Below are 55,851 nucleotides of genomic sequence, written 5' to 3'. Positions count from 1 at the left end.
AGGCCGTGCCGTAGGCGACGGGCAGGGCGGCGGCCTTGTCGAAGCCGACGTTCCCGGGCAGCCGGATGAGCTGCTCGGCCGGGACTTTGCAGTACTCGGCGAGGCCGCCGTCCACGGTCTCGCCCAGCAGCGCGTAGCGGCCCTCGCGGGTCAGCGGGTCGGCGAGCACGCGATCGCCTTCCTTCCAGTCGCCCGCATTGGGCCCAACGGCGGACACGGTGCCGGCCATGTCGATGCCCATGATGATGGGCATGGGCACCTTGATGCCCGGCATGCCGTGCAGCGTGAAGAGATCGTGATAGTTGAGCGCGCATGCGCCGACGCGGATCACCACCTCGCCGTCGCCGGGGGTGGGGGTGGGCCAGTTCTCTTCGAAAGTGATCTGGTCCAGATCGCCGTGGGAGCGGATGACCTGTGCTTTCATGGGTAGACCTCGATGATGTCAGTGGCGCGAAGCGCCGGATGTACGCGGCTGCCGGTCGGGCGGGCGGCGCGGGCATGCCGCGCGCCTGCCTCAGCGACCCAGGCCGGCAGCCAGTTCCTTGATGCGTTTCTTGTCGATCTTGTTGGCGGCCGACAGCGGCATCTCGTCGATGAAGCGCACGAAGCGCGGGTGCTGGTAGACCGGGCCGTTGGCCAGGGCGTAGGCCTTGATCTCGTCCTCGGTGACGCTGCTGCCGGGCTTGCGCACGATGAAGGCGGCCGGGATCTGGCCCTTGATCTCGTCGGGCACGGGCACCACGGCGGCCTGCGCCACGCCGGGGTGCTTCTCGAGCAGCAGCTCGATCTCGCCGGGGTACATGTTCTCGCCGCCGCACACGAACATGTCGTCCGCGCGCCCGACGAAGTAGTAGAAGCCGTGGGCGTCGCGGCGCATTACGTCGCCGGTCTTGTACCAGCCGTCGACCAGCCGCTTGCGCGTCTCGTCGTCGCGATTGAGGTAGCCCGGCATGATGGCGCCGTTGCGCACGTAGAGCTCGCCTTCGTCCGGGCTGCCGCCTTCCAGGCGCACCTGGACGCCGGGCAGCGGGTGGCCCAGCGCCAGCGGCGGACGCGGCAGGCCGTCCGGGTGCGGGCCGAACACGGCCGGGCCGGTCTCGGTCGTGCCCCAGCCGTTCTGCACCACGGCGAAGGGGAACATGGCGCGCACCTGCTCGAAGAGCGCGTCGCTGACCGGCGCCGAGCCCATGGCCACGCTCTGCACGCTGGCAAGGTCGAGCTGCTCGAGCAGATCGGTCTCGCGCGCGCAGAGCGCGAACATGGTGGGCACGCCCGTGACGATGCTGCAGCGATGGCGCGCGGCGGCTTCGAGAAAGGCGCGCGCGTTGAACTGCGTCATCAGCACCAGGGTGCCGCCGTAGGCCGTGACGGTCTTGGCGAGGAACAGGGCGTTCATGTGCGACAGCGGGGCGGCGGTGAGCACGCGCGCCTGGTGCTCGCGCATGAACTCGCCGCCGTTCGCGGCGACCGCGCGCAGCGTCCAGATATAGCCGCCGTGGGTCAGCGGCACACCCTTGGGCACGCCGGTCGAGCCCGAGGTGTAGAGGATGGTGGCGGGCTCGTCCGGCGGCACCTCGGCCGCTTCGAAGGCGCCGAACGACAGGCTGGCGGCCCAGGCGCGGCCGTCGCCCAGGGGCAGGGTGTCGACCTTGCCCGCCAGGCGTCCGGCCCAGTCGGCGTCGGCATAGACCAGGGCGACGCCGGCGTCGCCGAGCACGTACTCCACGCTCTCCAGGGCCAGCTTGTAGCCGATCGGCACGGCGCAGTAGCCGGCCTGCATGATGCCGTAGTAGGTCAGCAGGTACTGTGCGCTGTTCAGGCCGACCAGGCCGATGCGGCTGCCTGCCGGCAGCCCGCGCGCCTGCACCGAACGGGCCACCGCCGCGGCGTAGCGGCGCAGTTCGCCGTAGCCGAAGCGGCGCTCGCTGCCGTCGGGCGCGACCTCGATCAGCCAGGGATGGTCGTCGGGCAGCTCGGCGATCATGCCGCCCAGGTTGCTGCTCTCGGGGAATGCCGGACCGGTCACAGCGCGCCTCAACCCGGTTGCGAGCTGTAGCAGCCGCGGCCGATCGCGGTCAGGCGGCCCTGGTCGTCGAACACGTCCACATCGGCCACGCCGACGGTGCGGCCCACGCGGCGCGCGGTGGCGCGCGCGATCAGGTACTCGCCGCCCGAGGGACGCAGGTAGTCGACGCGAAAGTTGATGGTGGGCACGCCGCCGCCGGCGGCCACGGCCACCGCGAAATCGCCCGCGGTGTCGATGAACGAGGCGATCGGGCCACCGTGGAACTGCCGGCCTTCGGGGTCGCGCGTCAGGTTGCGGGCCAGAGGCATCTTCATCTCGACCACGCCCGTTTCCGCGTCGACGGCGGTGATCGTCATCTGGCAGGCCTTGATGAAGGGCGCCGAGTCGGCCCACTGCTGCAGCACTTCCTGGGTCACGGCGGGCTTGGTCGGATGGGACATGCGAACTCCTGTAAGGGTGAGGTGCGTCACTGCTTGCGGTACTTCCAGAACACAGCGCGATGGTGGGCCAGGCGCACGGCCAGCGCGAGCAGCGAGGCGAGAGCAGCGAGCACCACGATCGCCGCGAACATGGACGCCGCGTTGATGTCGTAGGATGCGGCGCGCAGGTAATAGCCCAGGCCGGCGTTGGCGGCCAGGAACTCGCCCACGACGCAGAGGATGAAGCTCAGCGCCGCGCACACTTCCAGGCCGCTGAACACGTAGTCGAGCGAGGCGCGCACCTTGACGGCGAGCGCGATGCGCCAGCGGTTGCCGCCGAAGGCGCGGCCCATGTCGAGCAGTTCAGGCGGCGCAGCGTGCATACCGGCGACAGTGTTGATGAACATCACGAAGAACGTGCCGATCGCGACCAGCGCCACCTTGGAGGCCAGGCCGATGCCGAACCAGACGATGACCAGGGGCGCGATCGCGACCACCGGCATGGCCTGCAGCGCGAGCGCCATCGGGTACAGCGCGCGGTCGAGCACGCGGACCTCGCCCACGATCACGCCCAGCACGAAGCCCAGGCCCGCGCCGATGGCGAGCCCGCCCAGCGTGCCGTAGAGCGTGGCGAGCAGGTGCGGCGTGAAGCCGCCGCCGTCCATCCAGGCCCGGAGATTGCGCGCGATCTGCGCCGGCGTGGGCAGCAGCGCGGCGTCGGCGACGACGAGCTGGGCCAGCGCCTGCCACAGCCCGAGGAACAGCAGGATGCCGGCGATGGGCAGGACGACGCGCATCCAGCCCGGGACGGCGTAACGGGTGTCATCCACGGCGCGCGCCCTCCCAGAAGATGGCGCGCCTGCGCACCAGCGCGAGCAGCGAGCCGCCGAGATAGCCCAGCACGCCCAGCAGGATCATGGCGGCCACGGCGGTGACCGCGTCCAGCGCGTTGGCCGAGTTGTCGATCAGGAACCCCGCGCCGCCCATGCCCATGATGAACTCCATCACCACGCAGCCGACCAGGGCGAAGCCCCAGCCCACCTGCAGACCGGCGACGATGGAACCGGCCGCGTTGGGCAGGCTGCAGTGCAGATAGGTCTTGAGCAACGAGGCGTTGAGCGTCTGGAACAGATCGAGCAGCACGGTGGGCGTGGCGCGCACGCCGACGAAAGTGCCGACAAATACCGGGAAGAAACAGATCAGTGCGACCAGCGCGATGGTGCTGCGCGTGTCGAAGCCCAGCCAGAGCAGCACCAACGGGGCGATCGCCACCTTGGGCACGGCCTGGATCAGCACCACCACGGGATAGGTGAGCAGCTCGAGCTTGCGGTTCATGGCAAGCGCGCTGCCGAGCAGCACCGCCAGCACCGAGCCCAGCACGTAGCCGCCGAGCGTGGTCTTGAACGTGAGCCACAGGTGCGGCCAGAGGTCGCCCGTGGTGACCAGCCCGGCCCAGACGCGCGCGAAGACCTCGCCCGGCCCCGGCATGAGACGGCTCGGGATCGCAAAGCCCCGCACCACGGCGTACCACACCAGCACCAGCAGGACGATCGGCGCCACGCGCACGGCGGCGCCGCGCGCGAGATCGATGACCGGGTTCATCGTGCGTCCTCCGCGGGAGCGCACGCCGGGACAAGCGGCAGCGAGGACATCAATGCTCCCGGTTGAACATGTCGCGCAGGTGATTGGACAGCTCGACGAAGCGCGGATCCGCCAGCGTGTGCACGTCGCGCGGGCGCGGCAGGTCGATGGCGACGTCCTCGATCACCTTGCCCGGGCGCCCGCTCATGACCACCACGCGGTCCGACAGGAAGACGGCCTCCTGGATCGAGTGGGTGATGAACAGCACCGAGGGCCGCGTCTCCAGCCAGATGCGCTGCAGCTCGATCATCATGTTCTCGCGCGTCATGGCGTCCAGCGCGGAGAAGGGTTCGTCCATTACCAGGATCGACGGATCGCGGATCAGCGAGCGCGCCAGCGAGACGCGCTGCTGCATGCCGCCCGACAGCTCGTGCGGATAGCGATCGTGAAAACCCGACAGGCCGACCAGATCGAGCAGCGAGCGCGCCCGCGCAGCGGCCGTCTGCACCGACTTGCCGGTCAGGCGGATCGGCAGGAGCACGTTCTCGAGCGCGCTCTTCCAGGGCAGCAGCGCGGCCTGCTGGAAGGCCACCCCGACGTCGTCGCGCGCACCGCTGGCGGGCACGCCGTCGAACTCGATCGTGCCGGTGGTGGGCTTGAGCAGCCCCGACACCAGCTTGACCAGAGTGGACTTGCCGCAGCCCGACGGGCCGAGCACCGAGACGAAGGAGGAAGGCTGCACCGCGAGGTCGAGCTTGTCCAGCGCGAGCACCGGGCCGCGCCGGCTCGGGTAGCTCACGCTGACGCCGCAAAGCTCCAGCAGCATGCTCTTGCCGGGCCCAGGCCGGCGCGGCGCCGGCGCCTGTCCGGCCGGCGCGGCCTCGTCCCGGACCGCCTGACGAACGCTGCTCATTACTGGGCTGCCTTCGCGGCGGCGCGCACGGCGTCGGCGTCGAAGTCGTTGGCGGCCTGCACGAACTGGTCGGTGTAGAGCGTGGCGACGTCGAAGTCGGTGGTGGCGATCTGTTCGCCTTCCTGCATCTTGGCGACGATGTTCTTCCAATCCTCTTCGGTGTAGGCGCCGTGCTTGCCATCGAGCGAGGCGACCTCGCCGATCTTGTAGGTGCCTTCGTTGACCGCGACGAAGGTCTTGACCCACTGGGCTTCGTTCTCGGGTGTGGGCTTGCTGCTCGGGTCGATCTGCCAGTAGGCCCGCACGCAGGCCTCGGTGTCGGCCATGCAGGCGACCAGCGACTTGGTGACGGCGCGGCTCATGCCTTCGACGAGCTTGGGATTCTTCTGGATCAGTGCGTCGCTGGTGGCGATGCCGTTCGAGAAGATGCGGCGGAATTCCTCGGGGATCTCCAGGCGGCGGATCGGCGTGCCGGCCTGTTCCATCATGACGTTCTGCGTGGCCGGCAGGTTGAGCGCGTCCACGCTGCCCGATTTCATGCGCTCCCAGGCGGCGGGGCCCACGCCCACCGGCAGCACCTGCACGTCCTTCATCCAGGTCACGTCGGCGGTCTGCAGCATCAGGCGCGACATCGGCAGGTTGCCCCAGCTCAGCGCGCCCACGCCGAGCTTCTTGCCCTTGAGGTCGGCCAGCGTCTTGATCGGGCTGTCCTCGAGCACGGTGAACTCGAAGATGTTGCGCGGATAGAAGTTGTAGAAGAACTTGATCGGGAACGGCTCGCCCTTGGAGGCGGCGATGATCGCCAGGTCGGGGTTCATGATGCCGAACTCCACCGAGCCGTTCGCGACCTGCGGGATGAGCACGGCCGTGCCCTGCACCGAGACGTAGTCGAGCGCGATGCCTTCTTCCTTGAAGAAGCCGAGCGTGTCGCCGTACGGGATGGCGGCCTCGACCGCGGACCAGGCCGGCGGATAGCCGATGCGAACCTTCTGGAGATCCTGGGCCTGCACGGCGCCGGTGGACAGGGCGAGGGCGAGGGCGAGCGGAGCGGCGGCGAGCGCCTTGACGAAGGATTTCATGGACGTGGTCTTCGAAGATCAGGAATGGCGCAGAGGATGGGTGCCCGAGGTCAGGGCGACTTCACCGCGTGGAGTGCGCAGCACCACGCGCATGTACGGTGCATCGGCCGCGCGCAGGCAAACCGGCATGCCCAGCCGTTCCCACAGCGGGGCGAGCTGGGCATGGACGGGATGCCCGGCTTCGCAATCGACGAGGCCGAACTGTTCGGGCAGCCGTTGCGACGGATGCGGCGTGTCCAGCCAGTCGATGAAGAACGGGGCGTACAGGCCGAAGGCGTTCGGCTCGGGAATCATCAGTTTCCAGCGCAGCGTGTCGCCCTCGGGCGTGACACGCTGCAGCTCGTGCACCGGCGCCTCGATGCCGAAGGCGCGATAGGCTTCGGTCAGCGCCGGGAAGTCGTCGGCAGTGCAGCGCATGATGATGCGATGCAGTTGCGGCCGCGCCAGCGCCTCGATGCCCGAGCGCATGTCGCTGCGCACGGTCAGCGCGGGATCGGGGCCGATGAGTTCGAGATAGGTCGGCGTGTTCCCGCCCGCCAGGCGGTTGCGGGTGCCCAGCGTGGGGTGGCTGCCGCCCGGCACGGGCTCGATGCCGGTGAGGTGGGTGAACTGTGTACACAGGTCATCCAGGTCCGGGCCGGCATACATGAAATGGTCGATGCTGATGGGCATGGCGCTTTCTCCGGGGATTCAGGCGGCGGGCTGCCAGGCGCGCAGCCCGTCCAGCGCCTCGTCGGCGATCCGCAGGCCGGCGCGCAGCGCGCGCTCGCGCCATTCGGGGCTCGAGGGGCAGAAGGATTCCATCGCGCGCTGGCGCAGTTCGGTACGCTCGCGCTCGGACAGCCCGGTGTCGAAGCGCAGGCGATTATCCACCTGCAGGCCCTCGATGGTGGCTTCGGGCGGCGTCGTGCCGAATTCGATCACGGCGCCGGCGAATTCGGCCTGTGCGCAGAAACCGCGCAGGCCGTGAAAGACCAGGCCGGAGTACTGCGGCCTGGGCGCGCCGTCGAAGCCGGCCTTGGTCTCGACCGCATCGCGGCCCCACCAGGCACAGCAGCGTTCCCATTCGGGGCCGCGCGGCGTGTTGAAGCACAGGAAGAACGGTTCGCCATACTCGCCCAGCCCGGTGTGCCAATCGATGAACGCGATGCGTTCGGCCTGGGTGAGAAAGCGCCGGGCCACGGCCTCGAGGGCCAGGTTCGACCACTGCCGTTCGCCGCCGCCATACATCAGGCCGCGCGGGTACTCGTACTGGCCGTTGAATACCGCGTTGAAATAGGCGGTGGTGCCGCGCTCGCTCACCCAGGCCGCCAGCGCGGCCTTGGCCGCCGTGCGCCCGATTTCGCTCGGGTCTTCCGGGCAGAGCAGCGCGTGCACCTCGCGATAACCGGGGTTGGCGGGCATGCCGGCCGCGAAATCGATGAAATTGCGGTTCAGGTCGACATTGTTCTCGTTGGTGCGCAGGGTATGCGCGAAGCCGTATGGGTTGACCGCGTGCACCAGCAGCACGGCGACGTCGTCCGGCAGCTCGCGCGCCCGCCCGCTGGACATGAATCGGCTGAGCAGGGGCGAGGCGGCATAGCCTTCCGAGCCATGGGTGCCGCTGAGCATGACCAGCACCCGGCTGGCCCGGGGCGCGCCAAGATAGGCCGCGTCCAGGGCCAGCGCCTCTGCCGAGGGCCCTTCATACCCGGGCAGAACCTGGCTGAAGAGCGCGGCGCCCGCCGCCTGCGCTGCATCGAGGAAGCGGTTGCGGGCGTCGGCGTAGCTGCTGGGATAGGAGTCTGTCATGGCAAGTGGATCGCAGAGAGCGCCCCGGCTTGTTTGTACAAGGGCGCCAAGGCTAGTGGCTTAGCTGGGGTCGGTCAACCGGTTGACGTGCGTGGCGACGCGCTCGCCGTCGATCCCGTAGACGTGCAAGGATATCGCTATCTGCCCGTCGTCGTTGCCGAGGCGGTGGATTTGCTCGTAGCCCGCGTGGCCGTAGCCGGTCTGACCTGCCACCCGCGCCACCGTCTCGCGCAGTTCCGAACGCGAACGCCCGGCATCCCAGCGGTAGCGCTCCTCGGTCAGGCGGCCGGCGAGCACGCGATAGGCGCACCAAGTGTAGTGCGCGTGCACGGCGGTACGCTGTCCAGGCGCCCAGACCAGCGCCACCATCGAGAAGCGCCCGCGCGGGTCGGCGTGCAGCAGATGCCGGCAGTAGCCGTGGGACGCCGGCTGGCGAAAGCGTTCGGCCAGGATGCGCGCGTCGTGGGCGTGGGCTCGCAAGGCCTGTTCCACGGTGGCGGGGAGGGTTGCGGGGTCGCCGGCGCAGGCCGCGGTCACATCGGCGACGATGCGCCCGAGCGGCGTGCCGGGGGCGTCGATCTGTGGCAGGGCGGAGCGTGGGGCGTCGAGAACGGTCATGGTGCGGGTGCTATCGAAGGCCGTGCCCAGGGCAAGGATGCGTGGGCGCGGGGAGGGCGGCCTGCTCGGCCTTTCTCCGGGTGTCGTCAATAGCAGAAATACTAGGTAAGATCGCCCGCAAATGGGTTGCGTTGTTTCTAATGATACCGGCTACCTTTAGAATTTTTTTCTATTTGGTTATGCCTTGCCGGTCTTTTCCTGCGATTACCGGATGGACAAGAAAGATCTGAAGCTGCTGGAGATCCTGCAGCGCGACGCCAGCGTCCCGCTCGCCCAACTCGCGCAGGAGGTCAATCTCTCGCCCACGCCCTGTTGGCGGCGCATACAGAAGCTGCAGGAAGCCGGCGTGATCGCACGCCAGGTGGTTCTGTGCGATGCGGGCAAGCTCAACGTGCCGCTGACCGTGTTCGTGAGCATACGCACCAGCCAGCACAACGAAGCCTGGACCCGGCGATTCGTCGAGGCGGCGGCAGGCATCCCGGAGATCGTCGAGATCTACCGCCTGAACGGCGAGATTGACTATCTGCTCAAGCTCGCCGTGCCCGACATCGCCCGCTACGACGCCGTGTACAAACGGCTCATCCAGTCGGTCGAACTGGCCGATGTGAGCTCGGCGTTCGCCATGGAAGTCATCAAGTCGTCCACGGTGCTGCCCCTGGATTACGCCCTGGAGAGGCGTCAGGGCGCGGCCTGAACGACTGGCTTCGCCTGCTTGCCGGGAAAGAGAAGAGCCCCCGGTGCTCGCGCAGCCGGGGGCTCCTGTTCACGCTGTGCCGGAGGGGGAGCTCCGGCCGTCGGGATCAGTCTTCCTCGACGAAGGTTTCCTCGCGCTTCTTGCGGATCGCAGGCAGCGTGACGAAGATCACCAGTACCAGCGCGATACCCAGCAGCACGGCCGACAGCGGGCGCTCGACGAAGGTCATGAAGTCACCGCGCGACAGCAGCAGGGCACGGCGGAAGTTTTCTTCCATCATGGGGCCGAGCACCAGGCCGAGCAGCAGCGGGGCGCCTTCGCACTTCAGCTTGGCCCAGACATAGCCGATCAGGCCGAATGCCGCCGTCACGTAGATGTCGAACACGTTGTAGTTCAGCGTGTACACACCCACCGAGCAGAACACCAGGATCGCCGGGTAGAGGATCTTGTAGGGCACCTGCAGCAGCTTGACCCACATGCCCACCAGCGGCAGGTTCAGGATGACCAGCATCAGGTTGCCGATCCACATCGAGGCGATCAGGCCCCAGAACAGCTCGGGGTGGCTCGAAATGACCTGCGGGCCGGGCTGGATGTTGTGGATGGTCATCGCGCCGACCATCAGCGCCATCACGGCGTTGCCCGGGATGCCCAGTGTGAGCAGCGGGATGAAGGAGGTCTGCGCCGCGGCGTTGTTCGCCGATTCGGGACCTGCCACGCCGGCCGGGTGGCCCTTGCCGAAACGTTCCGGCGTCTTGGAGATCTTCTTCTCGAGCGTGTAGGACGCGAACGAGGAGAGCACCGCGCCGCCGCCGGGCAGGATGCCCAGGACCGAGCCGATGGCCGTGCCGCGCAGCACGGCGGGGGCGGACTCCATGAACTCCTGCTTGTTCGGGTAGAGCGAACCGATCTTGGACGTCAGCGAGACACGCTTCTCGCGCAGCTCGAGGTTGTTGAGCACTTCGGCGAAACCGAACACACCCATGGCCACGGCGGCGAAGTCGATACCGTCCTGCAGTTCGGGGATGTTGAACGCGTAGCGCGCCACGCCGGAGTTAACGTCGGTGCCGACCATGCCCAGGAGCAGGCCGAGCAGGATCATGCAGATCGCCTTGAGCAGCGAGCCGGAGGCCAGCACCACGGCGCCGATCAGGCCCAGCACCATCAGCGAGAAGTACTCGGCAGGGCCGAACTTGAAGGCGACCTCGGCCAGCGGGGGCGAGAATGCGGCCAGCAGCAGGGTGGCGACCGAGCCGGCGAAGAACGAGCCGATGGCGGCGATGGCGAGGGCGGAGCCGGCGCGCCCGTTCCTCGCCATCTGGTGGCCATCGATCACGGTCACCACTGCGGAAATTTCCCCTGGCAGGTTGACCAGGATGGCGGTGGTCGAACCACCGTACTGCGCCCCGTAGTAGATGCCGGCCAGCATGATCAGGCCGGCCACCGGCGGCAGCACGTAGGTGATGGGCAGCAGCATCGCGATGGTCGCGAGCGGGCCGATGCCGGGCAGCACGCCGATCAGCGTGCCGAGCAGGGCGCCCAGGAAGGCGTAAAACAGGTTCTCGGGTGTAAAGGCGACCGAGAAGCCGAGCGCGAGGTTTGATAGCAGTTCCATGCGTGACTCCGAATCAGCCGATGAACCAGGGGTAGAGCGGGAAGATCAGGCCCAGGCCCTTCACGAACGCCACGTACGCGAACACCACCAGGAAGACGGCGTTGCCGATGGCAACCTTCCAGGTGAATTCATGGCTGGCGAAGCTGCTGATGATCACGAGCAAGGCGAGCGACACGTACAGGCCGAGAGGACGCATGAGCAGCCCAAACAGCACTACCGAGCCCAGCACCAGGAACATGCTGCGCCAGTCGAACTTGTCGACCTGGGTTTTTTCGGCTTTCGGAGAAAGCGCGCTGAGCGCGATGACCGCGCCGAGGATCGCCATGATCGTGGAAATCCAGAAGGGAAAATACCCAGGGCCCATCCGGGCTGCGGTGCCCATCTGGTAATCGGTGGCAAACCAGGCGAACGTCAGGCCCAGGACGATGAACATCACCCCTGACCAGAAGTTCTGCTGTGACTGTATTCGCATGGTGCGAAACTCCTCTGCAATTGAATGGATTCCCCCGTCCGCCATCCTGCGGTACCGCCCAAGTCTGTAGGCAAAATGCAAGCTACTGGCCGGAAAAGCGCAAGCTTTGGGAAGTGCGCAATGGTAGTTGATATGATTGCCCCTGAATACAAATTGCAAAGCCGGCGCAGTCGGGGTTTTCCCGAGTTTTGAAAGAACTTTGAAAGGGTTTCGCCGGCATTGCTGACAGCCGCGCCGGGCGGGTTCGGTCGCGGCGGCCGTGCCGCAGGCAGGCCGGTCGCGCTTTCGGATTCCCTGCACCCAGGGGCCGTGGCGCCGATGCCGCAGGGCCCACGGACTGCGCGTAGCGGTGCCGCCTTCGATTGGTTTACGATTACGCCCATGCTTGAAGACCTCGATCACCTCGCCGTCCGCGTACGCCAGTTGGCCAAGTACGCCGAGTCCACGAAAGCCGAGCTCGCGCGCCTGACCCAACGGTCCCAGGCCGAGCAGGCCGCGCTCTCGGAGTCCTATCGGTCGCAGCTCGCTGCGCTCACCGAGACCTCCCAGCGCGAGAAGGCCGCTCTGTCAGAACGGCTCGCCGTGAGCGAGGCCGAGAACCGCCACCTGCGCAGCCTGCTGGTGGCCGCCCGCGAGCGCGTGGAGGACGTGCTTTCGCGCATCCCGGACCCGGATGCGCGCGCGATGCAAGAACCCGCGGAGCAATAAGCGATGGAACGATTGGACGTCACGATTCTTGGCCGCGAGTATTCGCTGGCCTGCACGCCCGGCGAACGCGACTCGGTCGTGGCCGCCGCCCAGCACGTGGACCGCACCATGCAGCGGCTGCGCGACGCCAGCAAGCCCGGCACGAGCGCCGAGCGCGTCGCCATCATGGCGGCGCTTCAACTCGCGGCCGAACTGCTCGCCACCCCCGTGTCCGGATCCGGCGATTCGGATTTTGCGTTGGGCGACTACAAGCGTAAAATCGAAGACATGCAGCGCGATATCGATGCGGTGCTGCCGAACGTTCAGGTCTGAAAGCCTGGCGCTCGCAAGAACAACAGAACATGTGGCTGGCTTGCCAGCTACGACAGTCTTCCCTGCGGTGTTCGTGACTCGGCCAAATATCCTGTTCCAATGTGATGGCATAGGTTGCGGAATTATGTAGCGTAGGTGCGATTGCCTCTCGTAGGCGAACCCGAAGCGCGACTGACTGCGACCACTTGAACCTGAGGGTTCAGGATGCCGGCCTGGCGGCACAGGCGGGGATTTTCTGCAACGGCCCGGACTTTGTCCGGGCCGTTTTTTTATGCGCTCCTGTCTGCCGGCATGGCGGAACGCGTTGCACGGGTCGAAGGCCCAAGCGTGGCGCAATGCGCCAGCCTATAATCCCGCCCCGTCGGCAGGAGCCGCAGGAGGCAGGTCGTGGACGTGACGCTGGTTGGCGTGTTGTTGGTGCTGGGACTTGCCTGCGGTTTCGCCGCCGGGCTGCTGGGCATCGGGGGCGGCATGGTGCTCGCGCCGTTTCTGACCTTGGTGCTGACCTGGCGAGGCATGCCGCTCGATCTGGTCGTGCACGTGGCGATCGCGACGTCGATGGCCACGATTCTCTTCACGTCGCTCTCGAGCATGCGCGCGCATCACCGCCGCGGCGGTGTGCGTTGGCGCATCGTGGCGGCCATGGTGCCGGGGCTGTTCATCGGCGGGCTGCTGTCGGGCGGCGCCGTGTTCTCGTTGGTTCCCACTAGCTGGCTGGCGCTTTTCTTCGGGCTGTTCGTCAGCTATTCCGCACTCAAGATGTTCGTCGGCAAGCCGCCGAAACCCGAGCGTCAGCTACCGGGGCCGGTGGGGCTGACGGCCGCCGGCGCGGGCATCGGGTTCCTGTCGGGACTGGTCGGGGCCGGCGGCGGCTTTCTGTCGGTGCCCTTCCTGACCCGCTCCAACGTGCCGTTGCCGGCGGCCATCGGCACCTCGGCGGCACTCGGTTTTCCCATCGCCCTTGCCAATACGGTGGGCTATATCGGGTCGGGCTGGAAGGAAACGGCCGGCATGCCGGGCATGCTGGGCTACGTGTCGTGGCCCACGCTGCTGGTGGTGGTGGCCGCCAGCGTGCTCGTCGCGCCGCGCGGGGCGGCACTCGCCCACCAGCTTCCCGTCGCGACGCTCAAGCGCGTCTTTGCCAGCCTGCTGTTCGTGCTGGCCGGTTACATGTTGTGGAAGTCCTATACGGCTTTTGCGGCCTGACTAGGGTAGCGTAGCGTGCATGGGCCGCGGCCGGCGTCGACGTCATTGCCGCGGCTCTGTCTTTCGTCACAACAACAACGAGGATGTGAAAGATGTCGCTACGCGCATTGCTTCGTACCGCGCCGCTGGCGCTGGCCGCCCTTCCCCTGCTTGCCGCCCAGGCCATCGCGCAGCCGGCGCCGCCGGATACGCCGCGCCCGCACGAGCGCGGGGAACCGCGCGGGCAGCGCGAACCGCGCCTGACGCTGCAGGCCGAGGCCGTTTCGGAGGTGACCCAGGACAAGGTGCAGATCACGCTGGCCACCGAGATCGAAGGCGCCGAGCAGGCAGACGTATCGCAGCGCTTGACCAAGACGGTCAACGATACGCTGGCGGCCGTCAAGGGCAAGGCGCCCGCGTCCGTCCAGGTGCGCACCGGCAACTATCGCCTGTGGCCGAACACCGACCGTGACGGCAAGATCACGGGCTGGCGTGGACGCGGCGAGGTCGTGCTCGAGTCCAACGACCTGCCGGCCGCCTCCAAGCTGGCCGCCGAGGCCGGCGCCATGAGCATCGCCGACGTGGCTTTCTCGCTTTCGCGCGAGGCTCGTGAGGCCGAGGAAAAGCGCCTGCTCGGCGAGGCCGCCGAGGCGTTTCGTCAGCGCGCGGCCGACGCCGCCAAGGCATTCGGCTTCGCCGACTATCGCATCCGCTCGATCGATCTGTCGGGCAGCGGTTCGGTCTATCCGAAGTACCAGCCGCAGATGATGCGTGCCGGCGTGGCCGACGCCGCCGCCGCGCCGCTGCAGTTCGAGGCCGGCATGGCGACGGTCACGGTGACGGTGCAGGGCGAGGTTGTCCTGCAGACCAGCGGTAAATGAGGATGCCGGCGATGACCATGGGAATGGAAAGCCACTGACCCATGCTCAGGCCACCCGCGAGCAGGCCGAGGAAGCTGTCTGGCTCGCGGGTGAACTCCGCCAGGAAGCGGAATGCGCCGTAGCCGATGAGAAAGACGGCGCTCACGCGGCCCACGGGCTGCGGGCGCCGAGCTACCAGCCAGACGATCACGAACAGCAGCACGCCCTCGAGCGCGAACTGATAGAGCTGCGACGGATGGCGCGGCAGGCCGTCCTGCGCGGCGGGGAACACCATGGCCCAGGGCGCATCGGTGACGCGGCCCCAGAGTTCGCCGTTGATGAAGTTGCCCATGCGCCCGGCCGCCAGGCCCAGCGGCACGAGGGGCGCGACGAAATCGCCGATCTCCAGAAAGCGAAAACCGCGCCGCCGCGAGAACCACAGGATCACCGCGAGCACACCGAGCAGCCCGCCGTGGAACGCCATCCCGCCTTCCCAGACGGCGAAGATCTCGAGCGGGTGCGCCAGATAGTAGGCGGGTTTGTAGAAGAGCACGTAGCCCAGCCGTCCGCCGACGATCACCCCGACGATGGCGTAGAAGAGCAGATCCTCGAAGTCGCGCGGCGTGAGACGGGTGACGCCGCGCGCGATCAGGCGCCGGCCGAGCAGCCAGGCGAGGGCGAAGCCGACCAGGTACATGAGCCCATACCAATGCACGGCGAGGGGGCCGATCTGCAAGGCGATGGGATCGAACTGCGGGTGCTGGAGCATGGGGCGGGCGTCGACGATGAAACTGGTCGATAATACCTGTTTGTCCCAGCCGGTACGGCGCTGCGCTGCCGCCGGCCTCATGCGGCGCCCATCGCCGCCAGTCTTGCCGAGTACCGATGCCCAATCCCAAGCGCAGGATCGCCGCGATTTCCTTTGCCCTGCTCCTGCCCTGTCCCTTTGCGGCGGCCCACGCCGAAACCCAGGACGGCCTGGCGCTCGCCCGCGCCAAGGTCTGTCTGAGCTGTCATCAGGTGGAGGCGCGCCGCGTCGGCCCGCCTTTCAACGCCATCGCCGAACGCTACGCCCAGGGCGACGCCCAGGCCACCGAAGCCTATCTCGCCCAGGGCATTCGCGAAGGCAGCCGCGGCAAGTGGGGTGCGCTCACCATGCCCGCCCAGGCCCACGTGAGCGAGGCCGACGCGCGCGCCCTGGCCCGCTGGATACTCTCGCTGGACAAGGCGCAACGCTGACGTCCGCACTTTCAGGAGGAAACCCCATGACCAACCCGAACGACGAAGTCCAAGCAGCCGCCGGCAGTGCGGCGACCGAGGAGGTGGCGGTTTTCGGTGGTGGGTGCTTCTGGTGCACCGAAGCCGTGTTCCAGCAATTGCGCGGTGTGCGCTCGGTGATGCCGGGCTATGCCGGCGGCCACGTGGACCAGCCCACGTACGAGGCCGTGTGCGCGGGCGACACCGGCCACGTCGAAGTGATCGAGGTCCGCTACGATCCGGCGCAGATCCGCTATACGGACCTGCTCAACGTCTTCTTCGCCACCCATGATCCGACCTCGCGCGACCGGCAGGGCCATGACGTCGGCCCGCAGTATCGCTCGGCCGTCTTCTGCCAGTCGGAGGCGCAGCGCGAGGCCGCGCAGCACACCATCGACGCGCTCAACCGCACGGGCGTGTTCGATGCGCCCATCGTGACGCAGCTCTACGGCGCCGACCATTTCTGGCCGGCAGAGACCTATCACCGCGACTATTTCGTGCGCAACCCCCGCCAGGGCTATTGCCATGCCGTGATCTCGCCCAAGGTCGCGAAATTCCGCAAGCAGTTCGTCGACTACCTGCGCGCCTGAGGGCATGCCCGCTTTCGCTTCGTTCCATCATCGTCTTCGGAGACATTGCATGTTCTTGCGGTTTTCTTCAGTTGCCCGGCGTCTGGCGCTCGGTGCCGGTTGCGCCGTTCTGAGCCTGGCGGGCGCGCTGGCCATGGTGCCGGCGCATGCGGCCGATGCCCGGCCGGACGCCTGGCCCGAGAAGCCCATGAAGTTCGTCGTGCCGTACCCGCCCGGCGGGCCGCTCGACGTCATGGCGCGCCTGCTCGCCGAAGAGGTGCGCGATCCGCTCGGACAGCCCACGATCATCGAGAACCGGCCCGGCGCGGGCGGCAACATCGGCGTGGGGGCGGTCGCTCGCTCGGCGCCCGACGGCTATACCCTGGTCATGGGCGCGGTCGCGACCTTCGCGATCAACCCCTGGCTGTTCGACAACCTGCCCTACGATCCGATCAAGGACTTCACGCCCATCACCCTGGTCGCCTCCGTGCCCAACGTCCTGGTGGTCAGCCCGGCGTTCGCCAAGGCGCACGACATCCACACCCTGGACGACCTGATCCGCTACGCCAAGGCCAACCCCGGCAAGCTGAGCTATGGATCGGGCGGTAACGGCAGCGCGGGCCATCTGGCCGGTGAGCTGCTCAAGGCGCGCAGCGGCATCGACGCCGTGCACATCCCCTATGGCGGCGCCGCGCCCGCGCAGGCTGCGCTGTTGGGCGACCAGGTGCATTTCATGTTCGACAACCTTGCCTCGGCCGCGCCGCAGATCGCGGCCAAGGCGCTGGTGCCGCTGGCCGTGACCACCACCGAACGCGCGGCGAGCCTGCCCGATGTGCCGACGGTGGCGCAGACCCTCCCCGGATACGACCTGGGCACCTGGTTCGGGGTGTTCGTGCCGGCCGGCACGCCCGAGCCCGTCGTGCAGCGCCTGAGCGAGACCTACATGGCCGCGCTCAAGCGGCCCGAGACGCGCGAGCGCCTCGCGCAGATGGGTTCGGACGCGCAGCCCAACACGCCGGCCGAATTCGCCGACATGGTGCAGAAGGAACTGGCCAAGTACAAGGAAGTGGTCGAATTGTCGGGCACGCGGTTGTAAGCTTGAGGTAGAGACCGGGGCCTGGCCCCGGTTTTCTTGATGGGGCAGGCCCGGAGCAGGCAGGCCCGCGATGCGGGGGAGATCACGATTTCAGGAGCATTGGCCGCCACTGCGCACCGCCCGAGCCTCGGCGGTGCCGGCCTCGATGGCGACGAGCGTGGCGGGCCCGGCGGGCTCGGCCAGTGCCCTCGTCATGCCGCCCGGTTCGGGCAGGTGATACACGCTCGCCGCGAGCTGGATGGCGTTGCGTACCCCGAGCTTCTGAAAGATCCGCGAACGATGTACCTCCACAGTGCGCTGCGAGATGCCGAGCACCGCCGCGATGATCTTGTTCGGCCTGCCGGTCAGTATCTGGGCCAGCACTTCGTTCTCGCGCGGCGTGAGAGGGGGGCTGGCCGGGGGCGGAAAGTCTACGCGTATGGACATGGGGCGGCTCCTAGCAGGAGACCGCATGTTGTCAGTTTTGCGACTGGATGTAAGCTGTGAATAGTGACAGGGCGGTTCAAACGCGGTCTTCCTTGGTCGTACCCGGTCTCGTCGGGTGTGCCCTGTTCATGCAGATGCTGGACGCCACCGTGGTCGCCACGGCGCTGCCGGTGATGGCCGAGGCCTTCGGCGTGACACCGGTGCGCATGAACGTCACGATCACCTCCTACCTGCTGGCTGTGGCCACGTTCGTGCCCCTGAGCGGCTGGGCGGCCGACCGCTTCGGCGCCAAGCAGGTGTTCGCCGCGGCCATGCTGCTGTTCATCCTGTCATCGATCGGTTGCGCGGCCTCGGCCTCGCTGCCGCAGCTCGTCGCGGCCCGGGTCGCGCAGGGGCTGGCCGGCGCGATGATGGTGCCCGTCGGGCGGGTGATCCTGCTGCGCTCGGTGCCCAAGAGCGAACTCGTGCGGGCAATGTCCTTCCTGTCGATCCCGGCGCTGCTCGGCCCCGTCGTCGGGCCGCCGCTGGGCGGCGCCATCGTCACCTATGTGAACTGGCACTGGATCTTCCTCATCAACGTACCCATCGGCCTGATCGGGCTGGTGCTGGTCCTGCGCCATGTGCCGCACATCGAACTCGTCATGCCCCGCCCGCCGCTCGACTGGCTGGGTTTCCTGCTCACCAGCGCGGCGCTGGTCGCGATCATCTACAGCTTCGAGGCCATCGGGCACAGCACACTGTCCGGCATGATGGTCCTCGGCATCTTTGCCTTCGGACTGCTCTGTGCTGCCCTCTACGTCTGGCATGCGCGGCGCACGGCCTACCCCATCGTGGACCTGGGCCTGCTGCGCGTGCCGACCTTCGCCATCGCCAGCCTGGGCGGCAATCTATGCCGGTTCCCGATCGGCGCGATGCCCTTCCTGCTGGTGCTGCTGCTGCAGGTCGGGTTCGGCCTGTCGCCGCTCGCCGCCGGCATGATCACCTTCGTCGGCGCGGTCGGCGCGCTGATGATGAAAATCGTGGCCGTGCCGGTCATCCGGCGTTTCGGTTTTCGTCGCGTGCTGGTCACCAACGCCATCGCGACCGGCGTGTTCACGGCGGCCTGCGCGCTCTTCACCGAAACCACGCCGTACTGGCTGATGCTCGCTGTGCTGCTGCTGGGCGGATTCTTCCGCTCGCTGCAACTGACCGCGGTCAACACGCTGACCTACGCCGATGTGGGTCCGGAATCGATGAGCCGGGCGAGCGGTCTGGCGGCCATGGCGCAGCAGGTCGGCATCAGCCTGGGCGTCGGAATCGCTGCCGTCACCGTGAACCTGAGCATGGCCGCGCGCGGCGGCACCCAGCTCGGCGTCGGCGACGTGCATATAGGCTTTATCGTCATCGGCGTGCTGGTCACGCTGTCCGCCTTCTCCTTCTGGCGGCTGAACCCGTCCGCCGGCGAGGAAATGGCCGGGCGCGGGCGGTCCGGCTGAGTGGCCCCGCGCGGCCGCCCGGAGGCGGCCGCGCCGTCGTCGTTTTCGTTCCGCCCTCTCTCGAAACCAGACCATGAAAGCAAGCACGACAACTGAACGCATCCTGGCGGTGGGCCGCCTGATGCCGGCCCTGGAACAGCGCCTGGCCGCCGCCTTCGACGTCACTTCGCTGGCGGCGCAGGCCGACCCAACGGACTTCCTCGCACGCCAGGGCGCGGACTTCAGCGGCCTGGTCACCTCGGCCGCCCTCGGCGTGGACAACGCGGTCATCGATGCGCTGCCCAACCTCAAGGTGATCTCCAGCTTCGGCGTCGGCCTGGATCGCCTGGACGTGCGGCATGCGGCAGCGCGCGGCGTCGCCGTCGGCTATACGCCCGACGTGCTGAACGACTGCGTGGCCGATCTCGCCTTCGGCCTGATGATCGATGCCGCCCGGCAGATCAGCGCCGCCGATCGCTACGTGCGCCGTGGCGGCTGGCTGCAGGCACCGTATCCGCTCACGCGCAAGGTCAGCGGCGCCCGTCTGGGCATCGTCGGCCTGGGGCGCATCGGCCGGGTCGTCGCGCAGCGCGCCGCCGGCTTCGGCATGCCGATCCGCTATCACAGCCGGCGCGCGGTGGCCGGCGTTGCCTGGCAGCACGAGCCCGACCTGCTGGCCCTGGCCGACTGGGCGGACTTCCTGGTCGTGATCGTCGCCGGCGGCCCCGCCACCCGGCATCTCATCGACGCGCGTGTGCTGCAGGCGCTCGGCCCACAGGGCTATCTCGTCAACGTCGCGCGCGGGTCGGTGGTCGACGAGGCCGCGCTGCTGCATGCGCTGCAGACCGGCGTCATCGCGGGCGCCGGCCTGGACGTCTACCAGGACGAGCCGCAGGTGCCGCCGGCTTTTTTCACGCTGGACAACGTCGTGCTCGCGCCGCACATGGCCAGCGCCACGCGCGAAACCCGGCAGGCCATGGCCGATCTCACGTTCGAGAACCTGGCGGCGTTCTACGCGACGGGGCGGGTGAAGGTGTCGGCGGTCTGAGGGCAACCCTCGCAGCCGCGCATGTCGGGCGCGCGGTTCAGCGCAGCATCTCGGCGATGCGGCTCGCGACGACGCGCACGGCCGGCTTGGTGGCTTCGGCGTCGCGCGCCACGGCCACGACCAACTGGCGCCGCACCACCGGTTCGGTCAGTGTCCAGCATTGCAGGCCGGGCGCGGCGTCCGGCTGCAGGGTGCCTTCGGGGAGGATGGCATACCCCAGCCCCTGGAGCACGAAACGCAGTTGCGCTTCGAGTCCATCGATCTCGTAGGCCACGTTCAGGGTTACGCCACGGCGAGACGCCACGCGCTGGATGATCTGCCGGATCGCGTGCATGCGGCTGCCGAGCACCAGGGGAACGCCCTGCAGCGTGGCGAAAGGCGTGGACGCCGTCGTCTTCGCGTCCTGGCGCAGCCCGACGAGTTGCAGCGGTTCGCTGCGCAGCGGCAACTGCCGGATGCCGCGCTGGCGCGGCAGCGCAGAGCACACGGCAATGTCGATGTCGCCCTGCGCGAGCCATGCCTGCAGATGGCCGCTGAAGCTCTCCACGACGCGCAGTTGCGGGTGGTCCGACCGGCTCGCGGTGTCCATGAGCGGGATCGAGAGGCGGCCGGCGGCCGTGGGTACGATCCCGACCACGATCTCGCCATGCTCCTTGCCGTCCGCGGCTGCGGCCTCGACCAGAGCGGTATCCAGCGCCGCGACCACGGGTTTCAGGCGCTCGTAGAGCCGTTGGCCCGCACTGGTGCAGACCACGCCGCGCCCGTTCCGGTGCAGCAGTCGCACCCCCAGGCCCTGCTCGAGCTGCTGGATACGCGTCGAGAAGGTGGGCTGCGACATGTCGCATGCCAGGGCGCCGCGGGACATCGAGCCGCATTCGACGGCACTGATGAAGCAGCGCAGGTGGCGCAGTTCGGCGGGCTGGTTCACGGAGCGTACCGGGGTGGTGGCGGGCATGGTGGGCGCGCGGCGCCTCGGGGGCCGCGGCGGCGTCGCGTCACGGCATTGTAGGGCCGGCCGCCGCCTGCCGTGCGTGTGTCGTGCAGCGCCGGTTATCGGGAATGCCAATATCAGTTATGCGAGCTTGCCGTAGGCGCGCCATGGCCCTGCGCACACCATGGCGGTTGACACACAAGCAGCCGACCGATCGGCAATGGAGCATGTATGGGCATCAAGACACTGACCGGACGCGTGCCGGCCGAGCGCGTTCACGAAAACCCCGGGCCGCTCGATCCGGCGTGGATCGAGCGGTTGCGCCGCCTGGGCGATCTGTCCAGTCTGGTGGCGGACGTACTGGACGAGTTCGGCCTCGAGGGCACCGTTGCGGCCAGTGCCCTGGCACCCACGCTGGACCGGACGGTCATCGGCACTGCCGTGACCTTGCGCAATGTTCGCCAGGACGTCAACGCCCACGTGAACGTGAGCCGCCGCGATTGGCGGATGGCGGAGATCGAAGGCATCAATCAGGCCCAGCCCGGCCAGCTTCTGGTGATCCAGGGCGTGCCCGAGGTATCGAACATGGGCGGGCTGATGGCGAGCATCGCCCACCACCAGGGTCTGGCGGGCGCCATCGTGGACGGCGGGGTGCGGGACGTCGGGCATTCGCGCGAGATCGGCTTCCCGGTATGGTCGCGGCACGTGACGCCGCTGACCGGCAAGTGGCGCTGCACCACGGTCGAGGTCAACGGGGCGGTCTCCATCATGAATTGCCAGGTCAATGCGGGCGACCTGGTGGTCGCGGACGAAACCGGCATCTGCTTCGTGCCGCGAGCCTGGATCGAGCGCGTGGTCGAGCGGTGCGAGGCCATTGCGGGCTACGAAGCGCGCATCGAGCGCCTGACCACGCGCGCCGACAGCCGCATGCAGGACTTTCTGGATGCCCTGTACGGCGACATCTGAGCGTCACAAGGAGGAGACCAAACATGAACGACATACAACGACGCCGCCAGCGCAGAGCGGTGTGCATGGGCATGCTCGCACTGGGCCTCGCGGCGAGCCTGCCCCAGGCGCATGCCGCCGGGACGGACTATCCCGAGCGTCCGCTGTCGATCATCGTACCCAACCCGCCCGGCAGCGCGACGGATACGCTCGCGCGCATGGTGGCCGAAGCACTGAACCGCGCCTGGGGCCAGCCCGTCGTGGTGGAGAACAAGCCGGGCGCACAGGGCGTGATCGGTGTCCAGACCATGAAGCGCGCGCCGGCGGACGGCTATACGCTGATCATCAGCTTCAGCGGGCTGAATTCGTCGAACCCCTGGCTGCAGGCGCAGCCCGCGTACCATTACAAGGACGATTTCACGCACATCGCGCCGCTGGTCCGGGCGCCTTCGCTGCTGCTGGTCAATGTCGATTCGCCGTACCACTCGGTGGACGACCTGCTGCATGACACGGTTTCCGGGAACCGGCACCTGACGTATGGCTATGGCCAGGCCACCAGCCAGGTCATGGGCAGTGCCTACGTGCACGCAGCGGACATCGCAGGCGCGGTGGGAATTCCCTATCGCGGCCAGCCGCAGGCGCTGACGGACCTGGTGGGCCGGCAGTTCGACTTCATGTTCGCCGATCTTTCGGTCGCCAAGCCGTTCGTGGACGCCGGCAAGCTGCGCGCGCTCGCCGTGTCGACAGGCGAGCGCGTGACGCTGGCGCCGGACGTGCCCACGCTCGACGAGCTGGGCGTGCGGGGGTACGACCTCGCCGCCTGGGTCGGGCTCTCGGGCCCGGCCGGCATGCCACCGGCCATCGTGACGAAGATCAGCGAGGTCGTGCGCGCGGCGTTTCGCGCCGAGGACGTGCAGGCGCGGATACGTCAGTTGGGCTTCACTTCGCTGGACGCCGATCCGGCCACGTTCGCCGCCTTCGTCGACAGCGAATATGAGAAGTGGGGGCGCGCCATCAAGGCGGCGGGCATCGAGCCGCAATGAGCGGGCGGGCGGCAGCCGCCGGCACGCGGCCACGCTCACGACGTCGGCAGAAACCCGCCCGCCTGCTGCCGCCAGAGCCGCTGGTACGTGCCCGGCTGCGCCAGCAGCGCGTCGTGCGAGCCGTCCTGCACCAGGGTGCCGTGATCGAACACCAGGATGCGGTCGAGATGCGCGATGGTCGAGAGCCGGTGCGCGATCGCGATCACGGTACGGCCTTGCATGACAGTATCCAGGCAGTCCTGGATCACCCGTTCGGTGATGGAATCCAGCGCCGAGGTGGCTTCGTCGAGCACCAGGATGGGCGCATTCTTCAGGATGACGCGGGCGATCGCGACGCGCTGGCGCTGCCCGCCCGACAGCTTCACGCCGCGCTCGCCCACCAGCGCGTCGTACTGCAGCGGCATTTCGCTGATGAAGCCGTCGGCGCTGGCGCCGCGCGCCGCCGCGCGTATGTCCTCCAGGCTCGCCTCGGGACGGCCGTAGCGGATGTTGTCGGCCAGGCTGCGGTGGAACAGGCTGGGGTCCTGCGGGATCAGCCCGATCTGGCGATGCAGCGCGTCCTGGGTCATGTCGCGGATGTCCACGCCGTCGATCATGATGCGTCCCTGCTGAGGCTCGTAGAGACGCAGCAAGAGGTTGACCAGCGTGGACTTGCCCGAGCCCGAGAAGCCGACCAGCCCGACGCGCTGCCCGGCGGGGATCACCAGATCCAGGTCGCGGAACACCGGGCGTTCGGAGTCGTAGCCGAACGTCACGTTCTCGAAGGCGATGTCGCCGCGGCGGATGACCACGTCGCGTGCGCCGGGGCGGTCGACGATCTCGTACGGCTGCATGATCGTGCGCACGCCGTTGGCAATGTTGCCGACGTACTCGAAGACTTCCAGGAAGCGCCGGCCCAGGTTGCGCGCATCGTTGATGACCAGCAGGGACAGGCTGGTGCTCATCACGAAGGCCGCCACGTCGATCCGGCCGTCGCGCCAGAGGGTGAGCGCGAAGTAGAGCATGCCCACCTTGAGCACCAGGGCCGCGCCCATCTGGAACCACTGCACTTTCTCGCTGAACCACATCGCCCTGCTGGCGACCGCGATCTCGCGGCCTTGCACCGCCGCGAGTTGCTCGCGTTCGTAGTCGCCGCGCGCGAACAGGCGCACGTTGGCGAGATTGGTGACGGTATCCACGATGCGCCCGGAAGTGGCCGAGCGCGCCGCCGCATGCTTCTCGGCATACGGCTGGGCACGCCGCGCCATCCAGTAGGACACCAGGATGAAGACGGCGGACCAGGCCAGGGTGAACGAGGCCAGCACGAGGCTCGCGGAGGAAAGCAGGAAGATCGATACCGCAAGCGTGATGGCGAGCGGCAGGAACTCGAAGATGACCGTCGAGAGGGTCATGTTCACGCCGACCGAGGTCTCGGCGATGCGCGCGGACAGCGCGCCGGCAAAGTGGTTGCTGAAGTAGTGCTGCGAGTGGCGCTGCAGGTAGTCGAACATCGCCCGGGCAATGCCGGTGCGCTGGCGTGGCGAGACGTACACGCGACAGGCGCCGCTGGCGCGGTTGAAGACGACTTCGCCGATGGCGAGCGCGACGAACAGCACCAGCGGGCCGCTCACCGCGGCGCCGATGTCGCGCTGCGCGCCGGCTTCGCCCGCCCACTGCGTGACGGCGCCGACGATCTGCCCGATGGCATAGGGCATCACGATGGAGCTGACGGCGGCGCCGACCTCCAGAATGATGATGAGCGCATACCACCAGCGAAAGCGCCAGAAGAAGTGCGCGGTGAAGCGCACGGGTGTGCGCGGCAGCGCCGCCACGTCTTCGTCGTCGTCGCCCCGCGGGCGGCGGCGCGGGCTCGTCGCGGCGCGCCCGGCCGCTACGCGCTGCGCTTCGCGTTCGTCATATTCTCCGGCACGACCCATTGCGTGAACTGCTCCTCGGTCAGGTAGCCGAGGGCAAGCGCGGCTTCCTTCAGCGACAGATTTTCCTTGTGGGCTTTCTTGGCGATCTGCGCGGCCTTGTCATAGCCGATGTGCGGGTTGAGCGCAGTCACCAGCATCAGCGAGCGATCCACCAGTTCGGCGATGCGCTCGCGGTTGGGCTCGATGCCCACCGCGCAGTTCTTGTCGAAGCTGGCCATGCCGTCGGCCAGCAGGCGCACCGACTGCAGGAAGTTGTGGATGATCATCGGCTTGAAAACGTTCAGCTCGAAATTGCCCATCGAGCCGCCGATATTGATCGCGACATCGTTGCCCATGACCTGGGCCGACAGCATGGTCAGGGCCTCGCACTGCGTGGGGTTGACCTTGCCCGGCATGATCGAGCTGCCCGGCTCGTTCTCCGGGATGCTGATCTCGCCCAGGCCCGAACGCGGCCCGCTCGCCAGCCAGCGCACGTCGTTGGCGATCTTCATGAGCGCGCCCGCCAGCGTCTTGAGCGCGCCGTGGGCGAAGAGAATCGCCTCGTGGCCGGCCAGTGCCTGGAACTTGTTGGGCGCGGACACGAAGGTGATGCCGGTGTCGCTGGCCAGCTCGGCCGCGACCTTGGCGCTGAATTCCGGATGGGCGTTCAGGCCCGTGCCGACGGCCGTGCCGCCGATGGCCAGTTCGCACAGGCCGGGCAGGGCGGCGCGGATCTGCGCCTCGCAGGCATCGAGCTGCGCCACGTGGCCGGACAGTTCCTGGCCGAGCGTGAGCGGCGTGGCGTCCTGCAGGTGGGTGCGGCCGATCTTGACGATGTCCCAGAAGGCTTTGCTCTTGGCGTCCAGCGTGGCGCGCAGCGCGGCCAGGGCCGGTAGCAGCGCCTGCACGACCTGGGTCGCCGCGGCGATGTGCATCGCGGTGGGAAAGACGTCGTTGGACGACTGGCCGCGGTTGACGTGGTCGTTCGGGTGCACCTTGCGGCCTTCGCCGCGTTCGCCGCCGAGGATCTCCGACGCGCGATTGGCGAGCACCTCGTTCATGTTCATGTTGCTCTGCGTGCCGGAGCCCGTCTGCCAGACCGCCAGCGGGAACTCCTGCGGCCACTTGCCGGCGATGACTTCGTCCGCCGCCTCGGCGATGCCGTCGGCGATGCCTGCGTCGAGCTCGCCCAGCCCGGCGTTGACCCGGGCGGCCGCACGCTTGAGGCGCGCCAGCGCATCGACGAGCTGGGGCGGCATCTTCTCGGTGGAAATGTCGAAGAACTGCAGCGAGCGCTGAGTCTGCGCTCCCCACAGGTGCTCGGCGGGGACGTCGATCGGGCCAAAGGTATCTTTCTCGCGGCGCACGCTCATGGATTCAACTCCGGACAAGGGGGGGCCGCCCCTGGTGGCGTCGACCGGTCGGTGCCGGCCGGCAGGCGGCGCTCGGGACCTCATCATAGTAACGCCGGCGCGCCGGCGCGTTTGCGGCGCGCCGACCCGCGCAGCCGTGTCCGGCCGATCTGTAGCACAATGGCCGGGTTTGCCGGGGCCGCCATCTCGCTGCGCGCTCCAGGGGGCGAGCGGGTTCTCAGCAAACCGCGTACCTCTGGTTTGTCCCCGCGTGCCTCGAGCCGCGCCGTCCGGCACTTTTTCGTCTCAAGCGAACCACCAGGAGAAGACAGCAATGGCGATGAAGACCCGGATCACCGAACTCTTCGGGATCGAGCACCCCATCATTCAGGGCGGCATGCACCACGTCGGCCTGGCCGAACTCGCCTCGGCGGTGTCCAACGCGGGCGCGCTGGGCATCATCACCGGCCTCACGCAGCCCACGCCCGAGGCCCTCGCCAAGGAGATCGCGCGCTGCCGCGAGATGACGGACAAGCCCTTTGGCGTGAATCTCACGTTCCTGCCGTCGTTCAAGATGCCGCCCTATCCGGAGTACATCGACGCCATCATCCAGGGCGGCGTGCGCATCGTCGAGACCGCGGGCCGCAATCCGGAAGCCCACGTCAAGCAGATGAAGGCGGCCGGCATCAAGATCATCCACAAGTGCACCTCCGTGCGCCACGCCCTGAAGGCGCAGTCGATCGGCTGCGACGCGGTGAGCGTCGATGGCTTCGAGTGCGGCGGCCACCCGGGCGAGGACGACATCCCCAACATGATCCTGCTGCCGCGCGCGGCCGAGGAATTGTCGGTACCTTTCGTCGCCTCCGGCGGCATGGCCGACGCCCGCAGCCTGGTCGCGGCGCTCGCGCTGGGCGCCGACGGCATGAACATGGGCACGCGCTTCATCGCCACCAAGGAAGCCCCGGTGCACCAGAACGTCAAGCAGGCGCTGGTCGACGCCGACGAACTGCAGACCCGGCTCATCATGCGCCCGCTGCGCAACACCGAGCGCGTCATGCGCAACGCCGCGGTGGACAAGGTGCTGGCCATCGAAGCCGAGAAGGGTGCCGGCACGACCATCGACGATGTCCGCGCCTACGTGGTGGGCACGCAGAACCAGAAGGTGCTGAAGGAAGGCGACCTGGACGCAGGCGCCTGGAGCTGCGGCATGGTGGCCGGGCTGATCCACGACATCCCGAGCTGCGGGGAGCTGGTCTCGCGCATCATGGGCGAGGCCGAGGCGCTGATCCGGCAGCGGCTGGAGGGGATGCTGCGGGGGTGATTGCGTTCCAGGCCCAGGGAAAGCACGGCTGCATCCGTAAAGACCATGTCGTCGGAAATCCGTGCGGCCATGTGCGAAAGCACGATCGTGTAGAGCTGAAAAGCGCCTTGAGCCGGAAGCTGTCCTGCGCAAGGCGCATCACCGAGGCGGCGCGTCCCGCGAAGCGAGCCGCAGACCGGTTCGCTCCGCAGCCCTCGGGACGGAGCATCTTTGCGCAACGCCATCGTCTTCCGTGACCGCTCGACCCTGGATGATACCGGCCCTTCGCCGTGCCCGGCCGCCGGCTTTCGTCGTTTCAGCATGACTCCGCGCTGAACTTCGCCGGACTACGCCTGAGTCCGATACGGCAAGTTTCTCAATAACTTGCGCGCATCCGTCATATGCGGTGCTCTCCGCAACCCGACCCGACTGCCATCCGCCCGGCTCCCATGCGATGCCGGGCTCGAGGAGCGGCCCTCGGCCGAGTCGACGGGAATACCGCAATTCCGGGTAAACCATACTGGAGAATTAATGTCATGGATATATGATGACATGATGGCATGATGACATTACAAAAACGCGAGACGAAAAGACTGGCCATGCACCCATGCATGGCAGGCGAGTGGGCCGCCCTGCCTGGGCGGCCGAGGCCGAGTGGAACGCGCGCGTGAATCCGGCCGCCGAGTGCCGGCGCTGAGCGCGCCGTTCGCTGGGATGATCGTTCTCCGTTCGACGGCATCACCGCCTCCAGCCGGGTCGGGATCGACGTCGAGGGACGCAAGGTGGACGACTGGGCGTCATCCCTTCGGGGGAGAAGAAAGACTAAGGAGACACCTCTACATGGGAACCGATTTGCTCGTTAGCCGTCGCCAGCTTCTGGTCGCGGCCGCCGGGGCGGCCATCGTGGGAGTCGCGCATGCAGGACCCTACCCTGACCGGGCCATCACGCTGCTGTTGACCACCTCGCCCGGTTCCGCGGTCGATGCGATCGCGCGTGTCATGGCGCCGCACATGTCGCGCGCACTCGGCCAATCCGTCGTCGTCGACAACCGCCCGGGTTCATCGGGCATCATCGCGACCGGCCAGATGGTTCGCAGCCCCGCCGACGGGTACACGCTGGGCATGACCTCGTCGACGCACTGCATCAATCCACACCTCCACGAGAAGATGCCGTACGACACGCTGACGGATGTACAACCCATCTGCGTCATGACGTCGGGCCCGGCAATGCTGGTGGTCCACCCTGACCTGCCCGTCGGGAACCTGCACGAGTTCATCGCGCTGGCCAGGTCGAGATCCGCTGCGCAGCCGCTGGTCATCGGCAATGCCGGCAATGGCTCGGCAGTTCAGCTTGCGGCCGCCCTGCTGGAGTCGAGCACCGGCATCAGGTTCATACATGCGCCCTACAAGAGCAACACCAGCTATGTGCAGGATATTGTCGGGCACCACATCGACGCAGGCTTCCTGCCCGTGATCGCAGCCCAGCCGCTGGTGCGTTCGGGGCGCCTGAAGGCGCTGGCACTCAGTACGGCCCAGCGCATTCCGACCCTGCCCGACCTGCCGACCGTCGCCGAATCGGGAGTGCCCGGGTTCGACGTGGACGGCTGGCTCGCACTGATAGGGCCCGCGGGCATCCCTGCCCCCGCTTTAGAGCGGATCAATGGGGAAGTCGTGCGCGCGTTGCATGCGCCTGACGTCGTGCGACTCGTCCATGAATCCGGCGGCACCGTCCTGGCAAGCTCGGTCGAGGAGGCCGAGCACATCTTCCGCCGCGAGTACGAGAAAGCCGGCCGGATCATCAAGACTGCGGGGATCAAGGCCGAATGACAAATCCGAAAGATATCTGGCTGCGCGCCGAGGATAGCTGCGCGCCCCACTCGAGCGGGAGCGCAGCGCCCGAGTCTGCGAGCCCCGCCGGCGCGGTCGACTGCCACCACCACATCTTCGATGTCCGCTTTCAAAAGCCCGGGGAGCCCCTGGTGCCGCCGGCCACGGTCGAACAGTATCGGCAATTCAAGCGTCGCCTCGGCCTTGCCCGTTCGGTGTTCGTGGTGTCGTCGAACTACGGCGACGATCCGGCCTGCCTGCTGGACGGGCTCGAGCAGCTCGGGCAGGAGGCGGCGCGCGGCGTGGCGCTCGTCTACCCCGAAGTCACGGACACCGCGCTCGACCGACTGGACGACGCGGGGGTTCGAGGCATCCGCGTCTACTTCGGCAAGGGCAGAACGCCCACCGCCGCCGAGCTGCGGGTGCTGGCCGGGCGCATCGACGAGCGCGGCTGGTCGATGAACATCGTTGGCGCGCGAGACAAGGAGGTACTTCTCGAATGGGAAAGTGTGCTGGCAGGATTGGCCTGCCCTCTCGTCATCGACCATCTCGGCTGGATTCCGCAGCCGCAGGGACGGTCAAGCGCGACCGCAGCCCTGGTGCGACGGCTACTCTGCAATCCCCGAAACTACCTTAAGCTGTCCGGACCGTACCTTTCGTCCCGCGCCGGCTCGCCGGACTTTTCCGACGTCGACGAGGTCGCGTGCGAGCTTGCCGACTCGGCGCCCCGCCAAATGCTCTGGGGCTCGGACTGGCCGCATCCGGTGGCCCAGATGCACGGCTTTGTGCCTGATGGGGCCCGGCTGTTCGACCAATTGACGCGCTGGGTACCGGACCCAGCCCGGCGGCGCCTGGTCCTGGTCGACAACCCCGAACGGCTGTACTGGGCACGCTGACCACCGGGCGGCATCGCCGCCGGGCAGCCCCAAGGCAAAAAGCGCATGGGGTCGAATCGGCTGCGGCCCCAAGGGTGCACGCCTTGTCGAGTACATCCTCAGCCTAGGGGATTGACTGCCCAGCTATCGGATGCGGCCCAGCCAGTCCACCAGGCGGCGAGCGAGCGCGAGCTTGCGTGCGGAGTAGGGCGGGAAGAAGACCCTGAGCGGCATCAGCGGCGCCGCCCGCAGGAAGGCGCGCTCGTGCGAGAAGGCCTTGAACCCGTGGTACCCGTGGGCGTTGCCGATACCGGACTGGTTGACGCCGCCGAAGGGCAGGCCGGCATGGGCGTACTGCTGTACGCAATGGTTCAGGCAGAGCCCGCCGGAACTGGTCCGGGCGGTGACCGCGTCGATGTGCTCCCGCGTGCGGCTCCATAGGTACAGCGCCAGGGGCTTGGGTGCCGCGTTGATGCGTGCCACCACCGGGTCGAGGCCGTCGAAGACGTACATCGGCATCAGGGGGCCGAAGATCTCCTCGTGCTCCAGGCGGGCATCGGCCGGCACGTCGCCGACCAGCGTCGGGGCCACGTAGCGCTGCGCGCAGTCGTACTGCCCGCCGTCGATCAACCGTGCGCCCCGGGCCAGCGCGTCGTCCAGCAAGTCCGCCACGCGGCGCGCGTGCCGGACGCTGATCATGCGCCCGAGGTCCGGGCTGGCGGCCACCGCCGGCGGCGTCGCGCCGAAGCGCGCCGCGACCACCTCGCGCCAGCGCCGGGCGAAGCGCGCGGCCACCTGGCGGTGCACGTAGACATGGTCGGGCGCGATGCAGGTCTGGCCGGCGTTGGTGAGCTTGCCCCACACCAGAAGCTGCACGGCCGCTTCGACGTCGGCGCCAGCGTCCACGATGGCGGGCGATTTGCCCCCCAGTTCCAGCGTCACCGACGCGAGGTGCCGGGCAGCCGCGGCCATGACCACCTTGCCGATGGCCGGCGAGCCGGTGAAGAAGATGTGGTCGAAGGGCAGCGCGAGCAGGGACTCGGCGGTCGCCGCGCCGCCCTGGACCAGGGCGACTTCGGCGGGGTCGAAAACCTCGCGCACGACGTCGGCGATGACCGCGTTGACGTTCGGCGTGAACTCGCTGGGCTTGATGATGGCCGTGTTACCCGCGGCCACGGCGGAAACCAGCGGGCCGAGCACGGTATTCAACGGGTAGTTCCACGGCCCAATGATCAGGCAGCGGCCCCGGGGCTGGTACAGCACCCGCGCCCGGGTGCCCAGCGTGGTGAGCGTGGGCGGCACCCGGCGCGGCTTCATCCACTTGGCGAGCCTGGCGATGGCCATGTGGGCTTCGTCCACCACCGGCAGGAGTTCGGTGAGCTCGACTTCCAGCGCGGGCTTGCGCAGGTCCGCCTCGAAAGCGGCGCGCCAGCGCTCGCGGTGGGCGAGCACGGCATCGCGCAGGCGGGCGATCCTGGCCCGGCGCTCGCGGGGCTGCGAGGAGCGCAGCGCCAGCGCGGTGGCGGCCTGCGCGTCGAACAAGGCCTGGCACGCCGGGCCGTCCATGCCTGGCTCAACGATCGGGTGCGGCGGTGGTGCGGGCGTCATCGTTCCGGTCCTGGTCGAAAGCGCGGGGGTGGGGGACGTCCCGGGCCGTCACGGCGCGACCTTGCGCTTGATGATGCGCGCCAGCGGCTGCGGCAGGCCGGACAGCGAACCCAGGATGTGCGGCAGCAGGCGCAGCTTCAGCCCCGAGAAGGCGTTGGGCACCACGGCCTCGATCAGGTGCGGGCCCGGCGTGGCGAGCGCGTGGGCGAGCGCATCGACCATGGCCTCGGTAGTGGCGGCACGTACCGAATGTACCCCCATACTGGCGCCCATCTGCACGAAATCCAGGCCGGGATCGGCCAGATCCAGTTGCGCACGCGCCTTGGGGCCCGCGCCGGCGCCATTGCCGGCGGCGCCCACGCGCTGCAGTTCCACGTTGAGGATCGCGTAGGACTTGTTGTTGAGAATGACGGTGGTGACGTTCAGTCCCTCGCGCGCCATCGTCCACAGCGATTGGATGGTGTACATGGCCGAGCCGTCGCCCACCAGGGCCAGCACGGGCCGCTCGGGGCAGGCGACGGCTGCCCCCACCGCGTTCGGCAGGCCCTGGCCGATCGCGCCGCCCGTCAGCGTGATGACGTCGTGGCGCGGCGCGCCCCTGGTGAAGTGCGGCAGCATCACGCCCGAGGTCTGGGCCTCGTCCACGATGATCACGCCCTCGGGCAGCACGTGGCCCACGGCCTTGCAGACTTTTTCCGCGGTGAGCTTGCCTCTGGGCCGGCCGGGACGCAAGGGCGCTTGCAGCACGGGTTCGGCGTCGTCGGCGCCGAGCCCGGCGGCCAGCCGCTGCAAGCCGCCCACCGCGTCCTGGGCGCTCGTGGCCAGCGCATGCACCCGGCAGCCTTCGGGCACCAGGTCGCTGGCCTTGCCGGGGTAGGCGAAGAAGGACACCGGCGACTTGGCATCGACGAGGATCAGGTGCTTCAAGCCGTGCAGTTGCACCGAGGCCAGCTCGGCCAGGTAGGCCAGGCGTTCGACGTGCGGCAGGCCCGCGCCGCGCTCGATGCGCGTGGGAAAGACTTCCGCAAACAGCCTGACGCCGGTCCTGGCCGCGATGCGCGAGGCCGCCAGCAGGCCCGGTTCGAGCAGGGCTCGTCCGCCCAGCAGCAACGCGGCTTTTTCGCCGGACCGGATGGCCTGGGCGATGCCCTCGATGACCGCGTCGTCGGCCAGCGCGGGCGGCACCGGCGGCGGCAGGGCGGCCGGCACGCCACCTTCGCTCCAGGACACGTCGGCCGGCAGGATCAGCGTGGCCACCTGGCCCGGCGGCCCGACGGCGGCCGCCACCGCCTGCGCGGCGTCCCGGCACAGCTCCCCGGTGGACGCCGAGGTCCGCACCCACGTGGAGACGTTGCGCGCCACAGTCTCGATGTCGGACTGCAGTTGCGCGTCGTACTTCACGTGGTGGGTCGCGTGCTCGCCCACGATGTTGAGCACCGGCACGCGCCCCTTGCGCGCGTTGTGCAGGTTGGCCAGGCCGTTGCCCAGGCCGCAGCCCAGGTGCAGCAGCGTGGCCGCCGGCTTGCCGGCCATGCGCGCGTAGCCGTCGGCCGCGCCGGTGGCCACCCCTTCGAACAGGGCCAGCACGGCGCGCATGCGCGGCTCGTGGTCCAGCGCGGCCACGAAATGCATTTCCGAGGTGCCGGGGTTGCTGAAGCACACCGTCACGCCGGCGTCGGCGAGGGTTTTCATCAGGGCTTGTGCGCCGTTCATGTTTGTCTCCAGGGGCGGGTCGTTCCCGCTTCGGCCGGTGGTCAGGTTCCCGTCGCGATGGACTTCGCGGCGGCGCGCGCCGTCAGAATGCAGCCTGGCAGGAAAGTGCCTTCGAGCGAGCGCTTGCCATTCGCCCCGCCGCCGCCGAAGCCGGCGGCCTCGCCCACGCAATACAGGCCCGGCACGGCGGCACCGTCGGCTTGCAGCACGCGGCTTTGCAGGTCGGTCTGGACCCCGCCCAGGCTCTTGCGCGTGATGAGCTGCATCCGGATGGCGATGTAGGGGCCGGCGCCTTTCGCCTGCAGCGGCGCGGGCTTGCAGGTCCGGATGCGGTCGGGGCCCCACTGGCGTGCATGCAGGATGCGGCGGATCTGGTCATCGTTGGCAAGCGCCAGTCCCCTGGCGAAGTTGGCGTCGAAGGCGTCGGCCGTGGCCTGCAGCACGGCGGGGTCGATGTCGGACGTTCCGGTCAGGGCGTTCATCTTGCGCGCCAGGCCGGCCAGGCTGGCGTCGACCAGGAAGTGCGGGCTTTCGCGCTGCATCTGCCTGACCAGGCGATGGTTGCCCAGAACCGTTTCCAGCACGAAGCGGACGAACTGCTTGTCGCGCATGCGCTGGTTGTGTTCCGCGCCCGAGATGGCGAACTCCTTGGCCGCGATGCGCCAGTTCAGCAGGTGCCAGGTCCAGGGCTGCTCCAGCGCGGCCACCCGCTGGCAGAGGTCGTGCGTGTCGAAGCCCGTGACCAGGGGCTCGGGGCCGATGCGCCGGCCGCGGTGGTCCAGCCATAGCGCCGACTTGCAGGGGATGGTGGAAAGCCCGTGGCCGGGAAAATGCGGCTGCGGGTGCGGGATGCCGGCGGCGTAGTTCCACATTTCGCCGGCGTGGGTGACCCGGCCCCCGAGTTCGCCGGCCACGTGCCGGTGCAGTTCGCCATCGCCGAAGGGGTGGGCGCCGTTGAGCACCGCGGCCGGGCGCGGGCGGTGCGGCGGCCAGTTGGCGATCGCCTGTTCGGTCGAGCCGTTCAGGCCGCCCATGGCCAGCACCACTACGGGCGCGTGCACCTGCACCGGCGTGCCGCGGGCCTCGTCCACGGCCCGCATGCCCGAGATCGCGCCGGCTTTGCGCTCGATGGCGGTCACGCGGTGCCCGGAAAGCACCGTCAGGCGGCCGCCCGGGTCGGCCCCCCGCATGGCCGCGATCATGCGCCGCGCGAGTTCGTGCGAGGTGCCCCAGACGATGTGGTAGCGCGGCACGCTGTTGCCCTCGCCGTGGCGTCCGCGCTCCACCCAGTTCACGGCGGGAAGGAACTTGATGCCTTGTGCACGCAGCCAGTCGTAGACCTGCGTTCCCGAGTGCTGCACGTAATGTTCGGCCCAGCGGCGCGGCCAGACATCGGCCTCGTTCAGCTCGCCGAAGCTCATCCAGTCGCGCAGGGCGCGCTCGGGCGAGTCCGGGATCTTCATGCGCCGCTGCAGGGGCGTGTCCACCAGGGCCATGCCGCCGAAGGCCCACAACGCCAGGCCGCCCAGGCGCGCGGGCGTGTCGCGGTCCACCAGGGTCACGTGCAGCCCGGCGCGCAGGCACTCCAGCGCGGTGACGATGCCCGCCAGGCCGCCGCCCGCGATCGCCACGTCCGTGCGCAGCATCTGCGTCATGGTCTGCCTCCTTTTATACGTTTCGTGCCTGGGGATGAGGTCGAACGGGACGTCATGCGCGCGGGCGCCCGTCCGCGATCACGCAGGCTGCCGGCGGTTCCCTTCCCTCCAGGACCGCAACGACGCATTGTGCGGCAATCCGGTTCGTGCGGATGAGCCCCTCGCGCGTGGATGCTCCCGAGTGCGGCGTCGCGACGACGTTGGGCAGCGCGATCAATTCCGCGGTCACGCCCGTGTACGCAGGGTCGGACTCGCTGAGGTAAACGTCCAGTCCCGCGCCGGCGATCCTGACGGCCTTGAGGGCGTCGAGCAGCGCGGCGTCGTCCACCAGGCCGCCGCGGGCCGTGTTGACCAGGATGGCCGTGGGTTTCATGCGGGCCAGCGCCCCGGCGTCGATGAGCCTGCGCGTTCCGTCCGTCAGCGGCGCGTGCAGGCTCACGACGTCGCTCAGCGCGAGCAGGGTGTCCAGCCCGACATGCTCCACGCCGTGCTGGCGCGACCAGCCGGGGTCGGGGTTCGCCGTCACCGCGAGGATCCGCGTCTCGAAACCCTTGAGGCGCTGCACGACGCCGCGGCCGATGCGGCCCAGACCCACGATGCCCACGGTCTTCCGGTACAGATCCGTCCCGGTGAGAATGGCCCAGGACCCCGCGTTCATCTGCAACTGCGATTCGCGCAATCGATGATTGACGGCAAGCATCAGCGCCAGTGCATGATCGGCAACGCAGGCATCGTTGCCCCCGACGGCGATCGCGGCCACCTTGCCGAGGTCCTTCACCGCCGCGGTGTCCACCCGTTCGTAGCCCACCCCGCGACGCGCGATGACCTGCAGCCTGGGCAGCCTGCTCAGCAACTGCCGGGTGACCCGGGCATGGCCGACGATCCAGCCGTCGGCGTGCGCAAGCGTCTGCAGCAGGGTTTCCTCCGTGAGTTCCCCGTCGGCCTTGCCGGGAGGAAGATCCGCCAGGCGGACCTCGCAGCCGTGTGCGTCCAGATAGGAAATGGTCTCTTCATCGAAGAACCTTTGCGTGACCACCACGGTCCGCGCCGCTCGATCGCTCATGTCCGCTCCTCCATCGCCGGTTCGGCCCCTGTCGTCGTGGCGGGGCGTGCGCCATGGTCGATATCGACGACCAGGTTGAAGAAGCGGTCGACCGTGAAGGTGCAGTCGGGACCGAGGCTGCAGCTCGACTCCCTTTCCTCGACCACGGCTGGCCCGACAATCCGTACGCCGGGCTTGAGCGCATAGCGGTCATAGACCTTGGCCTTCGTGAAACCGTAGCCGTCGAAGTACACGTCCCGTTCGCCACGCAGCGCGTCACCGTCGACGCAGGCGTAGGCCAGCGTGATGTCCTGCTCCGGCAGGCACGCGGACAGTCGCCAACTGACGGCCTCGATGGCCACGTCCTCGACCACGCGGCCGAAACGCTCCCGGTACGCGGTATCGAATGCCTGCCTGATCTGCGGGATGCGAGCCGCGTCCAGCGGCCCGGCGGGAAGGTCCACGGTGACCTCGAAGCCTTGGCCGACATAGCGCATGTCGGCTTGCCGGCGGATGAAGATCTCCCCCCCGCCAAGGGCGGCCCGGGCCAGGAGGTCCCGGCTGGCGGCCTCCATCCGGGAAAACAGGGTGTTCACCGCCGGCCAGTCGGCGCCATCCAGGCGCGTCACGTAGCCGCGCACCTCGTCGACGGCGGGCGCGGCGACGAGAAAGCCCAGTGCGGAGATGACGCCGGCACCCATGGGCACGATGAGGCGCGGAACCTTGAGCAGGCGCGCGAGCGCGTAGCCGTGCACGGCCCCCGCGCCGCCGAACGCAAACAGCGCGTGCGCGCGCGGGTCCTTGCCTTTCTCGGCCAGGTGCATGCGGGTTGCCGCGGCCATGGTCTCGTTGGCAATGGCCTGGATGCCCCGCGCGGCCTCCATGGCATCCACGCCGAGAGGTTCGCCCAGGCGCGTGCGCATCGCCGTCTTGACCGCGTCCAGCGACAGTTCCAGTTCGCCGCCCAGGAAGAACTGCGGGTTCAGATAGCCGAGCACCAGGTCGGCGTCGGTGACGGTGGGCTCGGCGCCGCCCAGGCCGTAGGCGACGGGGCCCGGGTTCGAACCGGCGCTGCGCGGGCCGACCTTCATGAGTCCATTGGCGTCCACCGCGGCAATCGACCCGCCGCCCGTGCCGATCTCGATCAGATCGATCACCGTGAGCTTTAGCGGCAGGCCCGAACCCTGCTTGAACTTGCGGATGCGGCCCGCTTCGAACTCGTGCTTGAGGTTGGGCCTGCCATCCTCGATCAGGCACATCTTGGCGGTGGTTCCGCCCATGTCGAAGGAAATCATGCGGTCCTCGCCGACCTGGCGCGCCACGAACGCCGCCGCCATGGCGCCCGCCGCCGGACCGGACTCGATCAGGCGCACCGGGAAGCGGCGGGCGTCGTCGATGGTCGTGATGCCGCCGCCCGACAGCATGATGTAAAGCTCGCCCGCGAACCCGATGCCGGCCAGGTCCTGCGTGAGCCGGCTCATGTAGGCATGTACCCGAGGCTGCACGTAGGCGTTGACGCAGGCGGTATTGGTGCGCTCGTACTCGCGGATCTCGGGCGCGACCTCCGAGGACAGTGTGACCAGCAGGTCCGGATACAGCGTGCGCACCGCCTCCAGCGCGCGTTGTTCGTGGGCCGGGTTCCGGTAGGCGTGCATGAAGGCGATGGCCAGCGCTTCGACCCGCTCCGACTCGACCAGCCAGCGCGCTTCGCGCACGACGTCCTCGACGTCAAGGGGCTCGAATTCGACGCCGCTGGCCAGCATCCGTCCCCGGACGGGGCGGCGTAACCGGCGCGGAACGATGACGGGCACCGGCGGCAGGAAGAGGTCGTCGACGTCGTACCGGCTCTCGCGCCCCATTTCCAGAACGTCGCGAAAGCCCTCGGTGCACAGCAGGCCGACCTTTGCTCCCGTGCGTTCCAGGACGGTATTGGTAATGAGGGTGGTCCCGTGGACGATGCTGCCGATCTGCGCCGGATCGGTATTCGTCTCGGCCAGCAAACGCTGGATCCCCTCCACGATGGCCCGGCTGGGCGCATCCGGCGTGGTGAGACGCTTGCCGATGCGCGTGATGCCGCGCGATTCGTCGTGCAGGACGAAGTCCGTGAAAGTGCCGCCAATGTCCACGCCGATGCGGGTGCTGCGTTTCATCGGGCATCTCCATCGTCAAATCCGGTGAACTGGGGATGGACGCTGCGCGCCTGCTCCCGGGAGACGAAGCCGTCCGCCACGTCTGCCGCGACCGCCGCGGCCGGCCGCGCCGCGGGATCGCCGAAGCCTCCCCCTCCGGCAAACCGGATGACGGCACGGGCCCCGGGTGCGAGCGTGGTCTGGGACTTCAGGCTCGCGCAGGAACCGTCGGGCAGGATGACCTGCGCCGGCGCGCCCGGCAATCCGCCATGCAAGCCCAGCGCGGGATGGGCCTGGCGGTCGCCGAGCATGCCCATCACCACCGGCCGCGCGGCAAGATTCCGGACGACGCATTCCTGGCCCAGGCCGCCGCGGAACCGGCCGGGACCACCGGAATCCTGCCGGTACTCCTTTCTGGCCAGAAGCAACGGCGCCGCTGCTTCGAGCGCCTCGATGCTGCCTGCGCCCGAGTTCGTGGGAAACGCCGTCGCGGACAGTCCGTCCTGGCGGGCCGACGCTCCCATGCCCCCGCTGGCGAACAGGATCTGGCCGAATCGTTCGCCGGCATCGGTCACGCCCGCGAAGCCGACCCGGAAGGCCGGCGCCCCGCCGCTGTCGGCGATGACCTGTTCCGGGATGACGGTACTCAAGGCCTGGTAGATGGCGCATGAGAGCAAATGTCCGGTCAGGTGGCGGGCCGCCACCGCCGCCGGGTACTGCGCGTTGACGATGCTGCCTTCGGGCGCCCGGACTTCGATGGCCCGGTAGGAACCCTCGTTCCTGCGGGTCAGCGGGTCCAGCGCGCACTTGATGGGGTAGACCGAGTAGGCCTGGGTGTAGTTGATCGTGCAGTTCGTGCCCTTGTCGACCTGCGCCGAGGTGCCCTCGTAATCCACGGTCATCCGGTCGCCTTCGACGGTGATGGCGCAGCGGATGATCGTCGGGTGCCCCGGAATGCCGTCCGCCTCGATGGCCGAGGCGTAGCGGCCGTCGGGAATCGCCGAGATGGCCTTGCGCATCGCCGCATCCGCCTTTTCCAGTACGGCGGCGGACAGGCGCTCGAAACCGGGCTCGCCGCTGTCCTGCAGAAAGTCGACGGCCCGCTCGCAGCAGACCCTGTTCGCGGTGCACTGCGCTTCCAGGTCGCCGAGCACCTGCTCCGGCAGCCGCACGTTGTTCAGGAAAAGCTCCAGGAAGGGCTCGTTGCGCTCGCCGGCCCGGTACAGATGCATCGGCGAAATGCACACGCCTTCTTCGAAGAGGTCGCGGCACGTTGCCGACAGGTTGCCGCCCACGTCCGGCGAGTGCGCTGCGCAGCCGGCGAACCCGACGATGCGCCCTTGGTAGAACACCGGGGTCACCACTGTGATGTCGGGCAGGTGCCCGGTCGCGATCCAGGGGTCGTTGGTCAGCACGCAATCGCCTTCGCGCCACGTTTCCAGCGGAAACTTCCTGAGCATGGCCCGCGCAGTCCTCGGGATGATGCCCGCAAAGGCAGGGATACCGCCGCTGCTTTCCGCGATCGACTCCCCGCGCACGTTCATCAGCACGGTGGCGAAGTCGTTGGATTCCCGGACGATGGTGGAGAAGGCGGTGCGCAGCAGCGCCGTGGCGCCTTCGTCGACCACCGCTACCAGGCGGCTCCACCAGATTTCCAAGGTGATGGCGTCGATGCCGTCTACGGTTTCATTCATGCGTTGTCTCCGGGTTGTGATCGAGAAAGACGGTGGTCTCGGACTTCCGCAGTCCGGCCGCCAGGCCCGGGCGTGGAACTGCGCACGACCTTCAGCAGCAGGAGCACCGACAGGCAGGCGAAGCCGGCGGCATGCAGCATCATGTAGCGCCATGCCGTCAGGTCGACCAGCAGGCCCAGCAGCGCCGGCATCAGCGTCTGGCCGACGGCTGCCGCGGTCCAGTACAAGCCCGTGTAGGTGCCCAGGTACCTTTGATGGAGCGCGATGCTCCAGAGGATCGCGACCGCGTTGATGGTGAACGCGGCCCAGCCCACCGCAACCACGGCCATGGCTGCCGAGACTTCGAATGCGCTCGTCGAGAAGAAGATCGCCACGCAGCCCAGGGCGATGACAGCCATGCCGAGCATGCAGACCAGCGCGCGGCTGGTGCGCTCGGCGATGATGGCCACCGGTATCGCCGCCACCAGGAAGGCGATGCCGGCAGGAAAACCGATGGAGCCGGCAGCGCCTCGGGACAGCTCGAGCACTTCCATGGCATAGGGGGTCAGTTGGGAGCGGATCGCCGTCCAGGTGCCTTGCGCGCCAAAGACGGCGAACAGCAGCAGCAGCCGGCGCTTGTCCGGCGACGTGAAGATGTCCAGGACCAGCGCCTTCAGGCCGAGGGGCGGGCCGGCGTCGCTTTCCTGCGCCGCGCCATAGGGCTTACGCGACGACAGTCCCCAGCATGCGATGTACATGCCGATGACCAGGAGCATCGCCGGGATGAGAAAGGCCAGGCGCAAATCCCTGTCCACCACGATGAAGCTGATGGCGGCGGAGGCCAGTATGGTCAACGCGACGCCGATGCGGGCCACTGCGTTGCCCTTGCTGCGATGGTTCGGCGCCTGGTAGTCGGCCGTGAGCGATTCCGTGATGGACTTGAACCCGTTCGCGACGAACGCGAAGCCGATCATCGAGACCAGCAGCATCCCGAAGGAGTTCGCCCAGGGGATGAGCGAGAACAGCAGCGCGGCGAGGGTGGCGCCGACGAGCAGAAAGCGCAGCCGGTTGCCGCCGTTCGCCTTGTACTGGTCGGACCTGTGCGCCATCCATGGCTGGACGAAGATGCCCAGCAGGTTGTCCACGCCCATCAACAGGCCGATCACCGCGGCGCTGCTGACGTACTGCCTGAGCGAAGCGGGAACCTGCGCGTCGTAGAAGTTCCAGACGGACTCCTGGGCGAAGATCGCCAGCGCCACGAAGAACGCGGCCGACTTGTTGAAGCGGGCGATTTGCGGATTCGAGGTGGTCGTCATTTTGCGGAACGCAGCTCCCGGCGCAGTATCTTTCCGACCGAGGACTTGGGCAGTTCCTGGCGGAACTCCACGATCTTCGGCCGCTTGTAGGCGGTCAGGTTCTGCTGGCAGTGAAGTCGAATGGTCTTTTCACTGGGGCCGTCCGCTTTCGTCACCACCACGAGCTTGACGGCCTCGGCGGTGCCCTGGTCCGTGACGCCCACCACGGCGCATTCCAGTACCCCCGGGATCTGCGAGACGACATCCTCGACTTCATTGGGGTAGACGTTGAAGCCGCTGACGAGAATCATGTCCTTCTTGCGGTCCACGATCCTGTAATGGCCGTCGTCCGTGAGGATGCCGACGTCGCCGGTGCGCAAGAACCCGTCGGGGGCCGGGTATTTGTAGGCTTCGTCCTTGCGTTCCCAATACCGCCAGTAGCCGGCCATGACCTGCGGTCCCCGGACCGCGATCTCGCCGGGTTGGCCTGGGGGAACCCGGCCGCCCTCGTCATCGAGCAGCACGATCTGCGTGTTGGGCAGGGGCAGGCCTATGCTGCCCGTGTAGGACGTGCTGTCGACCGGATTGCACGCGACCGACGGACTCGTCTCGGACAGGCCATAGCCTTCGCAGATCGGGCAGCCCGTCTTCTTCAGCCAGAGTTCCGCGGCCCCGCTTTGCACGGCGGCTCCGCCGCCGACGGCAAGGACCAGATTGCGCCAGTTCACCGAGTCGAAGCCGGGATGGTTCGCCATCGCGGCGAACAGCGTGTTGACTGCCGGGAAGCTGTGGAACGTGACGCCCCGCAATTCGGCGAAGAGGGCCTTCAGGTCGCGTGGATTGGGGATGAGGATGTTCATCGCGCCCATGTGCATGCCCAGCATGACGCAGGCGGTGAAGCCGAACACGTGATAGATGGGCAGCGCGCAGACGAAGGTCAACTGCTCGCCGGGCGGGACCTTTTTCAAGGCGGGCACGTACCATTCCGCCGATTGCAGGATGTTGGCGACCAGATTGCGATGCAGCAGCATCGCCCCCTTGCTGAGGCCGGTCGTGCCGCCCGTGTATTGAAGGACGGCCAGATCGTCGGGTTGCGGCGCAACGCGCCGCAGGTCGAGTTTGCCTCCGATGGCAAGCGCTTCACGGAAACCCACCGGGTTGCGCAGCGTGAATGGCGGGACGAGTTTCCTGACCCTGCGCACGACGTAGTTGACCAGATGGCCCTTGACGCCGAGCATGTCGCCCATGCTGGCGACGACGACGTGCTCGACTTGCGTGCGCGCAACGACCGCCTGCACGGTGGCCGCGAAATTCTCCAGAACGACGATCGCCCTGGCCCCGGAGTCGACCAACTGGTGCTCGAGTTCGCGCGGCGTGTACAGCGGATTGACGTTCACCACCACCAGTCCCGCACGCAGGATCGCGGCAATGGCAATCGGGTATTGCGGGACATTGGGCATCATCACGGCCACCCGGTCGCCTCGCGTCAGTTCGAGGGATTGCAGATAGGCGCCGAATGCCCTGGACCATGCATCCACTTGCGCGAAAGTGAACGAGCGGCCCATGAACCGGTATGCGCGCGAGCGCGCATACCGGGTGAACGCGATATTCATCAACTCCACCAGCGAGCCGTATTGCGCGACGTCGATTTCGCGGCGCACGCCGTCGGGGTACATCTGCGGTTGCTCAGTATGCATTTGGGCGCTACCTGGGTTCACAGTATCTGGACACCACCCGCGCCATGCGAGGCGCCAGGAGGGTGACGACGATCAGCCGCATGACCTGCACGGCGATGATCACGGGCACGGAGGCATGCATTCCGTGGGCGACCGCCACGGCGGCGTCGATGCCGCCGGGCATGATGGCGAGGAAGGCCGTGAGCGCATCGACCCCTGCGAACGAGCGCTGAATCGGCCACATCAGCGCGATGCACGCGGCTATCATCAGGACGATTCCAAGAAGCATCGCCGGCAGCAGGCGCGCGCAGGCAAGCAGTACCTGCTTGTTGAAACGCAGGCCTGCGTAGGCGCCTGCGAATCCGAACGCAACGGCAGCGAGCACGACGGGGATCTGCACGGTTGCCAGGTGCGCCAGATGCAAACCGCTGCCCACGATGACGGGAACCCAGAACGCCGCCTGTCCCCGCCTGGTCGCCATGGCGGCGGCGAGGCCGGCGGCGATGAGCCCCGCGAGCGTGGCGAGTACGCCGGGCGAGACCGGGCCGGAGAGGAACACCGTCGCCGGCGGCGCAGCGGCAGATCCGCCGCGCGCGCCGACGAGGCCCGCCACCGCAATGGCCGTCAGCGTGACCAGGACGATCCGCAGGTATTGGATCAAGGCAATCACCCGGGGATCCTCCCCGCGCTGCTCGCCGAGCATCATCATCGTCGAGGCCGCGCCGGGGGACAGCCCCCAGATCGCCGACTGGCCCGGCAGCCAGCCGCGGCGCGTGAACACTGCGGAGATGACGCTTGCGGCAACGATGCTCAGGACATTCACCACCAGCACCGTCAGCCAATGGTCCGCGATCAAGCCGAGCAGGTCCCAACTGACGACGGATGCGACCATGCAGCCGAGGACTGCCTGAACGGGCAGGAAGATGCCCGGTTTGAGCTTCAGGCCCGCGCCGCTCAAGGCAAAGCCGATCGCCACGAGCATCGGCCCCAGCAGCACCGCGCCGGGGACATGGAATGCTCGCAGCAGGACGACGGCCGCCGCGGCGCCGGCCGCCAGGAGGGCCCACTGGAAGGGTTTCTTGAGTGTCATGGGTCGTCGAGGGCGGGCTGGCCCTCGGTGAGTCCGGATGTCGGGGAAACTCAATCCGCCTTGACTCCCGCGGCGGCGATCAATTGGCCGTAGCCGGTGTATTCGCGTTCGAACAGGCTCTCGCTGTCCTTGACGGTGCCGCCGATGACGTCGCCGCCGCCCTCGGCGATGAACCGTTCGACCTCCGGCGTGCGCAGCGCCTCGTTGAATTCGCCGTTGAGACGCTCGACGATCGCCGACGGCACTCCCCTGGGCGCGATCAGCGCCACCCAGGCGTCGACGTCGAAATCGGGCAGCCCGGACTCCGCCAGGGTCGGCAGATCGGGCTGTGCCGGCAGCCGCCTGGGCGTGCTGATGCCCAGCGCCCGTATCTGGCCGCTCTGCATCAGTGGAGCCGCCGCGACCAGGGGAAGGAAGCCCGCCTCGACCTGGCCGCCCGCCAGGTCCGTCGAGAATGCGCCGATGCCTCGGTATGCAACATGGAGCACCTGGAACCCGGCCTGCAGCGACATCAGGGCACTGGCGAGGTGGTTGGCCGTTCCGTTGCCGGAGTTGCCCATCGGCACGGGCCGTTTGTCCGAACGTGCCTTGGCATAGGCCACGAACTGCTGGACGTCCCGGGCGGGAACGCTTGCGTTCACGACGAAGATCAACGGACCCGAGGTGAGCGCGACGATGGGTTGCACATCGCGGATCGGGTGAAAGCTGGTCGGGTAGAGGTGCGGCGTGATGCAATGGGTGGAGGCCACCATCGCGAGCGTGTAGCCGTCGGCCGGACTGCGTACCAGCGTGGTGGTCGCTATCGAGCCCCCGGAACCGGGCCGGTTGTCGAGGACCAGGGGCTGTCCGAGCGACGCTTCAAGCAGCGGCGCCAGCCGCCGCGCGGTCGCGTCGACGGCGGAGCCGGGCTGCACCGGCAGAACCATCCGGACGGGCTTGTCCGGGTAGGTCGAATCCGATGTGGTCGAACCCCATGCGGTCGAACCCCATGCGGAGCCGAGCGCGGCGGCGCCAATCGCGGCCGCGACGAATTTTCGCCTTTGCGGCGAGTATTGTTGGTTCATTTTTTTGTCTCCTGCCTGCGGTTTGTTTCAGTTGCCGCTTCCCCCCCCCCCGGGGCGGCGCGCGTCAGCGCGTACGGGGGGCTACCCGGCCTCCAGTTCGACGTCGAGTAGGCGCACGTATTGCTGGCCGGAGTGCATGTCGCGCTCGACCATGCCCCCCTGCGGGGTGGTCCTGGGAAAGGAGAACTTCAGTACGTGCAGGGAGTCGACCGGGATGCGCTTGACCAGGGCCGGATCCACGCCGTACAGCCGATGAAAGAGTTCCGCGGACAGTTCCGTGCAGTCCCGGTATCGGCGGTACTTTTCCTCCCCGTCGAAGAACAGGTCCACCGTGACCCAGAACGGGCCCGCGACCTTGGAGCGGATGTGGTGACAGACTTCTCGCAGCTTGGGCATGACGGTTTTCTTTCCTGGTTGCGTTCAGGCCGCGGCGGACTTGCCGTCCCGGTCCAGCCAGACCGTGCGGACCAGCGACAGGGGGTCGTCGACGGCGACGACGTGATTGAGCTTGAACTCGAAGATCCGGCCGCGCGGAATGTCGGCCGGGCTGAAGGCGAAGCCGTAGCTCGGCAACTCCTTGTTCGGCACCATCGGATAGTGGAAGAAATAGGGGTTGCAGGCGTGCGCGATCGCGTTGGCCAGCTTCTGGGTCCGCGCCGTGGCGACGAACAGCACCCCGATTTCCCGAGGTGGGGGAACATTCACCGGGACGTCTCCGGTCACGGCGTTCCAGCCGTACATGCGCAGCGAGATGTGGAATTCGCCCAGTTCCTGCGCGGGAATCGACTTGCGGGTGCGTTCGTAGAGCGCCGCCAGCAGCCGATCGTGGAATGCGTTGACGTCGGCGAGAACGTCGGGGTCCTGGATGCCGACGAGCATCAGCGTCTGGTAGTCTCCGGCGGCCGCCCCTTCGAGCTTCATGGTGTAGGGCTGCGCCAGCCAGCGGGCGCCTTCCACCCGGACGGCGTGCTCGCCGGACTGCACGTAAACCGCCTCCGTGACGTCGAGAATGCCGCCCGGCTCGTGCAGGTGGTGCGGGTCGCTGTTTTCGTACAGCATGTGCTTGGACACGCTGTGCGGCGTGCACCGGTTGGTCGTGGACAACGGCTCGACCTCGAAACCGTGCTCGTCGATGGTCAGCAGGACCCCCGCGCCATCGGCGGGATTGAGGCAGCATTGAGCCCCGCATTCGGCGATCTTGCCGGCGTGCCATGAGGCCCCCCAGGGCGCGCCGCGCCAGATCGGATAGCTCGCCAGGACGGCGGTGTCGGTGGATCTGCCGCCGATGATGATGTCCGCGCCGGCCTGCAGCGCGGCGACGAAGGGTTCCACCCCCATCAGTCCGACGATGTGCTCGCACGCGTCGATGACCGAGTCCTCTAGCGGGCCCAGGGGCGGCAGCGGCCGCACCTTGCCTTGCTGGTTGAGCGCCTTGAGGGCCGTCTTGTCCTGTTCCGAGTACAGCAGCGCGATCCTGGGCGCGATGCCCAGTTCCTGCGCGACCTCCAGGACGATGTCCCGCGTCCAGTCGACGTTGAGATCGCCGCCCGCCTGGCCGGCCGTGCCGATGATCACCGGCACGCCCGTCTGGGCGTGGGCGCGCAGCAGGATGCCCAAGTCGCGCTTGACCGCGCCGCGGTTGTTCTTGGATTTGCCCAGGGCAAGGTAGGCCGCGCCGCTGTCGGTCGAGCCGGCGTCCGTCGCAATGACGTCCGCCCCTTTGGCCAGCCCGTACGCTATCTCGCTCTCGCGCACACCGGCCCCGAGGGAGCCGCAGGGCACCAATACTTTCACACTGCCTTGCAGGGCCATGACCATGTTCTTTCTGAAAAGTGGGTTGTCGATGGCACCCATCGAGAGGGCGTTCAGCCCGCCCCGGGGTGCAGGGGGTTGTTTAGAAATTGTGGCGAAGTCCCATGGCGTATCCGGACGTGGAAGAGCTCTCCGGGTCCCGGGCCAGCGCGGCGATATTGACCGGATCGAGCTTGTAGCCGTCCGTGAACGAATTGCGAAAGACCGCGAAAGCCACCGCGGTCCGCTTTGACAAGTGATATTCGATGGCGGCGATCAGCGTCTTTTTCTTCCCGTCGCGGCCCGCGACGTTGTTGATGTTCTTGCCGCTGTCCAGCGTGTACGAAGCCTTCAGGACGAAAGGCAGCATGTTGTATCGGATGCCCGGGATCAGCAGCGTATTGGTCTGTTTCGGCCGGCCCGCCGCAGAAGCTTCCAGACTGCTCCTGGCGACGTTGAGGTAGAGCACGGCCTGGCCGACCCGGTATTGGCCGCCGGCGCCCAGGACCCGGTGCTCGGGACGCTGGCCCGTCGCCGCAACCGGGTTGGGCGACTTGAATCTGACGCCATAGAGGGCAACGACGTAGTTCCTGGTGACCTGGGCCAGGTCGAACCCCATGCTCCGGCCGGAGTCGTGGTCAGGCGCGGTACTCAGCGCGGCGGTCACACCGGCCGGCCCGTTCCAGCGGAGCTTGATGGTGTTGTCGCTTCGGTTGTCGTTGTTCATGAACTTGTTGACGCCGAACAGCGCCAGCGGCGTGACGTGCAGGCTCGCCCCACTGACGTTGAAGGCGTCCAGGCTGCGGGTCACCCGGTCCGTGGACGCATGGAACTGGCGCCCCAGCGTGAGTGCGAATTGCCCGTTGGCAAGGCCCGCGGTGGCGTGGCGATTCCAGAATTTCGAGCCGGAGCCGGCTTCCCCGGTGCCGGTTTCGACGCCGGTTTCAAGCTGGAAAGTCGCCCGCAGTCCGCCACCGAGGTCTTCGCTGCCCCTCAGCCCCAGGTACGAACTATTCAGCAGGTAGTTGCCGAACTGGGTCGTGCCGCCGGTCTGGTTGGTCTTTTGCGAAATACCGGCTGTCACCACACCATAAAGCTGCACCCCGCTCGATTGCGCAAAAGCCACGTTGCCTCCTGCGAGTAGTGCGGCTCCGGTGACCGCGATGCAGCGCCCCAGCATTCCATTGATCATCGTGTCTCCTCCGGTGGATGCTTCGTGTCCACGGGTTGTATTTGTTATTTCCGTCTCACCTCGATCGGGTGGCGGTATTCGGGATACCCCGCAACGCCGTCCGCCCTGCGCGTACTCCGTCATGGGGTGATGCCATCATATTGTTATGACGTCATCCTAGCAATACGGTGTAAACCCGGTTGACAAAACATGTGTGAATGTTGCGTGGGGGGCGCATGCCCAGGCGAGTTGAGAGCGGCGGCGGACTTGACCGACAATGCTGTCGTTACCCATCCCTTCAACGAGACGAGACAGTGTCAGTACTCCTTCGGCGCGACCGCGGTGATCTCTTGTACCGCCAACTGTTCCTGGCTCTTCGGGAAGAGATCAGGCGAGGCGTCTACAGGGAAGGCGAGCCCATCCCGAACGAGGAGCAGTTGGGCCAGTCGTTCGGCGTCTCGCGCATCACCGTCCGCCGGGCAGTCGCGGACCTGGTCGAAGAAGGGTGGCTGGAGAAGCGCCTGGGGCGAGGCACGTTCGTCAAGCAGACGATTCCCAGGCCTCCGGCGCGCACCGAATCCACGTTCATCGAGTCGCTGGGCAAGCGCTCGAAGCAGACCCAGGTCACCGTTCTGGAGGTGTCGAGGCGCTCGCCGCCGCCGCATGTCGCGGCGGCCATGGGGCTCGCCGAGGACGCGCAGGTGATGTACGCCAGCCGCCTGCGCGCCATATCCGGCGTGCCCTTGCTCTTCGTCGACTCATGGGTGATGGCCGAGCACGCCGGCCACATCACCGGCGACGCGCTCAAAGAGCGTTCGATTTCCGAGATGCTGCTGTCGGACGGCGTCCGGTTCCGGTACGTGACCGAGGAGATTACCGCCGTCGCGGCGGCCCCGCACGTGGCGGCGACGCTGCGCGTGGAAGTGGGTGCCCCGCTGCTGTGCGTTGCGCGGCTGGTCAGCAGCGACGTCGGCAAGCCGGTGATGTATCTGACGGGCTACATGACGTCGGAGCGCAGCCGCATCGTGTTCAGCCACGAAGAGCAGGACCTCGTCGGGATGTACGAAGGCAAACTCATCCACGACGTCGCCGCCGGCGACAGCCGGCTCCCGTGAGCGTACCCGGGGCCTGTCGGCAGACCCCGGCGGGCCGGCTCAGGCGCGCTGCAGGAGTCGCGCGGCCTCGACGGCGAAGTAGGTGAGAATGCCGTCCGCGCCCGCCCGCTTGAACGCGAGCAGGGATTCCAGCATGGTCTTCTCCCGGTCCAGCCAGCCGTTGGCGGCGGCGGCGCACAGCATGGCGTACTCGCCGCTCACCTGGTAGGCGAAGGTGGGCACGCCGAACTCGTCCTTCACGCGGCGCACGATGTCCAGGTAGGGCATGCCGGGCTTGACCATCACCATGTCGGCGCCTTCCTGGATGTCCAGGGCGACTTCGCGCAGGGCTTCGTCGGTGTTGGCCGGGTCCATCTGGTAGGCGGCCTTGTTCGACTTGCCCAGGTTGCTCGCCGAGCCGACGGCGTCGCGAAAGGGGCCATAGAACGCGCTGGCGTACTTGGCCGAGTAGGCCATGATGCGCGTGTGGATGTGGCTGTCGTTCTCCAGGGCCTGGCGGATGGCGCCGATGCGTCCGTCCATCATGTCGCTGGGCGCGACGATGTCCACGCCGGCGGCGGCCTGCACCAGGGCCTGGCGCACCAGGATCTCGGAAGTGGCTTCGTTGATGACGTAGCCGTCCTCGTCGATCACGCCGTCCTGGCCGTGGCTGGTGTAGGGGTCGAGCGCCACGTCGGTCAGGATGCCCAGCTCGGGGTGGCGCGCCTTCAGCTCGGCGACCACGCGGGGAATCAGGCCGTCGGGGTTGGTGGCCTCGATGCCGTCCGGCGTCTTGAGCGAGGCGTCGATCGCCGGAAACAGGGCAAGCACGGGGATGCCGAGGTCCACGCACTGGCGGGCCACGGGCAGCAGGGTATCCAGGGAGTAGCGTTCGATGCCGGGCATCGAGGGTACGGCCTGGCGCACGCCCGTGCCCTCGGTGACGAACACCGGGTAGATGAGGTCGTCCACCGACAGGCGGTTCTCGCGCACCAGGCGGCGCGTGAAGTCGTCGCGGCGCAGGCGGCGCGGGCGGTTGTGCGGGAAGGCGGCAAAAGCGGGTTGGGACATGAGGGCTCCATGGGCCGCGGTGCGTCTCAGGGCGCGACCTGCGGTGAAATCCAGGTTTCGATGCTTGTGGTGGCTTCTTCGATGCCGATGCGGTGCGTGGCGGAGAACGGGATGACGCGCAGGGTGCCGAGCTCGTCGAGTTCCTTGCGGATCGCGGCCACGGCACGCATGCGCTGGCCGTAGGGCAGCTTGTCGGCCTTGGTCAGCAGGACCAGCACGGGGCGCTGGGTCGGGGCGATCCAGTGCACCAGGTTGCGGTCCTGTTCGGTCAGGCCGCGGCGGATGTCCAGCATGAGCACCACGGCGGCGAGTGCGCTGCGCTCGCGCAGGTAGCGTCCGAGCACGTCGCCCCAGTGCGCCATCTCCTTGTGCGCCACTTCGGCATAGCCGTAGCCGGGCAGGTCGACCAGAAAGCCCAGCGCTTGCTCGGGGTCGATCGGGTCGGGCAGGCTGAAGAGGTTGATCAGGCGCGTGCGCCCCGGCGTGCGGCTGGAGAACGCGAGGCGCTTCTGGCCGGCCAGCACGTTGATCGCCGAGGACTTGCCCGAGTTCGAGCGGCCGACGAAGCAGACCTCGGGGGCGCCGGGCGGCGGTAGCTGGTCGAGACGGGCAGCGGAGACGAAGAAGCGGGCGCGGGTGAGCAGGGACACGGAATGGACGGCGGCGGTCTTTGACTGCGTATTGTAGTCAGCGCGGCGCGGCTGCGTGTCCGGGATGCGGGCGGCGACGCCGGACGCTGTGTCCAGGGGATTCGATACTCTCGGCCATGGCTGCGAAAATTTATCGGATACGAAAAAAATCGCGTATAGTCATTCCGCAGTCCCCGGCAATTGCTGCCGATCCGGCATGCGCGTTTCGGTGCGCAGACCGGCCGACGTGACCTCGTTCCAGGACATTCGACGTGGATGGTGCAGATCTCGTTGCTTCCCGCCGTGCCGCGGCCCGACGCAAGGCGAATCCGTCTCGCGCCGACACCGGCGTGTCCGTGCTCGCGGACAAGCTGCGCGTGCTGCGGGCGCAGCGCCAGCTCACGTTCCAGCAGTTGAGCGCGCGCTGCGGCATTTCCGTCTCCACGCTCTCCAAGATCGAGACGGGGCAGCTCTCGCCCACCTACGAGAAGATCGTCGCGCTGGCGCAGGGGCTGGGCGTGGACGTCGCGGACCTTTTCTCCAGCACACCTGCCGACGCCGTCTCGGGCCGGCGCGGCGTCACGCGATCGGGGCAGGGGGTGCGCTACGAATCGCCGCAGTACGTCTACGAGATGCTGTGCTCGGACCTCACGGGCAAGCAGTTCCTGCCGATCCGGGCGCGCATCAAGGCGCATTCGCTGGCGGATTTCGACGCGCTGCACAGCCATGCGGGCGAGGAGTTCGTCTACGTGCTCGAGGGCGAACTGCACGTGCATTCCGAGTTCTACGAGCCGCTCGTGCTGCGCGCGGGCGATTCCTGCTACTTCGACAGCAAGATGCGGCACGCGCTGGTCTCGGCCGGTGCCCGGGACGCCGAAATCCTCTGGGTGTCGTCCAAGCAGGCCATGCAGGAACCCGTCATCGAGCGCGCGGCCCGGCGCGCGGCATCCGACAGCGAGGCGTCATGAGCACTCCATCGTCCATCATCCGCATCCGCGGCCTGCACAAGCGCTTCGGCGATCTGCACGTCCTGCGCGGCATCGACCTCGACGTGGCGCCGGGCGAGCGCATCGCCATCCTGGGCTCCAGCGGCTCGGGCAAGAGCACCTTGCTGCGCTGCCTGAACTTCATGGAGATGCCCAGCGCCGGCGAGATCGAGATCCTGGGCCGCACCGTGGGCCGCCCGACGGGTGCGCAGGCCGGCGGCGAGCGGGTGATGCAGTACAGCGAAGCCGAGCTGTGCGCGGTGCGCCGCTCGGTGGGCATGGTGTTCCAGCAGTTCAACCTGTTCCCGCACATGACGGTGGTGCAGAACGTCATGGAGGGGCTGCGCACCGTGAAGGGCGAGGCGCGCGACGCGGCCCATGCCAAGGCGATGCGCGAGCTGGACAAGGTCGGCCTGGCCGACAAGGCGCACGTGTATCCCGGCCGCTTGTCCGGCGGGCAGCAGCAGCGGGTGGCGATCGCCCGCGCGCTGGCCATGGAGCCCCAGGTGCTGCTCTTTGACGAGCCCACCTCCTCGCTGGACCCGGAACTGGTGGGCGAGGTGCTGAGCGTGATCCGCGACCTCGGCAGCGAAGGGCGCACGATGCTGCTCGTGACGCACGAGCTGGGCTTCGCCTACCACTTCGCGAGCCGCGTGGTCTTCGTCGCCGACGGCGTCTTCCACGAAGAGGGCCCGCCCGAAGCCGTGCTCAAGCATCCCCAGCGCGAGCGCACCCAGCGCTTTCTCGAACGTTTCACCGCCTTCAGTTTCTGAGGGCCCCCCGGAGGCCGGGCGGCGCCCAGACTGCCCCCCTCGCGGGGGCAAGGAAACTCGGGGCGGCCCGGCATTTCCCCGAGCCGGCGCGCCGGCCGGCCCCGTCACCGGACATAGCCATGACTTTCACCCCTTCGTTCCGCTCGCAGACCAGTTCCCAGGCCTATGTGGCCGACCCGCGCAACGCGCAGGTGCTGGTCTATCTCAATGGCGAGTTCGTCCCGCGCGATCAGGCGTCGGTCTCCATCTTCGACGCCGGCTTCGTGTGCGGCGACGGCGTGTGGGAGGGCCTGCGGCTGGTCAAGGGCAAGGTGGTGTCCTTCGATGCGCACATCGACCGGTTGTTCGAGGGCGCGCGCGCCATCATGCTGGACATCGGCATGTCGCGCGAAGAAACCAAGGACGTCGTGATGCAGACCTTCACGCGCAACGGCATGACCGACGGCGCGCATGCCCGGCTGATGATCACCCGGGGCCGCAAGAGCACGCCCAACCAGGACCCGCGCTTCATCCTGGGCGGCGCGACCATCGTGTGCGTGGCCGAGCACAAGGTGGTCGATGCCGCGGCCAAGGCGCGCGGGCTCAAGCTCTTCACGTCGACGATCCGGTGCAGCAATCCGGATGTGTTCGACCTGCACCTGAACTCGCACAGCCGGCTGAACTTCATCCAGGCGCTGATCCAGGCCATCAACGCCGGCGCGGACGAGGCCCTGATGCTGGATTCCCGGGGCTTCGTGGCGAGCTGCAACTCGACCAATTTCTTCATCGTGCGCAAGGGCGAGCTGTGGTGCTCCAGCGGGCTCTACAACTTCAACGGCATCACCCGGCAGACCGTGCTGCGCCTGGCGCGCGAGGCGGGCATGACGGTCTACGAGGGCGACTTCACGCTGGCCCAGACCTATGCCGCGGACGAGGCCTTCGTGACGGGCACGCTGGGCGGGCTCACGCCCGTGCGCGAGATCGATGGCCGGCCCGTCGGCGAGATCACGGAAGGCCTGGGGCCGGTCACGGCGCGCCTGGCCGCGCTCTACGCCGACTACGTCGCGCGCTGACACCGAAGCGGAGAGGCTCATGGGCTATGAATGGGATTTCGGCGCGATGTGGGCCTACCGCGGGATGTTCCTCACCGGGCTGTGGGGCACGTTCCGCATCGCCGCCGTGTCGATCGTGCTGGGCGTGGTGTTCGGCGCGGTGCTCGCCACGATGCGGCTGTCGGCCCGGCGCGCACTGCGGTTGCCGGCGCTGTGGATCACCGAGTTCTATCGCAACACGCCGCCGCTGGTGCACTTCTTCTGGGCCTATTATGCGCTGCCGGTAGTGCTGGACATCTCGCTGTCGCCCTATGCCGCCGCGGTGATCGCGCTGGCGACGCAGTCGGGCGCCTTCTACGCCGAGGTGTTTCGCGGCGGCGTGCAGTCGATCGAGCGCGGCCAATGGGAAGGTGCGCGCGCCATCGGCATGAGCAACCGGCAGGCCTTGCGCCGCATCGTGCTGCCGCAGGCCATGCAGCGCATGCTCGCGCCTTTCATGGAGCGCTCCTTCGAGCTCATCAAGACCACCGCGCTCGCCTCCACGCTGGCCTATGCCGATCTGCTCTACCAGGCGATGCAGGTGAATTCGGCGACCTTCCGGCCGCTGGAGGTGTATTCCACGGTCGCGCTGCTTTTCTTCGTGTCGCTGCTGCTGCTCAGCATGCTCGCGCGGGTGGCCGAGAAGCGCCTGCTCGTATCGCACGTCGGAGGCTGAGATGGACTACACCTGGAACTTCGCCCCGCTGTTCGACAATTACATCGTGCTGCTGCGCGGGCTGGGCACGACCGCGCTGCTGTGGGCCATCGCCTTTCCGCTGTGCATGCTGCTGGGCCTGCTCATCGGGCTGGCGCGCCTGTCGCGCAACCCGCTCATTGCTTGGACGGCGCGCGGCTACGTGGAGGTTTTCCGGAACATTCCGATCCTCGTGCAACTGGTGTGGTTCTTCTATGCCATGCCGATCCTGCTGGGGGTGCAGCTCAGCCCGTTCACCGCGGCCCTGTTCGGCCTGGTGCTCAACTCGTCGGCCTACGCGGCCGAGATCTTTCGCGGCGGCATGCTGTCGATCCCGCGCGGGCAGTGGGAGGGCGCCAAGGCGCTGGGCATGACGCGCGCGCGGGCGCTGCGGCGCGTGGTGCTGCCCCAGGTGATGCGGCGCATGCTGCCCGCCTTCACCAACCGCGGCATCGAACTCGCCAAGAACACCTCGGTGGCGTCCGTGATCACCGTGCACGAGCTGATGTACCAGGGCCGCTGGCTCAGCACCGTGTACTTCAACCCGCTCGAGACCTTCACCATTCTCGCCCTGGTGTACTTCCTCCTCATCTACCCCGGCACGTACCTGGCATCGCGCCTGGAAAAGCGGTATCTGCAACGCCAGTAAACCCTCGGAGTCACTGCCATGTTCACCTCGTTTTCGTTCATGCAGCGCTGCCTCGCGGCGCTGGGCCTGGCCACCGCACTCGCGGCGGCACCACTCGCCGCGCACGCGCAGGCCCCTTCCACCATGGAGCAGATCAAGCAGAGCGGCGTGATGCGCATCGGCGTCGCGCCAGGCGATCCCTACTACTTCAAGGACCCGGCCACGGGACAATGGACCGGCCTGGGCGTGCTGATCGCCGAGGAGGTTGCCAAGGACCTGGGCGTCAAGGTGCAGACGGTCGAGACCACCTGGGGCAATGCGGTGGCGGGCCTGCAGGCCGGGCAGATGGACGTGATGTTCATCCTGGACGCGACCGAGGAGCGCAAGAAGGCCGCGGATTTCACGGACGAGCCGCTGTTCTGGTACGCCCAGGGCGTGCTGGTGCGCGATGGGCTGAGCGTCAAGACCTGGGACGACCTCGACCAGTCCGGCACCCGCGTCGGCGTGGGCCTGGGCACGGCGCCGGACCGCGACCTCACCAAGCGTCTGCAGAACGCCACCATCGAACGGTTCGGCAACAACGACGAGGCCGTGGCCGCGCTGTTCGCCCGCCGCGTGGACGCCATCGGCTTCTATACGCCGGTGCTCGCGGTCGCCTACTCGCGCATCAAGAAGGGCGAGATCGTGATCCCCAGCCCGGTGGTCGCGCTC

The 55,851-nt window shown here is 68.0% G+C and carries 54 protein-coding genes and 1 other RNA gene (2 of these 55 only partly in view); 23 read left to right on the top strand and 32 right to left on the bottom strand.

Going from position 1 to position 55,851, the window contains the following annotated elements:
- From FOZ76_RS13015 to FOZ76_RS12970, 10 genes are all read right to left on the bottom strand, one after another.
- On the bottom strand, window positions 1-424 hold the 5' end (the start) of the coding sequence (locus FOZ76_RS13015; RefSeq protein WP_143948697.1) for a zinc-binding dehydrogenase. Its footprint begins 599 nt before the window's first position; only the first 424 of its 1,023 coding nucleotides appear in the window; it begins with the start codon at window positions 422-424; its stop codon lies beyond the left edge, outside the window.
- Between the two features lie 90 nt (window positions 425-514).
- A complete protein-coding gene (locus FOZ76_RS13010) occupies window positions 515-2,026 on the bottom strand; it encodes a class I adenylate-forming enzyme family protein (RefSeq protein WP_143948696.1) in 1,512 nt (503 codons plus the stop codon).
- A gap of 8 nt (window positions 2,027-2,034) precedes the next feature.
- The gene (locus tag FOZ76_RS13005; protein ID WP_143948695.1) at window positions 2,035-2,466 is read right to left on the bottom strand and encodes a PaaI family thioesterase; all 432 of its coding nucleotides are present in this window, start codon (window positions 2,464-2,466) and stop codon (window positions 2,035-2,037) included.
- A gap of 26 nt (window positions 2,467-2,492) precedes the next feature.
- Entirely contained in the window at window positions 2,493-3,275 is a 783-nt protein-coding gene (locus FOZ76_RS13000; RefSeq protein ID WP_143948694.1) for an ABC transporter permease, read from the bottom strand.
- Entirely contained in the window at window positions 3,268-4,047 is a 780-nt protein-coding gene (locus tag FOZ76_RS12995; RefSeq protein ID WP_143948693.1) for an ABC transporter permease, read from the bottom strand. Before FOZ76_RS12995 ends, FOZ76_RS13000 begins: the two co-directional genes overlap by 8 nt.
- 49 nt (window positions 4,048-4,096) lie before the next feature.
- The gene (locus FOZ76_RS12990; RefSeq protein ID WP_246129488.1) at window positions 4,097-4,852 is read right to left on the bottom strand and encodes an ABC transporter ATP-binding protein; all 756 of its coding nucleotides are present in this window, start codon (window positions 4,850-4,852) and stop codon (window positions 4,097-4,099) included.
- Window positions 4,853-4,938: 86 nt separating this feature from the next.
- Window positions 4,939-6,018: an ABC transporter substrate-binding protein gene (locus tag FOZ76_RS12985; protein ID WP_143948691.1), complete on the bottom strand. Its 1,080-nt coding sequence runs from the start codon at window positions 6,016-6,018 to the stop codon at window positions 4,939-4,941.
- An 18-nt stretch (window positions 6,019-6,036) separates the two neighbouring features.
- A complete protein-coding gene (locus FOZ76_RS12980; protein ID WP_143948690.1) occupies window positions 6,037-6,690 on the bottom strand; it encodes a VOC family protein in 654 nt (217 codons plus the stop codon).
- Window positions 6,691-6,708: 18 nt separating this feature from the next.
- Window positions 6,709-7,809, bottom strand: coding sequence for a DUF2817 domain-containing protein (locus tag FOZ76_RS12975; RefSeq protein ID WP_143948689.1), 1,101 nt, complete (start codon window positions 7,807-7,809; stop codon window positions 6,709-6,711).
- Window positions 7,810-7,869: 60 nt separating this feature from the next.
- Window positions 7,870-8,427: a cysteine dioxygenase family protein gene (locus FOZ76_RS12970; protein ID WP_143948688.1), complete on the bottom strand. Its 558-nt coding sequence runs from the start codon at window positions 8,425-8,427 to the stop codon at window positions 7,870-7,872.
- Between the two features lie 211 nt (window positions 8,428-8,638).
- On the opposite strand from FOZ76_RS12970, the gene FOZ76_RS12965 reads away from it, so the two are divergent.
- Window positions 8,639-9,121, top strand: coding sequence for an Lrp/AsnC family transcriptional regulator (locus FOZ76_RS12965; protein ID WP_143948687.1), 483 nt, complete (start codon window positions 8,639-8,641; stop codon window positions 9,119-9,121).
- 106 nt (window positions 9,122-9,227) lie between these two features.
- On the opposite strand, the gene FOZ76_RS12960 is transcribed toward FOZ76_RS12965, so the two are convergent.
- Together FOZ76_RS12960 and FOZ76_RS12955 are read right to left on the bottom strand one after the other, a co-directional pair.
- Entirely contained in the window at window positions 9,228-10,733 is a 1,506-nt protein-coding gene (locus tag FOZ76_RS12960) for a tripartite tricarboxylate transporter permease (RefSeq protein WP_143948686.1), read from the bottom strand.
- Window positions 10,734-10,746: 13 nt separating this feature from the next.
- Window positions 10,747-11,205 (bottom strand): tripartite tricarboxylate transporter TctB family protein, encoded by a 459-nt coding sequence (locus tag FOZ76_RS12955; protein ID WP_143948685.1) that lies wholly within the window; start codon window positions 11,203-11,205, stop codon window positions 10,747-10,749.
- A gap of 381 nt (window positions 11,206-11,586) precedes the next feature.
- On the opposite strand from FOZ76_RS12955, the gene FOZ76_RS12950 reads away from it, so the two are divergent.
- The 5 genes from FOZ76_RS12950 (at window position 11,587) to FOZ76_RS12930 (ending at window position 14,291) form a co-directional block, all read left to right on the top strand.
- Complete coding sequence (locus FOZ76_RS12950) at window positions 11,587-11,913, top strand: hypothetical protein (protein WP_143948684.1); 327 nt, start codon at window positions 11,587-11,589, stop codon at window positions 11,911-11,913.
- Between the two features lie 3 nt (window positions 11,914-11,916).
- Complete coding sequence (locus FOZ76_RS12945) at window positions 11,917-12,225, top strand: cell division protein ZapA (protein ID WP_143948683.1); 309 nt, start codon at window positions 11,917-11,919, stop codon at window positions 12,223-12,225.
- A gap of 56 nt (window positions 12,226-12,281) precedes the next feature.
- Window positions 12,282-12,460: non-coding RNA, 6S RNA (gene ssrS, locus FOZ76_RS12940), on the top strand.
- A 152-nt stretch (window positions 12,461-12,612) separates the two neighbouring features.
- Window positions 12,613-13,431 carry a sulfite exporter TauE/SafE family protein gene (locus FOZ76_RS12935; RefSeq protein WP_143948682.1) on the top strand — a complete coding sequence of 273 codons (819 nt, stop codon included), beginning with the start codon at window positions 12,613-12,615 and terminating at the stop codon, window positions 13,429-13,431.
- A 92-nt stretch (window positions 13,432-13,523) separates the two neighbouring features.
- The gene (locus tag FOZ76_RS12930) at window positions 13,524-14,291 is read left to right on the top strand and encodes an SIMPL domain-containing protein (RefSeq protein ID WP_143948681.1); all 768 of its coding nucleotides are present in this window, start codon (window positions 13,524-13,526) and stop codon (window positions 14,289-14,291) included.
- Here FOZ76_RS12930 and lgt read toward each other — a convergent pair.
- On the bottom strand, window positions 14,242-15,039 hold the full coding sequence (gene lgt, locus FOZ76_RS12925) for a prolipoprotein diacylglyceryl transferase (RefSeq protein ID WP_143948712.1): 798 nt from the start codon (window positions 15,037-15,039) through the stop codon (window positions 14,242-14,244). The two genes, FOZ76_RS12930 and lgt, sit on opposite strands and share 50 nt — an antisense overlap.
- A gap of 116 nt (window positions 15,040-15,155) precedes the next feature.
- On the opposite strand from lgt, the gene FOZ76_RS12920 reads away from it, so the two are divergent.
- From FOZ76_RS12920 to FOZ76_RS12910, 3 genes are read left to right on the top strand one after another with little or no spacing between them, the layout of a single operon-like run.
- Window positions 15,156-15,509, top strand: coding sequence for a c-type cytochrome (locus FOZ76_RS12920; RefSeq protein WP_143948680.1), 354 nt, complete (start codon window positions 15,156-15,158; stop codon window positions 15,507-15,509).
- A 26-nt stretch (window positions 15,510-15,535) separates the two neighbouring features.
- Window positions 15,536-16,117: a peptide-methionine (S)-S-oxide reductase MsrA gene (msrA, locus tag FOZ76_RS12915; RefSeq protein ID WP_143948679.1), complete on the top strand. Its 582-nt coding sequence runs from the start codon at window positions 15,536-15,538 to the stop codon at window positions 16,115-16,117.
- Window positions 16,118-16,166: 49 nt separating this feature from the next.
- Entirely contained in the window at window positions 16,167-17,192 is a 1,026-nt protein-coding gene (locus FOZ76_RS12910) for a Bug family tripartite tricarboxylate transporter substrate binding protein (RefSeq protein ID WP_425473274.1), read from the top strand.
- 90 nt (window positions 17,193-17,282) lie between these two features.
- Here the strand turns inward: FOZ76_RS12910 and FOZ76_RS12905 are convergent, their stop codons facing one another.
- Window positions 17,283-17,618, bottom strand: a complete 336-nt coding sequence (locus FOZ76_RS12905; protein ID WP_143948678.1) for a LuxR C-terminal-related transcriptional regulator — start codon at window positions 17,616-17,618, stop codon at window positions 17,283-17,285.
- 128 nt (window positions 17,619-17,746) lie between these two features.
- On the opposite strand from FOZ76_RS12905, the gene FOZ76_RS12900 reads away from it, so the two are divergent.
- Window positions 17,747-19,093, top strand: coding sequence for an MFS transporter (locus FOZ76_RS12900; protein WP_143948710.1), 1,347 nt, complete (start codon window positions 17,747-17,749; stop codon window positions 19,091-19,093).
- A gap of 73 nt (window positions 19,094-19,166) precedes the next feature.
- Window positions 19,167-20,120, top strand: coding sequence for a 2-hydroxyacid dehydrogenase (locus FOZ76_RS12895; RefSeq protein WP_143948677.1), 954 nt, complete (start codon window positions 19,167-19,169; stop codon window positions 20,118-20,120).
- 37 nt (window positions 20,121-20,157) lie between these two features.
- Here the strand turns inward: FOZ76_RS12895 and FOZ76_RS12890 are convergent, their stop codons facing one another.
- Window positions 20,158-21,075, bottom strand: a complete 918-nt coding sequence (locus tag FOZ76_RS12890) for a LysR family transcriptional regulator (protein WP_143948676.1) — start codon at window positions 21,073-21,075, stop codon at window positions 20,158-20,160.
- A gap of 207 nt (window positions 21,076-21,282) precedes the next feature.
- Between FOZ76_RS12890 and FOZ76_RS12885 the strand changes: the two genes are divergently transcribed.
- On the top strand, window positions 21,283-22,017 hold the full coding sequence (locus tag FOZ76_RS12885; RefSeq protein WP_143948675.1) for an RraA family protein: 735 nt from the start codon (window positions 21,283-21,285) through the stop codon (window positions 22,015-22,017).
- A 23-nt stretch (window positions 22,018-22,040) separates the two neighbouring features.
- On the top strand, window positions 22,041-23,039 hold the full coding sequence (locus FOZ76_RS12880; RefSeq protein ID WP_143948674.1) for a Bug family tripartite tricarboxylate transporter substrate binding protein: 999 nt from the start codon (window positions 22,041-22,043) through the stop codon (window positions 23,037-23,039).
- Between the two features lie 35 nt (window positions 23,040-23,074).
- Here the strand turns inward: FOZ76_RS12880 and FOZ76_RS12875 are convergent, their stop codons facing one another.
- A complete protein-coding gene (locus FOZ76_RS12875) occupies window positions 23,075-24,955 on the bottom strand; it encodes an ABC transporter ATP-binding protein (protein ID WP_143948673.1) in 1,881 nt (626 codons plus the stop codon).
- Window positions 24,910-26,307 carry a class II fumarate hydratase gene (gene fumC / locus FOZ76_RS12870; RefSeq protein WP_143948672.1) on the bottom strand — a complete coding sequence of 466 codons (1,398 nt, stop codon included), beginning with the start codon at window positions 26,305-26,307 and terminating at the stop codon, window positions 24,910-24,912. Before fumC ends, FOZ76_RS12875 begins: the two co-directional genes overlap by 46 nt.
- A gap of 319 nt (window positions 26,308-26,626) precedes the next feature.
- Between fumC and FOZ76_RS12865 the strand changes: the two genes are divergently transcribed.
- The 3 genes from FOZ76_RS12865 (at window position 26,627) to FOZ76_RS12855 (ending at window position 30,309) form a co-directional block, all read left to right on the top strand.
- The gene (locus FOZ76_RS12865) at window positions 26,627-27,607 is read left to right on the top strand and encodes an NAD(P)H-dependent flavin oxidoreductase (RefSeq protein ID WP_143948709.1); all 981 of its coding nucleotides are present in this window, start codon (window positions 26,627-26,629) and stop codon (window positions 27,605-27,607) included.
- 819 nt (window positions 27,608-28,426) lie between these two features.
- Entirely contained in the window at window positions 28,427-29,413 is a 987-nt protein-coding gene (locus FOZ76_RS12860) for a Bug family tripartite tricarboxylate transporter substrate binding protein (protein ID WP_170235424.1), read from the top strand.
- Window positions 29,410-30,309, top strand: a complete 900-nt coding sequence (locus tag FOZ76_RS12855; RefSeq protein WP_143948670.1) for an amidohydrolase family protein — start codon at window positions 29,410-29,412, stop codon at window positions 30,307-30,309. The genes FOZ76_RS12860 and FOZ76_RS12855 overlap by 4 nt, the downstream gene beginning before the upstream one ends.
- Window positions 30,310-30,432: 123 nt before the next feature.
- Here FOZ76_RS12855 and FOZ76_RS12850 read toward each other — a convergent pair whose 3' ends face one another.
- The 13 genes from FOZ76_RS12850 to FOZ76_RS12790 all read right to left on the bottom strand — a co-directional run bounded on the left by FOZ76_RS12850 (window position 30,433) and on the right by FOZ76_RS12790 (window position 48,216).
- Window positions 30,433-31,896 (bottom strand): aldehyde dehydrogenase family protein, encoded by a 1,464-nt coding sequence (locus FOZ76_RS12850; protein ID WP_143948669.1) that lies wholly within the window; start codon window positions 31,894-31,896, stop codon window positions 30,433-30,435.
- 48 nt (window positions 31,897-31,944) lie between these two features.
- A complete protein-coding gene (locus FOZ76_RS12845) occupies window positions 31,945-33,609 on the bottom strand; it encodes an acetolactate synthase large subunit (protein WP_143948668.1) in 1,665 nt (554 codons plus the stop codon).
- Window positions 33,610-33,650: 41 nt separating this feature from the next.
- A complete protein-coding gene (locus FOZ76_RS12840; protein ID WP_143948667.1) occupies window positions 33,651-35,264 on the bottom strand; it encodes an FAD-binding protein in 1,614 nt (537 codons plus the stop codon).
- Window positions 35,265-35,316: 52 nt separating this feature from the next.
- Entirely contained in the window at window positions 35,317-36,327 is a 1,011-nt protein-coding gene (locus FOZ76_RS12835; RefSeq protein WP_143948666.1) for a phosphoglycerate dehydrogenase, read from the bottom strand.
- Entirely contained in the window at window positions 36,324-38,456 is a 2,133-nt protein-coding gene (locus FOZ76_RS12830) for a hydantoinase/oxoprolinase family protein (RefSeq protein WP_143948665.1), read from the bottom strand. Before FOZ76_RS12830 ends, FOZ76_RS12835 begins: the two co-directional genes overlap by 4 nt.
- A complete protein-coding gene (locus FOZ76_RS12825) occupies window positions 38,453-40,129 on the bottom strand; it encodes a hydantoinase B/oxoprolinase family protein (RefSeq protein WP_143948664.1) in 1,677 nt (558 codons plus the stop codon). The genes FOZ76_RS12830 and FOZ76_RS12825 overlap by 4 nt, the downstream gene beginning before the upstream one ends.
- Window positions 40,126-41,424 carry an MFS transporter gene (locus FOZ76_RS12820; RefSeq protein WP_143948663.1) on the bottom strand — a complete coding sequence of 433 codons (1,299 nt, stop codon included), beginning with the start codon at window positions 41,422-41,424 and terminating at the stop codon, window positions 40,126-40,128. Before FOZ76_RS12820 ends, FOZ76_RS12825 begins: the two co-directional genes overlap by 4 nt.
- On the bottom strand, window positions 41,421-43,100 hold the full coding sequence (locus tag FOZ76_RS12815; RefSeq protein ID WP_143948662.1) for an AMP-binding protein: 1,680 nt from the start codon (window positions 43,098-43,100) through the stop codon (window positions 41,421-41,423). Before FOZ76_RS12815 ends, FOZ76_RS12820 begins: the two co-directional genes overlap by 4 nt.
- Before the next feature lie 7 nt (window positions 43,101-43,107).
- A complete protein-coding gene (locus FOZ76_RS12810; protein ID WP_246129485.1) occupies window positions 43,108-44,169 on the bottom strand; it encodes an AbrB family transcriptional regulator in 1,062 nt (353 codons plus the stop codon).
- 50 nt (window positions 44,170-44,219) lie between these two features.
- Window positions 44,220-45,233, bottom strand: a complete 1,014-nt coding sequence (locus FOZ76_RS12805; RefSeq protein ID WP_143948660.1) for a Bug family tripartite tricarboxylate transporter substrate binding protein — start codon at window positions 45,231-45,233, stop codon at window positions 44,220-44,222.
- Between the two features lie 81 nt (window positions 45,234-45,314).
- Window positions 45,315-45,629, bottom strand: a complete 315-nt coding sequence (locus FOZ76_RS12800) for a DUF4387 domain-containing protein (RefSeq protein WP_143948659.1) — start codon at window positions 45,627-45,629, stop codon at window positions 45,315-45,317.
- A gap of 24 nt (window positions 45,630-45,653) precedes the next feature.
- The gene (locus tag FOZ76_RS12795; protein WP_246129483.1) at window positions 45,654-47,045 is read right to left on the bottom strand and encodes an acyclic terpene utilization AtuA family protein; all 1,392 of its coding nucleotides are present in this window, start codon (window positions 47,043-47,045) and stop codon (window positions 45,654-45,656) included.
- An 82-nt stretch (window positions 47,046-47,127) separates the two neighbouring features.
- Window positions 47,128-48,216, bottom strand: coding sequence for a porin (locus FOZ76_RS12790; RefSeq protein ID WP_170235422.1), 1,089 nt, complete (start codon window positions 48,214-48,216; stop codon window positions 47,128-47,130).
- Between the two features lie 293 nt (window positions 48,217-48,509).
- Here FOZ76_RS12790 and FOZ76_RS12785 point away from each other — a divergent pair, with 293 nt between their 5' ends.
- Window positions 48,510-49,310, top strand: coding sequence for a GntR family transcriptional regulator (locus FOZ76_RS12785; protein WP_170235421.1), 801 nt, complete (start codon window positions 48,510-48,512; stop codon window positions 49,308-49,310).
- A 39-nt stretch (window positions 49,311-49,349) separates the two neighbouring features.
- Here FOZ76_RS12785 and hemB read toward each other — a convergent pair whose 3' ends face one another.
- A complete protein-coding gene (gene hemB / locus FOZ76_RS12780; RefSeq protein WP_143948655.1) occupies window positions 49,350-50,360 on the bottom strand; it encodes a porphobilinogen synthase in 1,011 nt (336 codons plus the stop codon).
- A 26-nt stretch (window positions 50,361-50,386) separates the two neighbouring features.
- Window positions 50,387-51,010: a ribosome biogenesis GTP-binding protein YihA/YsxC gene (gene yihA, locus FOZ76_RS12775; protein ID WP_143948654.1), complete on the bottom strand. Its 624-nt coding sequence runs from the start codon at window positions 51,008-51,010 to the stop codon at window positions 50,387-50,389.
- Window positions 51,011-51,261: 251 nt separating this feature from the next.
- On the opposite strand from yihA, the gene FOZ76_RS12770 reads away from it, so the two are divergent.
- From FOZ76_RS12770 to FOZ76_RS12745, 6 genes are all read left to right on the top strand, one after another.
- The gene (locus FOZ76_RS12770) at window positions 51,262-51,957 is read left to right on the top strand and encodes a helix-turn-helix domain-containing protein (protein WP_211366229.1); all 696 of its coding nucleotides are present in this window, start codon (window positions 51,262-51,264) and stop codon (window positions 51,955-51,957) included.
- A gap of 14 nt (window positions 51,958-51,971) precedes the next feature.
- A complete protein-coding gene (locus FOZ76_RS12765; RefSeq protein ID WP_170235426.1) occupies window positions 51,972-52,748 on the top strand; it encodes an amino acid ABC transporter ATP-binding protein in 777 nt (258 codons plus the stop codon).
- 119 nt (window positions 52,749-52,867) lie between these two features.
- Window positions 52,868-53,800 (top strand): aminotransferase class IV, encoded by a 933-nt coding sequence (locus FOZ76_RS12760; RefSeq protein ID WP_143948652.1) that lies wholly within the window; start codon window positions 52,868-52,870, stop codon window positions 53,798-53,800.
- A 19-nt stretch (window positions 53,801-53,819) separates the two neighbouring features.
- Window positions 53,820-54,494, top strand: coding sequence for an amino acid ABC transporter permease (locus FOZ76_RS12755; protein WP_143948651.1), 675 nt, complete (start codon window positions 53,820-53,822; stop codon window positions 54,492-54,494).
- 1 nt (window position 54,495) lies between these two features.
- Complete coding sequence (locus FOZ76_RS12750) at window positions 54,496-55,161, top strand: amino acid ABC transporter permease (protein ID WP_143948650.1); 666 nt, start codon at window positions 54,496-54,498, stop codon at window positions 55,159-55,161.
- A gap of 18 nt (window positions 55,162-55,179) precedes the next feature.
- A protein-coding gene (locus FOZ76_RS12745; protein ID WP_211366226.1) for a transporter substrate-binding domain-containing protein crosses the window boundary here: on the top strand, window positions 55,180-55,851 show its 5' portion. It continues 180 nt past the right edge of the window; the window shows 672 of its 852 coding nt (coding positions 1-672); the start codon lies at window positions 55,180-55,182; the stop codon falls past the right edge of the window.

The organism is Verticiella sediminum (genome assembly GCF_007558815.1).
In the GTDB taxonomy this organism is placed as follows: domain Bacteria; phylum Pseudomonadota; class Gammaproteobacteria; order Burkholderiales; family Burkholderiaceae_B; genus Verticiella; species Verticiella sediminum.
This window is presented reverse-complemented; position numbering and strand designations above follow the sequence as displayed.

Coding starts and splice junctions, on each gene's coding strand:
- FOZ76_RS13005 (WP_143948695.1), bottom strand. CDS start 2,466: ATGTCCCATCCGACCAAGCCCGCCGTGACCCAGGAAGTGCTGCAGCAG.
- FOZ76_RS12995 (WP_143948693.1), bottom strand. CDS start 4,047: ATGAACCCGGTCATCGATCTCGCGCGCGGCGCCGCCGTGCGCGTGGCG.
- FOZ76_RS12990 (WP_246129488.1), bottom strand. CDS start 4,852: ATGCTGCTGGAGCTTTGCGGCGTCAGCGTGAGCTACCCGAGCCGGCGC.
- FOZ76_RS12985 (WP_143948691.1), bottom strand. CDS start 6,018: ATGAAATCCTTCGTCAAGGCGCTCGCCGCCGCTCCGCTCGCCCTCGCC.
- FOZ76_RS12980 (WP_143948690.1), bottom strand. CDS start 6,690: ATGCCCATCAGCATCGACCATTTCATGTATGCCGGCCCGGACCTGGAT.
- FOZ76_RS12975 (WP_143948689.1), bottom strand. CDS start 7,809: ATGACAGACTCCTATCCCAGCAGCTACGCCGACGCCCGCAACCGCTTC.
- FOZ76_RS12970 (WP_143948688.1), bottom strand. CDS start 8,427: ATGACCGTTCTCGACGCCCCACGCTCCGCCCTGCCACAGATCGACGCC.
- FOZ76_RS12965 (WP_143948687.1), top strand. CDS start 8,639: ATGGACAAGAAAGATCTGAAGCTGCTGGAGATCCTGCAGCGCGACGCC.
- FOZ76_RS12960 (WP_143948686.1), bottom strand. CDS start 10,733: ATGGAACTGCTATCAAACCTCGCGCTCGGCTTCTCGGTCGCCTTTACA.
- FOZ76_RS12955 (WP_143948685.1), bottom strand. CDS start 11,205: ATGCGAATACAGTCACAGCAGAACTTCTGGTCAGGGGTGATGTTCATC.
- FOZ76_RS12950 (WP_143948684.1), top strand. CDS start 11,587: ATGCTTGAAGACCTCGATCACCTCGCCGTCCGCGTACGCCAGTTGGCC.
- FOZ76_RS12945 (WP_143948683.1), top strand. CDS start 11,917: ATGGAACGATTGGACGTCACGATTCTTGGCCGCGAGTATTCGCTGGCC.
- FOZ76_RS12930 (WP_143948681.1), top strand. CDS start 13,524: ATGTCGCTACGCGCATTGCTTCGTACCGCGCCGCTGGCGCTGGCCGCC.
- lgt (WP_143948712.1), bottom strand. CDS start 15,039: ATGCTCCAGCACCCGCAGTTCGATCCCATCGCCTTGCAGATCGGCCCC.
- FOZ76_RS12920 (WP_143948680.1), top strand. CDS start 15,156: ATGCCCAATCCCAAGCGCAGGATCGCCGCGATTTCCTTTGCCCTGCTC.
- msrA (WP_143948679.1), top strand. CDS start 15,536: ATGACCAACCCGAACGACGAAGTCCAAGCAGCCGCCGGCAGTGCGGCG.
- FOZ76_RS12910 (WP_425473274.1), top strand. CDS start 16,167: ATGTTCTTGCGGTTTTCTTCAGTTGCCCGGCGTCTGGCGCTCGGTGCC.
- FOZ76_RS12905 (WP_143948678.1), bottom strand. CDS start 17,618: ATGTCCATACGCGTAGACTTTCCGCCCCCGGCCAGCCCCCCTCTCACG.
- FOZ76_RS12900 (WP_143948710.1), top strand. CDS start 17,747: ATGCAGATGCTGGACGCCACCGTGGTCGCCACGGCGCTGCCGGTGATG.
- FOZ76_RS12895 (WP_143948677.1), top strand. CDS start 19,167: ATGAAAGCAAGCACGACAACTGAACGCATCCTGGCGGTGGGCCGCCTG.
- FOZ76_RS12890 (WP_143948676.1), bottom strand. CDS start 21,075: ATGCCCGCCACCACCCCGGTACGCTCCGTGAACCAGCCCGCCGAACTG.
- FOZ76_RS12885 (WP_143948675.1), top strand. CDS start 21,283: ATGGGCATCAAGACACTGACCGGACGCGTGCCGGCCGAGCGCGTTCAC.
- FOZ76_RS12880 (WP_143948674.1), top strand. CDS start 22,041: ATGAACGACATACAACGACGCCGCCAGCGCAGAGCGGTGTGCATGGGC.
- FOZ76_RS12875 (WP_143948673.1), bottom strand. CDS start 24,955: ATGGGTCGTGCCGGAGAATATGACGAACGCGAAGCGCAGCGCGTAGCG.
- fumC (WP_143948672.1), bottom strand. CDS start 26,307: ATGAGCGTGCGCCGCGAGAAAGATACCTTTGGCCCGATCGACGTCCCC.
- FOZ76_RS12865 (WP_143948709.1), top strand. CDS start 26,627: ATGAAGACCCGGATCACCGAACTCTTCGGGATCGAGCACCCCATCATT.
- FOZ76_RS12860 (WP_170235424.1), top strand. CDS start 28,427: ATGGGAACCGATTTGCTCGTTAGCCGTCGCCAGCTTCTGGTCGCGGCC.
- FOZ76_RS12855 (WP_143948670.1), top strand. CDS start 29,410: ATGACAAATCCGAAAGATATCTGGCTGCGCGCCGAGGATAGCTGCGCG.
- FOZ76_RS12850 (WP_143948669.1), bottom strand. CDS start 31,896: ATGACGCCCGCACCACCGCCGCACCCGATCGTTGAGCCAGGCATGGAC.
- FOZ76_RS12845 (WP_143948668.1), bottom strand. CDS start 33,609: ATGAACGGCGCACAAGCCCTGATGAAAACCCTCGCCGACGCCGGCGTG.
- FOZ76_RS12840 (WP_143948667.1), bottom strand. CDS start 35,264: ATGACGCAGATGCTGCGCACGGACGTGGCGATCGCGGGCGGCGGCCTG.
- FOZ76_RS12835 (WP_143948666.1), bottom strand. CDS start 36,327: ATGAGCGATCGAGCGGCGCGGACCGTGGTGGTCACGCAAAGGTTCTTC.
- FOZ76_RS12830 (WP_143948665.1), bottom strand. CDS start 38,456: ATGAAACGCAGCACCCGCATCGGCGTGGACATTGGCGGCACTTTCACG.
- FOZ76_RS12825 (WP_143948664.1), bottom strand. CDS start 40,129: ATGAATGAAACCGTAGACGGCATCGACGCCATCACCTTGGAAATCTGG.
- FOZ76_RS12820 (WP_143948663.1), bottom strand. CDS start 41,424: ATGACGACCACCTCGAATCCGCAAATCGCCCGCTTCAACAAGTCGGCC.
- FOZ76_RS12815 (WP_143948662.1), bottom strand. CDS start 43,100: ATGCATACTGAGCAACCGCAGATGTACCCCGACGGCGTGCGCCGCGAA.
- FOZ76_RS12810 (WP_246129485.1), bottom strand. CDS start 44,169: ATGACACTCAAGAAACCCTTCCAGTGGGCCCTCCTGGCGGCCGGCGCC.
- FOZ76_RS12805 (WP_143948660.1), bottom strand. CDS start 45,233: ATGAACCAACAATACTCGCCGCAAAGGCGAAAATTCGTCGCGGCCGCG.
- FOZ76_RS12800 (WP_143948659.1), bottom strand. CDS start 45,629: ATGCCCAAGCTGCGAGAAGTCTGTCACCACATCCGCTCCAAGGTCGCG.
- FOZ76_RS12795 (WP_246129483.1), bottom strand. CDS start 47,045: ATGGCCCTGCAAGGCAGTGTGAAAGTATTGGTGCCCTGCGGCTCCCTC.
- FOZ76_RS12790 (WP_170235422.1), bottom strand. CDS start 48,216: ATGATCAATGGAATGCTGGGGCGCTGCATCGCGGTCACCGGAGCCGCA.
- hemB (WP_143948655.1), bottom strand. CDS start 50,360: ATGTCCCAACCCGCTTTTGCCGCCTTCCCGCACAACCGCCCGCGCCGC.
- FOZ76_RS12760 (WP_143948652.1), top strand. CDS start 52,868: ATGACTTTCACCCCTTCGTTCCGCTCGCAGACCAGTTCCCAGGCCTAT.
- FOZ76_RS12755 (WP_143948651.1), top strand. CDS start 53,820: ATGGGCTATGAATGGGATTTCGGCGCGATGTGGGCCTACCGCGGGATG.
- FOZ76_RS12750 (WP_143948650.1), top strand. CDS start 54,496: ATGGACTACACCTGGAACTTCGCCCCGCTGTTCGACAATTACATCGTG.